The sequence below is a fragment of the Luteimonas fraxinea genome, assembly GCF_021233355.1.
Lineage (GTDB): Bacteria > Pseudomonadota > Gammaproteobacteria > Xanthomonadales > Xanthomonadaceae > Luteimonas > Luteimonas fraxinea.
The window spans coordinates 1-56,753 of the sequence record NZ_CP089507.1 but is presented as its reverse complement, the minus strand read 5'-3'; the positions used below and the strand labels follow the sequence as shown (position 1 = coordinate 56,753).

The 56,753-nt window shown below is 63.7% G+C and carries 52 protein-coding genes, 1 tRNA gene and 4 pseudogenes (1 of these 57 running past the window's edge); 41 read left to right on the top strand and 16 right to left on the bottom strand.

What is annotated here, in order from left to right; genetic code table 11:
* The 3 genes from LU699_RS00285 to LU699_RS00275 all read left to right on the top strand — a co-directional run.
* A protein-coding gene (locus LU699_RS00285) for a S46 family peptidase (protein ID WP_232135018.1) crosses the window boundary here: on the top strand, positions 1-700 show its 3' portion. 1,454 nt of this gene lie to the left of the window's left edge; the window shows 700 of its 2,154 coding nt (coding positions 1,455-2,154); the start codon falls outside the window, past its left edge; its stop codon occupies positions 698-700.
* An 85-nt stretch (positions 701-785) separates the two neighbouring features.
* Positions 786-1,643, top strand: a complete 858-nt coding sequence (locus tag LU699_RS00280) for a PA4780 family RIO1-like protein kinase (protein ID WP_232135020.1) — start codon at positions 786-788, stop codon at positions 1,641-1,643.
* A 9-nt stretch (positions 1,644-1,652) separates the two neighbouring features.
* Positions 1,653-2,549 carry a pseudouridine synthase gene (locus LU699_RS00275; RefSeq protein ID WP_232135022.1) on the top strand — a complete coding sequence of 299 codons (897 nt, stop codon included), beginning with the start codon at positions 1,653-1,655 and terminating at the stop codon, positions 2,547-2,549.
* 18 nt (positions 2,550-2,567) lie between these two features.
* Here the strand turns inward: LU699_RS00275 and LU699_RS00270 are convergent, their stop codons facing one another.
* A complete protein-coding gene (locus LU699_RS00270; RefSeq protein WP_232135024.1) occupies positions 2,568-3,818 on the bottom strand; it encodes a TIGR03862 family flavoprotein in 1,251 nt (416 codons plus the stop codon).
* A 1-nt stretch (position 3,819) separates the two neighbouring features.
* Positions 3,820-4,158, bottom strand: coding sequence for a VOC family protein (locus tag LU699_RS00265; RefSeq protein WP_232135026.1), 339 nt, complete (start codon positions 4,156-4,158; stop codon positions 3,820-3,822).
* Between the two features lie 115 nt (positions 4,159-4,273).
* Here LU699_RS00265 and LU699_RS00260 point away from each other — a divergent pair, with 115 nt between their 5' ends.
* The 3 genes from LU699_RS00260 to LU699_RS00250 all read left to right on the top strand — a co-directional run bounded on the left by LU699_RS00260 (position 4,274) and on the right by LU699_RS00250 (position 6,077).
* Entirely contained in the window at positions 4,274-4,537 is a 264-nt protein-coding gene (locus LU699_RS00260; protein WP_232135028.1) for a DksA/TraR family C4-type zinc finger protein, read from the top strand.
* 81 nt (positions 4,538-4,618) lie between these two features.
* Entirely contained in the window at positions 4,619-5,662 is a 1,044-nt protein-coding gene (locus LU699_RS00255; protein WP_232135029.1) for an AI-2E family transporter, read from the top strand.
* A 70-nt stretch (positions 5,663-5,732) separates the two neighbouring features.
* Positions 5,733-6,077, top strand: coding sequence for a RidA family protein (locus tag LU699_RS00250; RefSeq protein WP_232135030.1), 345 nt, complete (start codon positions 5,733-5,735; stop codon positions 6,075-6,077).
* 13 nt (positions 6,078-6,090) lie between these two features.
* Here the strand turns inward: LU699_RS00250 and LU699_RS00245 are convergent, their stop codons facing one another.
* On the bottom strand, positions 6,091-6,699 hold the full coding sequence (locus tag LU699_RS00245) for a mechanosensitive ion channel domain-containing protein (RefSeq protein WP_425491199.1): 609 nt from the start codon (positions 6,697-6,699) through the stop codon (positions 6,091-6,093).
* Positions 6,700-6,857: 158 nt separating this feature from the next.
* Between LU699_RS00245 and LU699_RS00240 the strand changes: the two genes are divergently transcribed.
* Positions 6,858-7,244: a DUF6165 family protein gene (locus LU699_RS00240; protein ID WP_232135032.1), complete on the top strand. Its 387-nt coding sequence runs from the start codon at positions 6,858-6,860 to the stop codon at positions 7,242-7,244.
* A gap of 72 nt (positions 7,245-7,316) precedes the next feature.
* On the opposite strand, the gene LU699_RS00235 is transcribed toward LU699_RS00240, so the two are convergent.
* Positions 7,317-7,392: transfer RNA gene (locus tag LU699_RS00235), tRNA-Ala, on the bottom strand.
* Positions 7,393-7,408: 16 nt separating this feature from the next.
* Positions 7,409-8,536 carry a ribonuclease D gene (rnd, locus tag LU699_RS00230; protein ID WP_232135034.1) on the bottom strand — a complete coding sequence of 376 codons (1,128 nt, stop codon included), beginning with the start codon at positions 8,534-8,536 and terminating at the stop codon, positions 7,409-7,411.
* Between the two features lie 109 nt (positions 8,537-8,645).
* On the opposite strand from rnd, the gene LU699_RS00225 reads away from it, so the two are divergent.
* The 3 genes from LU699_RS00225 to LU699_RS00215 are packed head-to-tail and all read left to right on the top strand — an operon-like array spanning position 8,646 to position 11,892.
* A complete protein-coding gene (locus LU699_RS00225) occupies positions 8,646-10,469 on the top strand; it encodes a formylglycine-generating enzyme family protein (RefSeq protein WP_232135036.1) in 1,824 nt (607 codons plus the stop codon).
* A 34-nt stretch (positions 10,470-10,503) separates the two neighbouring features.
* Positions 10,504-11,430: a M48 family metallopeptidase gene (locus LU699_RS00220; RefSeq protein WP_232135038.1), complete on the top strand. Its 927-nt coding sequence runs from the start codon at positions 10,504-10,506 to the stop codon at positions 11,428-11,430.
* Positions 11,431-11,460: 30 nt separating this feature from the next.
* On the top strand, positions 11,461-11,892 hold the full coding sequence (locus tag LU699_RS00215; protein ID WP_232135040.1) for a hypothetical protein: 432 nt from the start codon (positions 11,461-11,463) through the stop codon (positions 11,890-11,892).
* Positions 11,893-11,912: 20 nt separating this feature from the next.
* Here LU699_RS00215 and phbB (LU699_RS00210) read toward each other — a convergent pair whose 3' ends face one another.
* The 4 genes from phbB (LU699_RS00210) to gluQRS all read right to left on the bottom strand — a co-directional run bounded on the left by phbB (LU699_RS00210) (position 11,913) and on the right by gluQRS (position 15,104).
* Entirely contained in the window at positions 11,913-12,659 is a 747-nt protein-coding gene (gene phbB / locus LU699_RS00210) for an acetoacetyl-CoA reductase (protein ID WP_232135042.1), read from the bottom strand.
* A 67-nt stretch (positions 12,660-12,726) separates the two neighbouring features.
* Positions 12,727-13,218 (bottom strand): polyhydroxyalkanoate synthesis repressor PhaR, encoded by a 492-nt coding sequence (gene phaR, locus LU699_RS00205; RefSeq protein WP_232135043.1) that lies wholly within the window; start codon positions 13,216-13,218, stop codon positions 12,727-12,729.
* A 157-nt stretch (positions 13,219-13,375) separates the two neighbouring features.
* On the bottom strand, positions 13,376-14,116 hold the full coding sequence (gene phbB, locus LU699_RS00200; protein ID WP_232135045.1) for an acetoacetyl-CoA reductase: 741 nt from the start codon (positions 14,114-14,116) through the stop codon (positions 13,376-13,378).
* Positions 14,117-14,168: 52 nt separating this feature from the next.
* Positions 14,169-15,104: a tRNA glutamyl-Q(34) synthetase GluQRS gene (gene gluQRS, locus LU699_RS00195; RefSeq protein WP_232135047.1), complete on the bottom strand. Its 936-nt coding sequence runs from the start codon at positions 15,102-15,104 to the stop codon at positions 14,169-14,171.
* A 120-nt stretch (positions 15,105-15,224) separates the two neighbouring features.
* Between gluQRS and htpX the strand changes: the two genes are divergently transcribed.
* A complete protein-coding gene (htpX, locus tag LU699_RS00190; protein ID WP_232135049.1) occupies positions 15,225-16,130 on the top strand; it encodes a protease HtpX in 906 nt (301 codons plus the stop codon).
* A 215-nt stretch (positions 16,131-16,345) separates the two neighbouring features.
* On the opposite strand, the gene LU699_RS00185 is transcribed toward htpX, so the two are convergent.
* On the bottom strand, positions 16,346-16,672 hold the full coding sequence (locus LU699_RS00185) for a DUF1244 domain-containing protein (RefSeq protein ID WP_232135051.1): 327 nt from the start codon (positions 16,670-16,672) through the stop codon (positions 16,346-16,348).
* Positions 16,673-16,781: 109 nt separating this feature from the next.
* Here LU699_RS00185 and folD point away from each other — a divergent pair, with 109 nt between their 5' ends.
* The 4 genes from folD to LU699_RS00165 all read left to right on the top strand — a co-directional run bounded on the left by folD (position 16,782) and on the right by LU699_RS00165 (position 22,492).
* Complete coding sequence (gene folD, locus LU699_RS00180) at positions 16,782-17,657, top strand: bifunctional methylenetetrahydrofolate dehydrogenase/methenyltetrahydrofolate cyclohydrolase FolD (protein WP_232135053.1); 876 nt, start codon at positions 16,782-16,784, stop codon at positions 17,655-17,657.
* A gap of 118 nt (positions 17,658-17,775) precedes the next feature.
* Entirely contained in the window at positions 17,776-19,233 is a 1,458-nt protein-coding gene (gene guaB / locus LU699_RS00175; RefSeq protein WP_232135055.1) for an IMP dehydrogenase, read from the top strand.
* Between the two features lie 120 nt (positions 19,234-19,353).
* Positions 19,354-20,934, top strand: coding sequence for a glutamine-hydrolyzing GMP synthase (guaA, locus tag LU699_RS00170; protein ID WP_232580440.1), 1,581 nt, complete (start codon positions 19,354-19,356; stop codon positions 20,932-20,934).
* A 301-nt stretch (positions 20,935-21,235) separates the two neighbouring features.
* The gene (locus tag LU699_RS00165) at positions 21,236-22,492 is read left to right on the top strand and encodes a tyrosine-type recombinase/integrase (RefSeq protein ID WP_232580439.1); all 1,257 of its coding nucleotides are present in this window, start codon (positions 21,236-21,238) and stop codon (positions 22,490-22,492) included.
* A gap of 54 nt (positions 22,493-22,546) precedes the next feature.
* On the opposite strand, the gene LU699_RS00160 is transcribed toward LU699_RS00165, so the two are convergent.
* Complete coding sequence (locus LU699_RS00160; protein ID WP_232580438.1) at positions 22,547-23,050, bottom strand: hypothetical protein; 504 nt, start codon at positions 23,048-23,050, stop codon at positions 22,547-22,549.
* Positions 23,050-23,406 carry a helix-turn-helix transcriptional regulator gene (locus LU699_RS00155; RefSeq protein ID WP_232580437.1) on the bottom strand — a complete coding sequence of 119 codons (357 nt, stop codon included), beginning with the start codon at positions 23,404-23,406 and terminating at the stop codon, positions 23,050-23,052. The genes LU699_RS00160 and LU699_RS00155 overlap by 1 nt, the downstream gene beginning before the upstream one ends.
* Positions 23,407-23,754: 348 nt before the next feature.
* Between LU699_RS00155 and LU699_RS00150 the strand changes: the two genes are divergently transcribed.
* The 6 genes from LU699_RS00150 to LU699_RS00125 all read left to right on the top strand — a co-directional run bounded on the left by LU699_RS00150 (position 23,755) and on the right by LU699_RS00125 (position 29,053).
* Positions 23,755-24,000: a helix-turn-helix domain-containing protein gene (locus LU699_RS00150; RefSeq protein WP_232580436.1), complete on the top strand. Its 246-nt coding sequence runs from the start codon at positions 23,755-23,757 to the stop codon at positions 23,998-24,000.
* A gap of 187 nt (positions 24,001-24,187) precedes the next feature.
* A complete protein-coding gene (locus LU699_RS00145; RefSeq protein WP_232580418.1) occupies positions 24,188-25,069 on the top strand; it encodes a DNA-methyltransferase in 882 nt (293 codons plus the stop codon).
* 49 nt (positions 25,070-25,118) lie between these two features.
* Positions 25,119-26,723, top strand: coding sequence for an ATP-binding protein (locus LU699_RS00140; RefSeq protein ID WP_232580435.1), 1,605 nt, complete (start codon positions 25,119-25,121; stop codon positions 26,721-26,723).
* 11 nt (positions 26,724-26,734) lie between these two features.
* Positions 26,735-27,892, top strand: a complete 1,158-nt coding sequence (locus LU699_RS00135) for a DEAD/DEAH box helicase (protein WP_232580434.1) — start codon at positions 26,735-26,737, stop codon at positions 27,890-27,892.
* Positions 27,889-28,674 carry a hypothetical protein gene (locus LU699_RS00130; RefSeq protein ID WP_232580433.1) on the top strand — a complete coding sequence of 262 codons (786 nt, stop codon included), beginning with the start codon at positions 27,889-27,891 and terminating at the stop codon, positions 28,672-28,674. The genes LU699_RS00135 and LU699_RS00130 overlap by 4 nt, the downstream gene beginning before the upstream one ends.
* A 97-nt stretch (positions 28,675-28,771) precedes the next feature.
* Positions 28,772-29,053: a hypothetical protein gene (locus LU699_RS00125; protein ID WP_232580432.1), complete on the top strand. Its 282-nt coding sequence runs from the start codon at positions 28,772-28,774 to the stop codon at positions 29,051-29,053.
* A 159-nt stretch (positions 29,054-29,212) separates the two neighbouring features.
* Here LU699_RS00125 and LU699_RS00120 read toward each other — a convergent pair whose 3' ends face one another.
* Complete coding sequence (locus LU699_RS00120) at positions 29,213-31,159, bottom strand: UvrD-helicase domain-containing protein (RefSeq protein WP_269781319.1); 1,947 nt, start codon at positions 31,157-31,159, stop codon at positions 29,213-29,215.
* Entirely contained in the window at positions 31,152-33,464 is a 2,313-nt protein-coding gene (locus tag LU699_RS00115; RefSeq protein WP_232580430.1) for an ATP-dependent nuclease, read from the bottom strand. Before LU699_RS00115 ends, LU699_RS00120 begins: the two co-directional genes overlap by 8 nt.
* A gap of 624 nt (positions 33,465-34,088) precedes the next feature.
* Between LU699_RS00115 and LU699_RS00110 the strand changes: the two genes are divergently transcribed.
* The 4 genes from LU699_RS00110 (at position 34,089) to LU699_RS00095 (ending at position 40,404) form a co-directional block, all read left to right on the top strand.
* Positions 34,089-34,916 (top strand): DUF932 domain-containing protein, encoded by an 828-nt coding sequence (locus LU699_RS00110; RefSeq protein WP_232580429.1) that lies wholly within the window; start codon positions 34,089-34,091, stop codon positions 34,914-34,916.
* Positions 34,917-34,994: 78 nt separating this feature from the next.
* Positions 34,995-37,037 carry a ParB/RepB/Spo0J family partition protein gene (locus tag LU699_RS00105; protein ID WP_232580427.1) on the top strand — a complete coding sequence of 681 codons (2,043 nt, stop codon included), beginning with the start codon at positions 34,995-34,997 and terminating at the stop codon, positions 37,035-37,037.
* A 757-nt stretch (positions 37,038-37,794) separates the two neighbouring features.
* Positions 37,795-38,109 carry a DUF736 domain-containing protein gene (locus LU699_RS00100; protein ID WP_232580573.1) on the top strand — a complete coding sequence of 105 codons (315 nt, stop codon included), beginning with the start codon at positions 37,795-37,797 and terminating at the stop codon, positions 38,107-38,109.
* 156 nt (positions 38,110-38,265) lie between these two features.
* Positions 38,266-40,404, top strand: coding sequence for a helix-turn-helix domain-containing protein (locus LU699_RS00095; RefSeq protein ID WP_232580425.1), 2,139 nt, complete (start codon positions 38,266-38,268; stop codon positions 40,402-40,404).
* 84 nt (positions 40,405-40,488) lie between these two features.
* Here the strand turns inward: LU699_RS00095 and LU699_RS00090 are convergent, their stop codons facing one another.
* Complete coding sequence (locus tag LU699_RS00090; RefSeq protein WP_425491643.1) at positions 40,489-40,821, bottom strand: helix-turn-helix domain-containing protein; 333 nt, start codon at positions 40,819-40,821, stop codon at positions 40,489-40,491.
* A gap of 279 nt (positions 40,822-41,100) precedes the next feature.
* On the opposite strand from LU699_RS00090, the gene LU699_RS00085 reads away from it, so the two are divergent.
* The 9 genes from LU699_RS00085 (at position 41,101) to LU699_RS00045 (ending at position 48,580) form a co-directional block, all read left to right on the top strand.
* The gene (locus tag LU699_RS00085) at positions 41,101-41,451 is read left to right on the top strand and encodes a DUF2958 domain-containing protein (RefSeq protein ID WP_232580396.1); all 351 of its coding nucleotides are present in this window, start codon (positions 41,101-41,103) and stop codon (positions 41,449-41,451) included.
* Positions 41,452-41,788: 337 nt separating this feature from the next.
* Positions 41,789-42,586 (top strand): DUF2285 domain-containing protein, encoded by a 798-nt coding sequence (locus tag LU699_RS00080; protein WP_232580395.1) that lies wholly within the window; start codon positions 41,789-41,791, stop codon positions 42,584-42,586.
* Between the two features lie 83 nt (positions 42,587-42,669).
* Complete coding sequence (locus LU699_RS00075; RefSeq protein WP_033938359.1) at positions 42,670-42,954, top strand: helix-turn-helix transcriptional regulator; 285 nt, start codon at positions 42,670-42,672, stop codon at positions 42,952-42,954.
* A 26-nt stretch (positions 42,955-42,980) separates the two neighbouring features.
* On the top strand, positions 42,981-43,814 hold the full coding sequence (locus tag LU699_RS00070) for a replication initiator protein A (RefSeq protein WP_232580394.1): 834 nt from the start codon (positions 42,981-42,983) through the stop codon (positions 43,812-43,814).
* A 265-nt stretch (positions 43,815-44,079) separates the two neighbouring features.
* On the top strand, positions 44,080-44,718 hold the full coding sequence (gene parA / locus LU699_RS00065; protein ID WP_182060299.1) for a ParA family partition ATPase: 639 nt from the start codon (positions 44,080-44,082) through the stop codon (positions 44,716-44,718).
* Entirely contained in the window at positions 44,715-45,002 is a 288-nt protein-coding gene (locus LU699_RS00060) for a chromosome partitioning protein ParB (protein ID WP_232580570.1), read from the top strand. The genes parA and LU699_RS00060 overlap by 4 nt, the downstream gene beginning before the upstream one ends.
* Positions 44,999-45,556, top strand: a complete 558-nt coding sequence (locus LU699_RS00055; protein ID WP_232580387.1) for a DUF2840 domain-containing protein — start codon at positions 44,999-45,001, stop codon at positions 45,554-45,556. The genes LU699_RS00060 and LU699_RS00055 overlap by 4 nt, the downstream gene beginning before the upstream one ends.
* Positions 45,553-46,140, top strand: coding sequence for a S26 family signal peptidase (locus tag LU699_RS00050; protein ID WP_232580386.1), 588 nt, complete (start codon positions 45,553-45,555; stop codon positions 46,138-46,140). The genes LU699_RS00055 and LU699_RS00050 overlap by 4 nt, the downstream gene beginning before the upstream one ends.
* A gap of 448 nt (positions 46,141-46,588) precedes the next feature.
* The gene (locus tag LU699_RS00045) at positions 46,589-48,580 is read left to right on the top strand and encodes a relaxase/mobilization nuclease domain-containing protein (RefSeq protein ID WP_232580384.1); all 1,992 of its coding nucleotides are present in this window, start codon (positions 46,589-46,591) and stop codon (positions 48,578-48,580) included.
* Between the two features lie 14 nt (positions 48,581-48,594).
* On the opposite strand, the gene LU699_RS00040 is transcribed toward LU699_RS00045, so the two are convergent.
* Positions 48,595-49,371 carry a helix-turn-helix transcriptional regulator gene (locus LU699_RS00040; protein ID WP_269781366.1) on the bottom strand — a complete coding sequence of 259 codons (777 nt, stop codon included), beginning with the start codon at positions 49,369-49,371 and terminating at the stop codon, positions 48,595-48,597.
* A 265-nt stretch (positions 49,372-49,636) separates the two neighbouring features.
* Between LU699_RS00040 and LU699_RS00035 the strand changes: the two genes are divergently transcribed.
* The 7 genes and pseudogenes from LU699_RS00035 to trbB form a co-directional block, all read left to right on the top strand.
* Positions 49,637-50,608, top strand: coding sequence for an SDR family NAD(P)-dependent oxidoreductase (locus LU699_RS00035; protein ID WP_232580381.1), 972 nt, complete (start codon positions 49,637-49,639; stop codon positions 50,606-50,608).
* Between the two features lie 143 nt (positions 50,609-50,751).
* Entirely contained in the window at positions 50,752-51,849 is a 1,098-nt protein-coding gene (locus LU699_RS00030) for an MFS transporter (RefSeq protein WP_232580380.1), read from the top strand.
* A 66-nt stretch (positions 51,850-51,915) separates the two neighbouring features.
* A pseudogene (locus tag LU699_RS00025) lies at positions 51,916-52,859 on the top strand (LysR family transcriptional regulator).
* Positions 52,856-53,118, top strand: a pseudogene (locus LU699_RS00020) (EexN family lipoprotein). The pseudogenes LU699_RS00025 and LU699_RS00020 overlap by 4 nt, the downstream one beginning before the upstream one ends.
* A 236-nt stretch (positions 53,119-53,354) precedes the next feature.
* A pseudogene (locus tag LU699_RS00015) lies at positions 53,355-55,347 on the top strand (conjugal transfer protein TraG).
* Positions 55,344-55,808, top strand: a complete 465-nt coding sequence (locus LU699_RS00010; protein WP_232580376.1) for a CopG family transcriptional regulator — start codon at positions 55,344-55,346, stop codon at positions 55,806-55,808. The pseudogene LU699_RS00015 and the gene LU699_RS00010 overlap by 4 nt, the downstream one beginning before the upstream one ends.
* A 67-nt stretch (positions 55,809-55,875) precedes the next feature.
* Positions 55,876-56,747: pseudogene (gene trbB / locus LU699_RS00005) on the top strand (P-type conjugative transfer ATPase TrbB); the annotation flags it as partial.
* Positions 56,748-56,753 lie beyond the last annotated feature (6 nt).

The window sequence follows — 56,753 nt, the reverse complement described above, 5'->3', positions numbered from 1 at the left end:
GGACACGGTCTATGCGCGCACGACACTGGGTGACGAGGCGCAGCGCCTGTCGCGGTTCGCCGATGCCCGCGCCGGTCGTCCGCTGGCCGACGATCCGCTGCTCGCACTGGCCGCGCAGCTGGTCGCTGCGCAGCTCGATGCCGAGGACGCGCGCAAGACCCGCGAAGGCGAACAGCTGCGGCTGCGCCCGGCCTACATGCGTGCGCTGTTCGCATGGCGCGCGCAGCAGGGCCGCGCGGTGTATCCGGATGCCAACGGCACGCTGCGCGTCAGCTACGGCAAGGTGGAAGCACTGGCACCGCGCGATGCGGTGGCGTTCTCGCCGGTGACCACCGTCGCCGGCATCGTCGAGAAGCACACCGGGCAGGTGCCGTTCGACGTGCCGCAGCCGCTGCTCGATGCGATCGCCAAGGGCGATTTCGAAGGCACCGCGGAAGCTTCGCTCGGCACCCAGCCGGTGAACTTCCTGACCAATCTCGACACCACCGGCGGCAACTCCGGCTCGCCAGTGCTCAATGCGCGCGGCGAACTGGTCGGCTTGAACTTCGACAGCAACTGGGAGTCGGTCAGCGCCAGCTGGTGGTTCGATCCGCGCTACAAGCGCGCGATCCACGTCGACATGCGCTACATGCGCTGGCTGATGGCCAAGGTGTATCCGGCGCCGGCGCTGCTCGAGGAGATGGGGCTGCGGGCGCGCTGATGCGTCGCGCCGGTCGGGTGCCGTTCGGGCGCGCGGCCGGCGCAGGCCGCACAATGTCAGGCCAAACCCGGAGCCCCACGGCACCATGAAGATCCCGCAGGGACTGCAGCCACTGATCGAGGACGGCATCATCGATGCTGTGCTGCGACCGCTCAAGAGCGGCAAAGAGGCTTCGGTATATGTCGTCCAGGTCGGCGACGAGGTGCGTTGCGCGAAGGTCTACAAGGACATGGCGCAGCGCAGTTTCCAGGCGCGCGTGCAGTACCAGGAAGGCCGCAAGGTCCGTGGCAGCCGCGAACAGCGTGCGATGGGCAAGGCGACCAAGTTCGGCCGTCGCGAACAGGAAGCCGCGTGGAAGACCACCGAGGTCGATGCGCTCTACGCCCTGGCCGATGCCGGCGTGCGCGTGCCGCAGCCTTACGGCTTCTTCCACGGCGTGCTGCTGATGGATCTGGTCACCGACGCCGAAGGTTTCAGCGCGCCGCGTCTGGCCGAAGTGGATCTCGAGCCCGACCAGGCCCGCGAATGGCATCTGATGCTGGTGCGCGACATCGTGCGGATGCTGGTGCTGGGCATGGTCCATGGCGATCTGTCCGAGTACAACGTGCTGGCGACGCCCGACGGACCGGTGCTGATCGATTTCCCGCAGGTCGTCAGCGCGGCCGGCAACAACGCCGCGCGCGACATGCTGCTGCGCGACGTGCACAACGTGCGCGACACGCTCGCGCGCTTCGCGCCGGAACTCGCCGACACGCATTACGGCGAGGAGATGTGGGCGCTGTACGAAGCGGGTGATCTGAAGGCCGATACACCGCTGACCGGCACGTTCGTGTTCGACACGCGCAAGGCCGACACCGGCGCGATCCTGTGGTCGATCGAGGACGCGCGCCAGGAAGCGGTGATCCGCCAGCAGGGCCGCGAAGAGGACGATGAAACCGACTGATCCGCGCGCATGAGCCGCCCGCGGTTTCCGCCGCGGGACGGCGTGCCGGCGAGCCGGCTGCAACTGCCGCCGGGCCCGTGGGCCAGCGTGTTCGATGCGCTGGTCGCGCATTTCCCGCGGGTCGACGCATCGATCTGGCGGGATCGCGTGGCGCGGGGCAGGGTGCTCGATGCGCAGGGCGATCCCGTCACGCTGCAAACGCCGTACCGCGTCGGCGCCGAGATCGGCTATTACCGCGAGGTCATCGACGAGCCGGTGATCGATGCGGCCGAACGCATCCTCCATGTCGACGCGCACCTCGTGGTCGCCGACAAACCGCATGGCCTGCCAGTCGCGCCGACCGGCGCCTTCGTCACCCAGACCCTGCTGACACGGCTTGTGGCGACGCTCGGCAATCCGGATCTGGTGCCGTTGCATCGCATCGATCGCGGCACGGCCGGGCTGGTGCTGTTTTCGGCCGATCCCGCGAGCCGCGCCGCGTACCAGGCGCTGTTCCGCGAATCGCGCATATGCAAGACATACGAAGCGCTGGCGCCGCCGCTACCGGCGCTCGCGTTCCCGATGACGCGCCGCAGCCGCATCGAGCGCGGCGAGCCGTTCTTCCGCATGTCCGAGGTCGACGGCGCGCCGAACAGTGAGACACACATCGACTTGCGCGAACGCGGCGTCAGGTTGTGGCGTTATGCGTTGTCGCCGGTCAGCGGACGCAAGCACCAGCTGCGCGTGCACATGGCCGCGCTCGGCGCGCCGATCCTGCACGACCCCTGGTATCCGACGCTGCAGGATGACGACGGCGCGCGGCCGCCGTTGCAGCTGCTGGCCCGCGCACTCGCATTCGACGATCCGCTCGACGGACGCCCGCGTCGTTTCGAATCGGAATTCCGGCTTTCGGAGTCGCTGGACTGAAAAAACGCGTCGCGCCTGTCAGGCGGCCGGCTTCTCGCGCTGCAGCCACGCCAGTACGCCATCCACCGCGACCGCGGCGCTCGCGTAGCACGCGGTCAGCAGATATCCGCCGGTCGGCGCTTCCCAGTCCAGCATTTCGCCGGCGACGAACACGCCGGGCAGCGCATCGAGCATCAATGCATCGCCGGTCGCCTCCAGACGCACGCCACCGGCGCTGCTGATCGCTTCTTCGATCGGTCGCGGCGCCTGCAGTCGCAGCGGCAGGCGCTTGATCGCAGCGGCGACGCGCGGCGGATCATCGAGTGCGGCGCGATCGAGCAGTTCGAACAGCAATCCTGTCTTCGCGGCATCGAGACCCGTCGCCCGGCGCAGGTGTTCGCCGACACTGCGGCGGCCACGCGGACGCGCCAGGTCGGTCTGCAGGCGCTCGAGATTGCGCCCCGGCGCCAGATCCAGGTTCAGCACTGCGCTGCCATCGCGGGCGATCGTGTCGCGCAAGGTTCCGGAGATCGCATAGATCGCGCTGCCCTCGATGCCGGTCGTCGTCAGCACGCATTCGCCCTGCAGCGCATGCGGTGTACCGTCGAGACCGGTCCAGTGCAGCACCACCGGTTTCAGCGGCGCACCGACGTGACGCTCGGCGAGATGTGCACTCCAGCCGATGTCGAACCCACAGTTCGCCGGCACCAAGGGGGCGACGTCGACGCCGCGCGCCGACAGCACCGGCTGCCACCGACCATCGGAGCCGAGTTCCGGCCAGCTGGCGCCACCCATCGCAAGCAGCGTGGCGTCGGCGACGTGGCGCACGCTGCCATCCGGGGTTTCGAACACCAGCGCGCCGTCGTCGTCCCAGCCGGTCCAGCGATGCTGCACAAGGAAGCGCACACCGTCCTCGCGCAGTTGCCGCACCCAGCCGCGCAACAGCGGCGCGGCCTTGAGGTCCTCGGGAAACACGCGCCCGGAGCTGCCGACGAAGGTCGGCACGCCGCGCGCCGCGGCCCAGTCGCGCAGCGCCTGCGCGTCGAAGCGGTCAAGCCAGCTACCGACCACAGCATCGCGCGCGCCGTAGTGCGCATCGAAGGCAGGGCGCGACTCGGAATGGGTGAGGTTCAAGCCGCCCTTGCCGGCGATCAGGAACTTGCGCCCGACCGAGCCCTTGGCTTCGAACAGATCGACATCCAGTCCCGCCGCGCGCGCGCGTTCGGCAGCGAACAGGCCGGCCGGCCCGCCACCGACGATGGCGAGCCGCGGCGTACGCACATCAGCCATTTCAGGCGCCTTGCTGGAACGCCAGGATGTAGCCGTTGCAGTCGACGATGCCGAACTCGCGGGCGCCATAGGGCATGTCCTGCAGCGTCCACGCGAGCTGCGCGCGGCCCTGCGTTTCGACGAAGACCGCGTCGATGTCGGGAACGGTGAAGTAGAGCGTGCCGGTCAGCGTGGGCGCGCGGTGCCAGAGGTCGGCAGCGGTGAAGACGACGCGCGCGCCATGGCCGGTGATGGTCAGCGTGTCGCCGGTCGATGGCGCCACGGAAAAGCCGGGCAGGGCGGTGTAGAACGCGCGGGTGCGTTCGAGATCGGTACAGCGCAGCAGCAGGGTCAGGGCCATGTCGGTCCTCCAGCGGAATCGACGCCATTATGACCGGGGCGGCTGCTCATCCCGAGTCAACGCGGCGCCTGCTAGCGTCCACACCTCGTCAATATGCGACATGCAGGAGGCCGTCATGGCCACTGGTTGGGCTGGCGATGGCGCGGTGCAGGACCAGATCGACGCCACCGTAAAAGATGCGATCGAGCGTGCCCGCAGCCAGTTGCGCAGCGGGCCGGGGCTGACGCACTGCGAAGAATGCGACGCGCCGATTCCCGAAGCGCGACGTCGCGCGGTGCCCGGCGTGCGCCTGTGCGTCGCGTGCCAGGCCATGCACGACGATGACGATGCGCACAGCGGCTACAACCGACGCGGCAGCAAGGACAGCCAGCTGCGCTGAGCGCTCCACCGGATTTGCACGCGCGATATGGGACAAGGAGCGCCGCGTTGCGACGCGGCTCCTCTCCCCATCGGATCGACCATGCCCGCGTCGCAGGATCTCGCGTACTTCACCCGTCAAGTTCTGATCGTCCTCGCACTGCTTGCCGTGCTGGTGCTGTGCTGGGCGCTCACGCCGGTCTTCATGCTGGTATTCGGCGCGATCGTCGTCGCCGCGCTGCTGCTGTCGCTGGCCGGACTGCTGCGCCGCTTCGTGCCGATACCGCACGGCGTCGCGCTGGCGATCGTGCTCGTCGTGCTGATCGGCGGCCTGGGCCTGCTGCTGTGGATGTTCGGCGCGCAGGCCACGCGCGAACTCGCCACGCTCACCGACACGCTGCCAGCGGCCTACGCCCAGTTCCAGCAGTGGCTGGGCGAGACCAGCGTCGGCAGCCTCATCCAGGAGCAGCTCGACACCATCGGCGACAACATGGGCCGCATCGCCAGCGGCGCCGGCGCGATCGCGATGACGGTCTCCAGCGGCACGATCGACATGTTCCTCGTGCTGGTCGGCGCGATCTATATCGCCGCGCAGCCGGAGATGTACCGCAACGGCCTGCTGCATCTGGTACCGCCGTCGGCGAAGAAGGCCGCGGCCGATGCGCTCGATTCCAGCGGTCGTGCGCTGCGCCTGTGGCTGGGTGGCCAGCTCGTCGCGATGCTGGTCGTCGGCATCATGACCGGCATCGGTCTGTGGCTGCTGGGCGTGCCGGCCGCGTTCGCGCTTGCGCTGATCGCGTTCCTGCTCGACTTCGTGCCGATCATCGGGCCGATCGTCGCCGCCATTCCCGGCATCCTGCTGGCCTTCACGGTCAGCCCGCAGGTCGGCTTCGCGACGATCGCGCTCTACGTCGTGCTGCAGCAGATCGAGAGCAACGTGTTGCAGCCGCTGATCCAGCAACGCGCCGTCGAACTGCCGCCCGCGCTGCTGCTGTTCTCGCTGGTGATCTTCGGCAGCCTGCAGGGCGCCGCTGGTCTGCTGCTCGCAGCGCCGCTGACGGTCGTCGTCTACGTGCTGGTCAAGCGGCTCTACGTGCGCGAAGTGCTGGGCGGCGACACCGTGGTGCCGGGCGAGCGCGAGGACTGAGGACGCGCGTCGGCTTGTCGTCGACACTCGCGCCGTCCAGCATGGGCGCCCTACAGACCGAGGCAGTCCAATGAAGCGCATCGACGCCGGCCCACGCATGTCCGAGGCCACGATCTACAACGACACCGTCTACTGCGCCGGGCAGGTGCCCGAGAGCAAGGGCGCCGACATCGGCACGCAGACGCGCGAGGTGCTCGAGGCCATCGATGCGCTGCTCGCGCAGGCCGGCAGTGACAAGACGCGGATCCTGCAGGCGCAGGTGGTGCTCGCCGACATCGCCGATTTCGCCGGCATGAACGCCGAATGGGATCGTTGGGTGGTGGCGGGTCAAGGGCCGGCGCGCGCGACGATCGAAGGCAGGCTCGCCGATCCGGGCTGGCGCATCGAGATCATCGTGACCGCTGCGCTGACCTGAGGCGTCGCAGCGGTCAGACGTCCAGCGGATCGCCTGCGGCGGCGCCGCCACGTGCCGCAGGCAGCGCGCCGCCACGCCAGCGGCGCAGCGCACGCTGGAAGAACAGGCTGTTGGGAATCTGCAGGCTGGTGCCTGCTCCATCGCCGTCGTCGGTCTCGCGCAGCGTGGTGTAGACGAGGTTGATGTCGACTACTTGGCCGCGCAGGCCGGGCTTCTCGCCGTTCTCCAGCAGCTCGACGTGGTCGTAGAGGCGGAACGGACGCGTGGTGAGGATCAGCATCGTGCAGAAGATGTTCGACAGCACGCTCCAAGCGGCGAAGAACGCGACCGCCGCCACTGCGGCGAAACCGGTGAACGCCGTCCACAGCACCGTGCCGGACACGCCCATGCGCTCGAGGATCAACAGCAGCGCCGCGGCATAGATCAGGAACGAGGTGACGCGGCGCCCGCCGACCACGGCTTCGACTGGCAGCGTGTAGCGGTGGCCGATGCGTTCAATGATCCGGCGCACCAGCAGCCGCAGCAGCCAGGCGACGATCAGGATCAGCAGGATCTGGCCGATCGGCAGGACGATGTCGAGCCAGTCGTGCAGCCACACGGGCAGGCGGTCCTTGAAACGCACGGCAGCTCCACACACACGGCGCCGATCGCGCCGGCGCACAGTTTACGCCGCGATGCAGCACGCGCCGCGGCGCGCTGGGATTCGAGCGCGCGTCGCGCGAAGCGCCTTCAGCGTCGCGTTACCATTGGCGCCCACGACATGCGCGAAGAGGACAATCCGTGAGCACTCTGATGGCCCCGGTGTCGATCGGCGAACTCGCCGACAAGATCACCATCCTCGAGATCAAGGCCGAGCGCATCGGCGATGCACAGAAGCTGGTCAACGTCCGCACCGAACTCGACGGCCTGCTGCCGCTGTGGGCACCCCTGGCGGACAAGCAGCCCGAGATGGCCGAACTCAAGACCGCGTTGCGCGAAGCCAATACACGCATGTGGGACGTGCAGGACGCGCTGCGCGCGAAGGAAGCCGCGCAGGATTTCGGTGACGAATTCATCGAGCTCGCACGCGCAGTCGCGCGGCACAACGGCGACCGGATCGAGGTCAAGAACACGATCAACCGGCTCGCCGGTTCGCGCTTCGTCGAAGAGAAGCAGTACCGCGCCTGAGCGCGCGGAATTCTCCGGACTCCGGAAGCAGAAAAGCCAGGACCTGGGTCCTGGCTTTCCGGCGGTATCGAGTGGTGGAGCCAAGGAGGATCGAACTCCTGACCTCGTCGATGCGAACGACGCGCTCTCCCAGCTGAGCTATGGCCCCACATGATGCGTGGCGATTATACGGTCCCCGCTGCGGGCTCGCCAGCCCTGTCGAGCAACGGTGCCAGCGACGGTTCCAGCTGACCACGACGCCAGCCCGACAACGCGCCCGGCCAGTCGGCACCTTCGACCAGCGCTTCGAGCCACTTGCGCGAGGCCAGCACGCCGTCAGGCAGTCCGATCTCGGCGCTGCGTTCGGCGACCGCCTGTTGCAGACGCTTGAGCTGCTTGCGGTCGGGTTCCTCGCCGCGCGACAGCGGCATCTCGGATTCGTCCGGCAGCTCGGTCGTCAGCGCCTGCCAGATCACGCTGGTCAGCTTGCGCGGCGCCTTGGGGTGCGCATCCAGCCGCTGCTGCAGCGCCGACGTGTCCGCAGGCGGATCGCGGGCGAGCAGGGTGGCGAGTTCGTTGTCGAGAATCCAGCTGCGCGGTCGGTCGGTGGCGCGCGCATAGGTTTCGCGCCAGCGCAGCAGGCGGGCGAGCCTGCGTTGCGCATCGGCATCGAGGAACAGACCGGCGCGGCCGCCGAGCTGTGGCCAGCGATCGCCTTCCATGTTGCCGGCGGTGGCGACGAGCCTGGCGCAGTCCTCGACCAGCCAGTCCGCGCGATCCAGCGCGTCGAGCTTGCTGGCGAGCACGTCGTGCAGCGCGAACAGATGCGCGACATCGTCGACCGCGTATTCGAGCTGGGTCGCCGACAGCGGACGCCGCAGCCAGTCCGAACGCGTCTCGCCCTTGGCCAGCGCGACGCCCAGCGTTTCCTGCACCAGACGCTGGTAGCCCATGCCCGCGCCCGTGCCCGACAGCGCGGCGGCGATCTGGGTATCGAACAGCGGCGCCGGCACCGCGCCGCAGGCGTGACCGAATGCGACGAGGTCCTCGCTGGCGCTGTGCATGATCTTGAGGATCGACGCATCGGCCAGCAGCGGACGCAGCGCTTCGGCAATGCCCGGCGCCAGCGGATCGACCAGCAGCACTTCGATGCCGTCTGCGCCCTCGAACGCGATCTGTACCAGCGCGAGCTGGGGCCAGAACGTGCGTTCGCGGATGAACTCGGTATCCAGACCGATGCGGGTCGGGGCGTCGGGCAGGCGGGCCCGCAGGATCGCCGGATCGTCGATCCAGGCAAAGTTGGGAGATGACATGCGCGAAAGCCTAGCGGTGCGGGCCGATGGCGGCAATCGCCGGCGCTGTCGCATCGCCGCCACGGCCGTGATGGATTAATCTGACGCGATGCGGTCCAGGGAGCCCGGTTTGCGCAGTATCTTCGTCGTCGGCCTGTTGGGCGTGCTCGTGCTGGCGGGCTGCAAAGGCGATGCCGACACCGACGCGGCGTCCGGAGACGGCAGCGTGACCATCACCGGCGACGACGCGGTGGTGCCGGAGCTCAACTGGACGCCGCCGCCGGTGGTCATCGCCGAAGACGGCGAGGCCGAGGCGCTGGAACAGGCGCGCACCGCGCTGGCCGCCGACGATCTCTATGCGACGCCGACCTCGGCGATTCCGCTGTATCTCGCCCTGTCGCGGCTACCCGGCAGCGAACGGGCCGCACGGACTCGCCTGCAACGCGCGCAGTCGCGCCTGCTGGCCCTCGGCACGCAGGCGCTGGTGGAGGCCGACGAACTCGACTCGATCGCCGGCATGCGCGCCGCGCACGATTTCGCCGCGGTTGCGCGCTATCTCGCGGCCGGCGACGAGGCGGTGGTGCGCTATCTCGAACGCGTCGACGACAGCGACCGGCTGTGGGAACTCAACCGCGCGGCCGAACGTGCGTTGCAGGCCGGCGAGCTGGGCGAGGCGGGCGGCGGTGCGCTGGCGCTGTTCCGCGAGGCCGCGGCGCTGCGTCCGGGCCAGCCGCGTGCGTTGCAGGGCATGGCCGCGGTCGAAAGCGCGATGATCCGCCGCGCCGAACTGGCGGCCGACGAAGCCAACTACAGCGGCGCGTCGCGCTGGCTGGCGCATGCGACGACGATCCGCCCGGGCTTTCCGACCGTCGGCGATGCCGAGCAACGTTTGCAGCGTATGCGCGAGGCGCACATCCGCAGGTTGCGCGACGAAGGCGTGGACGCCTTGCCGGGCATCAACGGCGTCGTGGTCGCACGCGAACGGCTGGCGCAGATCATCGGCATCGCCGAGCCGGGCGATCCGGTGGTCAACGACCTGCGCGAACGCATCGACCGCACCGTGCATTACGGCGACTTCCGTCCCGGCCAGGTGTTCACCGACGCGCTGGAAGGCGGCGCACGCGGGCCGCAGGTCGTGGTGCTGCCGCACGGCGGTTTCATGATGGGTGCGCTGCCCGGCGACCGCGATGCCGAGGACAACGAATCGCCGCGGCACGCGATCCGTTTCGAACGCGGCTTCGCGATGGGTGTGCGCGAAGTGTCCGTCGGCGAGTTCCGGCGCTTCGTCGATGCCACGGGCTTCCAGTCGCGCGCGGTGCGACGCGGCTTCTCGCTCGCCTACGACGAGCGCACCGGCAATTTTCTCCGTCGCAGCAACGTCGACTGGCGCTCCGATTACGTCGGCCGTCCGGCCGGCGACACGATGCCGGTGCTGCATGTCAGCGCCAAGGACGCGCAGGCCTACGTCGACTGGCTGTCGACGCAGAGCGGCCGTCGCTACCGGCTGCCGAGCGAGGCCGAGTTCGAATACGCGTATCGCAACGGCACAGCCGAACGCTATCCCTGGGGCGAGGGCACGCCGCCCGACGGCGCCGGCAACATGACCGGCGCGCTGGACCGCTCGCCGGGCGGACGCGCCTGGGGCAACGCCTTCCCCGAGTACGAAGACGGCTACTGGGGCCCGGCGCCGGTCGGCAGCTTCGAACCCAACACCTGGGGCGTGCACGACCTGGCCGGCAACGTCAGCGAGTGGATGGCCGACTGCTGGCACGCGACCTACCGGCGCGCGCCGGGCGACGGCTCGGCCTGGGTCAATCCCGGCTGCCGCGACCAGGTGATCCGGGGCGGCTCCTGGGCGAGTTCACCGGCGCAGACCCGCACCAGCTGGCGGGCACTCGCGCAGGTTGACACGACTAATGCCAGACTCGGCTTCCGCGTAGTGCGCGAACTTTGACGACAGTGCCGGGCGACCGGTCAGGGGAGACGAGATGAGACAGGATCCTTTCGGCGGCGGTAACCGTCGTCAGCCCGGCCGCGCGCCGCGGCGTCGCTTCGGCATGCGCTTCATCGTCCTGCTGCTGTTCGCGGGATACGGCGCCTACTACTACTTCTCCAACCAGAGCGTCGACCCGGTGACGGGCGAGAACGTGCTGATCGACCGGTCGCTCGACGTGAAGCAGGAGAAGGCGCTGGGTCTGGAGGCGTACCAGGAAATCCTCGGCCAGGAACGCCCGGTCGATCCCGACAGCGAGATCTCGAAAGAAGTCCGCCTGATCGCCGAACGCCTGATCGCCAAGGTCGACGTGGTCGAGGCCGAACTCGCACGCGAACACGGGCTGGAACCGACCCGGTTCTCGGAGACCTTCGAGTGGGAGGTCAACGTGCTGGAGTCCGACCAGGCCAATGCGTTCTGCCTGCCGGGCGGCAAGATGGCGGTCTATACCGGTCTGATTCCGGTGGCGAAGAACGCCGATGCGCTGGCCGTGGTCATGGGCCACGAAATCGCCCACGCGCTGCTGCGCCACGGCGCGCAGCGCATGGCGCAGCAGAAGCTGACCCAGGTCGGTCAGATGGCCGGCGCGATGAGCGGCATGGACCCGCAGCAGCAAAAGATGGTCATGGCCGCGATGGGCTACGGCTATCTGCTGCCGTACGCGCGCAAGCACGAGACCGAAGCCGACAACGTCGGCCTGATGCTCGCCGCCGCCGCATGTTTCGATCCCCGCGAGGCCGTGCCGCTGTGGCAGCGCATGTCCGAGGCGAGTGGTGGCCAGGCGCCGCCGGAGTTCTCGTCCACGCATCCCAATCCCGGCACCCGCATCCAGACGCTGGAAGCGCTGATGCCCAAGGCCCTGGAGTACCGCGCAAAGTTCTGCGAAGACGCGCAGGGCGAGACGGCAACCGCGCTTCGCTGATTCCACGCAAGTTCCAACAAGGACGGCCTGATGCGACGTTATCTGCTGGCAGCCATGACGCTTGGAATCTGCGCTGCAATCGCGCAGCCATCCGATACAACGGCAGGTGCGTCGTCGGCCCTCAATCTCGTGTGCGAGGGCGAGTGGTGGAAATCGGGCGGGACGGTCGGGCGTTCCGGCGACGGACGCGTGCGGCTGAAGCTCGACGGTGGGCAAGGCACCGTGCAACTGCCCGAAGCGCTCTCCGCGCCGACCCGGAACAGCGTCGACGGGTGGATTCCGCTGCAGGATCTCGTGATCGCCGAAGAGCAGATCACTGCCAAGCTGCGTTTCAACATGATGGCGTCGGCGCGCATCGAGATCGACCGCATCAACGGCGTACTCTATTTCTCGGGTTCACCAGGCAATTTCGAGGGAGATTGCCGACCCTACGATCCCGACGTGCTCGAACGCGCGTTCTAGATCTTGCGCCGCGCGGTCTCTCAGAACCCCATCAACAAACCACCGTTGACCGGCAGGTTGATGCCGGTGATGTAACCGGCATCATCGGCCACGAGGAACGCGACTGCGCGCGCGATGTCGTCGGGCTGTCCCACGCGGCCGACCGGGACGCTGGCGACGGTGCGGGCAAGCACCTCGGGCGGCATCTTCGAGGTCATCGGCGTTTCGACGTAACCGGGCGACAGGCTGTTGACGGTGATGCCCTTGGCCGCGACTTCGCGGGCCAGCGACATCGTGAACCCGTGCAGGCCGGCTTTGGCCGCGGCGTAATTGGTCTGCCCGAAGTTGCCGGTCTGGCCGCTGACCGAACTGATGTTGACGATGCGGCCGAAGCCGCGCGCGACCATGCCCTCGACCGCGGCGCGGCACAGGTGGAAGGCGCTGTCGAGATTGATGCGCAGCACGTCGTCCCACTGCACGGTGTCCATCTTGCGCAGCGTCGCGTCGCGGGTGATACCGGCGGCGTTGACGAGGATGTCGAGGCGTCCGTGGCGGGCTTCGACATCGGCGATCGCTGCGGCGCAGGCGTCGGCGTCGCCGACATCGACCGCGAGCGTGGTCACCGGCAGGCCGTCCATGTCAGCCGCGAATGCGTCGAGACGCGCAGCGTCGGCCGGCAGGTCGGCGGCGACGACGTGCACGCCGCGCTGCGCGAGTTGCCTGCAGATGGCGCGGCCGATGCCGCCGAGGCCACCGGTGACGATGGCGACGCGTGGTGTCTGGGTCATGATCGAATTTCCGGAAGCGGACACGACAACGGCGCGGAGTCCGCGCCGTGTCGGTAATGCGGAAGGATCAGCGGCCGCGCTTGGGCGGATCGCGATCGGCAGGCTTGGCGCTCGGCGCCGCGGCGCCGACCATCGTCTTCTGGAATTCCTTCCACAGGTCGAGATTGCGCTCGGTCAGCTGGTTCATCATCGTCCAAGGCGTCTGGCCGAGCAGGCCGCCCATCTGCTGGCGGAACTGCTGCTGCTGGTCGAGGAAGGTCTGCATGGAGCGCTCGAGGTAGTTGCCCATGAAGCCCTGCATCGAGTCGCCGTAGAACCGGATGATCTGGCTCAGCAGCTGGGTCGAGAGCACCGGCTCGCCGTCGGACTCGTGCTCGGAAATGATCTGCAGCAGCACCGAGCGGGTGATGTCGTTGCCGCTCTTGGCGTCGCGGACTTCGAAATCCTCACCGTCGACGATCAGCTGGCGGACGTCTTCGATGGTGATGTAGCTGGAGATTTCCGTATCGTAGAGGCGACGGTTCGGGTACTTCTTGATGATGCGCACGGCACTGCTCATGAAGCCAACACTCTGATCCTTTGATGCTGCGCAGCATGGCGCAGCGGATTGGGGGGCGCAACTGGACGAATGGGCTGAACGGGGCGGCCCCGCGTCGCGCCGCGAACCGTCCGCGCACGTATGGTGCGGGCGGTCCGCGCGCGATGCGCGGCGCGCGTCACCAACCCATGTGGTGGCCGCCGTTGATGTCGAGGTTCGAGCCGGTGATCCACGCGGCTTCGTCGGCGACCAGGAAGTTCACCGCATACGCGATTTCTTCCGGACGGCCGAGGCGACCGGTCGGAATGTCGGCAGCGATCTTCGCGCGCACTTCTTCGGGCACCGCCATCACCATGTCGGTGGCGACGTAGCCGGGCGAGACCGTGTTGACGGTGATGCCGAGCTTGGCGTTCTCACGGGCCAGCGAAATCGTGAAGCCGTGCATACCGGCCTTGGCCGCGGCGTAGTTCGCCTGGCCGTACTGGCCCTTGAGGCCGTTGATCGAACTGATCTGGATGATCCGGCCCCACTTGCGATCGCGCATGCCCTCGATCACCGGGCGCGTCACGTTGTAGACCGAATTGAGATTCGTGTTGATGACGTCCTGCCACTGCAGCGCGTGCATCTTGTGGAACGTGCCGTCGCGGGTGATGCCGGCGTTGTTGATCAGGATGTCGATCGGGCCGAGCTGCGCTTCGACCTCGCGCACCATCTTCTCCGCTTCTTCGTGATCGGACACGTCGCCAGAGGCGATCGCGATCTCGTAACCTGCATCGCGCATCTGCGCCTGCCAGGCCTGCGCCTTTTCGGCGTTGCGGTAATTGGTCGCGACGCGATAGCCGTTGTCGGCCAGTCGCTTCACGATTGCCGTTCCGATACCGCCTGTGCCGCCGGTCACCAGTGCCACGCGTCCGCTCATGCCGTCCTCGTCTGTGGGGTGCGCTGCCGGTTCGACAGCGGGGTTTTGCAGTCTATGCACCGCGGGTGACAGCGGTGTTGTGCGATGCAGCAATCGCGATGTCGTGCGTCGGCACGCGCGCGATCTCGAAGTCCTGGATCGCGCGTTCGAGAAACATCGAAGGCGCGTCCGCGTCGATCTTCGACTGTCCCAGCGCGTGCCATACGGCGTGCAGCGCCGGCATCGGATCGCATGCGTCGACCGGCACCGCGTGTGCCGACTTCGACAGCTTGCGGCCGTCGACATCCAGCAGCAGCGGCAGATGCGCGTAACGCGGCGTCGGAAACCCGAGCATGCGTTGCAGCAGGATCTGCCGCGCGGTGGAGTCGAGCAGGTCGGCGCCGCGCACGACGTCGGTGATGCCCTGGTCGCCATCGTCGACGACGACCGCCAGCTGATACGCCCAGAAGCCATCGGCGCGCCGCAACACGAAATCGCCGACCTCGACATCGACGCGCTGCGTCTGGGGTCCGCGGATCGCATCGACGAATTCGACCGTCGTCCCCGGTTCAACAAGCAGACGGATCGCAGGATCGATGCGCGTGCCGCCCGCGCGACACACGCCGAGATGACGCCCGTTTGTTGCCGCGAGATCGGCGCGGCTGCAATGACAGACAAAGGCATGGCCTCGCGCGAGCAGATCGTCGATGACCGCGGCGTAACGCGCATCGCGCGTGCTCTGCACGAGCACCGGTCCATCGTGCTGCAGGCCGAACGCCTGCAAGGTCGCCAGCTGCCCCTGCGCCGCGCCCGCGACTTCGCGCAAACGGTCGACGTCTTCAATGCGGATCGCCCAGTCGCCATGCGCCTGTCGCGCCATGACCCAACTGCCGAGCGCGGCGAGCAGCGAGCCGGCATGCAATGGACCTGTGGGCGAGGGCGCGTAACGCCCGCGATATGCGGACGCGTCCCGTGCGCGCGTCAAACTGTCTGGCACATGAACTGTCATGGGGTCGCCACTGTGCCTTGCACGATGCCGAATTGAAATCGCGCGTCGCTGCACGCAGATTGTCGCCTCACGTTGTTTTCTTCCGCCTGACGCAGGCGTCATCCGGACTCAAGGTACCCAATGTTCAAGCGTTTCGGTCTACTCATCGCCACCAACCTCGCCGTGCTCGCGCTGGTCAGCATCGTCATGGCGATCTTCGGCATCAACCCGTCCACCTATGGTGGCCTGTTCGTGTTCGCGGCCCTGTTCGGGTTCGGCGGCGCGTTCTTCACTCTGGCGATTTCCAAGTGGTCGGCCAAGCGCGCGACCGGTGCCTACGTCATCAAGGATCCGCGCGACGAGTCCGAGCGCTGGCTGGTCAACACCGTGCGTCGCCAGGCCGAGCAGGCCGGCATCGGCATGCCCGAGGTCGCGATCTACGACGCGCCCGAGATCAACGCCTTCGCCACCGGTGCCAACCGCAACAACGCACTGGTCGCGGTGTCGACGGGCCTGCTGCGTTCGATGACGCGCGATGAAGCCGAAGCCGTGCTGGGCCATGAAGTCGCCCACGTCGCCAACGGCGACATGGTGACGATGACCCTGCTGCAGGGCGTGCTCAACACCTTCGTGATCTTCCTGGCCCGCGTGGTCGGCCGCGCGATCGACGGTTACCTCAACGGTGGCCGCGACAACGGCGGTGGCGGCATTGCGTACTTCGCTATCGTGTTCGTGCTGGACATGATCTTCGGTCTGTTCGCATCGATGATCGCGATGTGGTTCTCGCGCTACCGCGAGTTCCGCGCAGACGAGGGCGGCGCCGCACTGGCCGGCCGCGAAAAGATGATCGCCGCGCTCGAGCGCCTGGCCCAGACCTACGGCCAGAGCACGATGCCCAAGACCATCGCCGCGTTCGGCATCAGCGGTGGTGTGGGCAGCGGTTTGAAGAAGCTGATGATGAGCCACCCGCCGCTGGAAGAGCGCATCTCCGCACTGCGTAATGCGCCGCCGAGTCGCGATTCGGTGCGTCAGGGGATTGTGGCTTGATCCATCGGCCAATGTGACAGGCGAAAAGCCCGCCGGGAGGCGGGCTTTTTGTTTCCGTCATTTTGTACGGGCCATTCCGGCCGAGCGCGCGTTAGGGGCTCGCCCCTCCCAGAACCCGTCATTCCGGCGAAAGCCGGAATCCAGTGCCTTTCAGCGGCAATCCCCAAGTCGCTGGATTCCGGCTTTCGCCGGAATGACGGTATGAGGGCGTCAGATCAGCCGGCGTGCGTCTTCTGCGCCGACTCTAACGCCGCCAGCTGCTGCGGCGTCGCATCCTTCTGGTGCTGCGCTTTCCACGCCGCGAACGGCATCCCGTACACCGCTTCACGAGCGGCGTCCTTGTCCAGCGCCGCGCCTTCGGCATTCGCCGCGTCGCGATACCAGTCCGCCAGGCAGTTGCGGCAGAAGCCGGCGAGGATCATCAGGTCGATGTTCTGCACGTCCGGGCGCGCGTCGTTGAGGTGCGCGAGCAGGCGCCGGAACGCGGCGGCTTCGACGCGGGTGCGGGCGTCGTCGGACAGGGTGGGGATGGCATCGGCCATGAAGAATCTCCGGGTGCGGGAAGCCCGACAGGATCGAGGTGCATGCCGGTGCCTGCAAGCCCGGGCCCGAATCGGGGACAATGGCGGGCCCCCAGACGCTCGAGCCCGCATGACCGCCGTCGATTCCATTCCGGCCCGCATCCTCGACGGCAAGCGCATTGCCGACACCTTGCTCGACCAGCTGCGCGTGCGCGTGGATGCGCGCGTCGCGTCCGGCGGTTCGCGCCCGGGGCTGGCGGTTGTGCTGGTCGGTGGGGATCCCGCTTCGCAGTCCTACGTGCGCAACAAGCGTCGGGCCGCAGAGAAGGTCGGCATCCAGGCGTTCGATTTCGATCTGCCCGTCGGCACCACCGAAGACGCACTGATCGCGCTCATCGACCGGCTCAATGCCGATCCGGCCGTGCACGGCATCCTCGTGCAGCTGCCGCTGCCGGGCATTCCCGACGCGACGCACATCATCCACCGCATCGATCCGCGCAAGGACGTCGACGGCTTCCATCCCGAAAACGTCGGCCGCCTCGCGTTGCGCCAGTTCGGCCTGCGCCCGTGCACGCCGCGCGGCATCACGACCTTGCTGGCCTACACCGATCGCCCGGTGCGCGGCGCCAGCGCGACCATCGTCGGCGTCAGCAATCACGTCGGGCGGCCGATGGCGCTGGAACTGATGATCGCCGGTTGCACCGTCACCACCTGCCATCGCTTTACCCCGCCGGACATCCTGCGCCGGCACGTCGGCGAGGCCGACATCCTGGTCGTCGCGGTCGGGCGTCCTTCGCTGATTCCGGGCGACTGGGTGAAGCCGGGCGCGGTGGTCATCGATGTCGGCATCAACCGCATCGAGGACGGCCGCCTGGTCGGCGATGTCGGCTTCGACGCCGCTGCGCAACGCGCCAGCTGGATCACGCCGGTGCCGGGCGGGGTGGGGCCGATGACCGTGGCCACGCTGATGCAGAACACGCTGGAAGCCGCCGAAGCGGCGCACTGATCCCGGCATCACCGGTCCCCCGGACCGGCGCAGATGCACGCCGACGGACCGCTGCGTTGCCTGCGTCGAGGCCCCAAACGCGCTAGAATGGCGCGCTTCCTCCTCCCCGGCACCCCGCATGCTGCGCATCCAGGCCGAAGCACTCACGTACGACGACGTATCGCTCGTTCCCGCCCACTCCTTGATTCTCCCCAAGGATGTCCGGCTCGCCACCCGCCTGACGCGCGACCTGCGCCTGAACCTGCCGATCGTCTCCGCGGCGATGGACACCGTCACCGAAGCCCGCCTCGCCATCGCGATGGCCCAGCTCGGCGGCATCGGCATCCTGCACAAGAATCTCAGCGTCGAGCGCCAGGCCGCCGAGGTCTCGAAGGTCAAGAATTTCGAAGCCGGCGTGATCCGCGAGCCGTTCACCGTCGGCCCGGACACCACCATCGGTGAAGTCCTGCGCCTGACCCGCGCGCGCAACATCTCCGGCGTGCCGGTCGTGGACGGCAGCCGCCTGGTCGGCATCGTCACCGGGCGCGACCTGCGCTTCGAGACCAAGCTCGACGATCCGGTCCGCAACGTGATGACCAAGCAGGACCGCCTGATCACCGTGCGCGAAGGCGCCAGCGACACCGAAGTGCTGGCGCTGCTGCACAAGCACCGCATCGAGAAGGTGCTGGTGGTCAACGACGATTTCGCGCTGCGTGGCCTGATCACGGTCAAGGACATCCAGAAGGCGCACGACAATCCCAACGCCGCCAAGGATGCCGACGAGCAGCTGCTGGTCGGCGCCGCGGTGGGCGTGAGCGGCGATACCGAGGCGCGCGTCGAAGCGTTGGTCGCGGCCGGCGTCGACGTGATCATCGTCGACACCGCGCACGGCCATTCGCAGGGCGTGCTCGACCGCGTGAACTGGGTCAAGAAGACCTACCCGCAGGTGCAGGTGATCGGCGGCAACATCGTCACCGGCGAAGCGGCCAAGGCGCTCGAAGACGCCGGCGCGGACGCGGTCAAGGTCGGCGTGGGTCCGGGTTCGATCTGCACCACGCGCGTCGTCGCGGGTGTGGGCGTGCCGCAGGTCACCGCGATCGACATGGTCGCCGAGGCCCTGCAGGACCGCATCCCGCTGATTGCCGACGGCGGCATCCGTTACTCGGGCGACATCGGCAAGGCGCTCGTCGCCGGCGCATCGACGGTGATGATCGGCGGCCTGTTCGCCGGTACCGAAGAAGCCCCAGGCGAAGTCGAACTGTTCCAGGGCCGCAGCTACAAGAGCTACCGCGGCATGGGCTCGCTGGGCGCGATGGAGCAGGGCTCCAAGGACCGCTACTTCCAGGATTCGTCGGACGCCGACAAGCTCGTTCCCGAAGGCATCGAAGGCCGCGTGCCGTACCGTGGCGCGCTCGGCGGCATCATCCACCAGCTCGCCGGCGGCCTGCGCGCGACCATGGGCTACGTGGGCTGCGCGACCATCGAAGACATGCGCACCCAGCCGAAGTTCGTGAAGATCACCGGCGCCGGCCAGCGCGAGAGCCACGTGCACGACGTCACGATCACCAAGCAGCCGCCGAACTATCAGGCGGGCTGAGGCCGCGGCATTACGCACCGATCCGGGATTCGCGAAAGCGGATCCCGTTTCGTATCCGGCCTTCACACACCGTATTTTCCAGCGCCACGCGCCATCCACATCTCAGACAAAGCCACGCCGATGACCGACCTGCACAGCGACAAGATCCTCATCCTCGACTTCGGCGCGCAGTACACGCAGCTGATCGCCCGCCGCATCCGCGAGCTGGGCGTCTACTGCGAAATCTGGGCCTGGGACCACGACCCGGCCGAGATCGCCGCGTTCGCGCCCAAGGGCATCATCCTGTCGGGCGGCCCGGAATCCACCATTGAACACGGCTCGCCGCGCGCACCGCAGCAGGTGTTCGACGCCGGGCTGCCGCTGCTGGGCATCTGCTACGGCATGCAGACGATGGCCAAGCAGCTGGGCGGCGAGACCGAAGCCGCCGACGCGCGCGAGTACGGCCACGCCGAAGTCGCCATCGTCGCCAAGGACAGCCTGTTCGAAGGCCTCAGCGACCACGCAGGCGCCCAGCGTCTCGACGTGTGGATGAGCCACGGCGACCACGTCAGCGCCGCGCCGCCGGAGTTCACCGTCACCGCCAGCACCGACCGCGTGCCGGTGGCCGCGTTCGCGAACGAGGCCAAGCGCTGGTACGGCGTGCAGTTCCATCCCGAAGTCACGCACACCAAGCAGGGCCTCGCGCTGCTGCGCCGCTTCGTCGTGGACATCTGCGGCAGCGCCACGCTGTGGACCGCGGCCAACATCATCGACGACCAGATCGCGCGCGTGCGCGAGCAGGTGGGCAGCGACGAGGTCATCCTCGGCCTGTCGGGCGGCGTGGATTCGTCCGTCGTCGCCGCGCTGCTGCACAAGGCGATCGGTGAGCAGCTGACCTGCGTGTTCGTCGACACCGGCCTGCTGCGGCTGGGCGAGGGCGACCAGGTCATGACGACCTTCGCTGATGCGTCCAGCTCGCATGGCCTGGGCGTGCGCGTGATCCGCGTCGACGCGCGCGACCGCTACTTCAGCGCGCTCGCCGGCGTGAGCGATCCGGAAGCCAAGCGCAAGATCATCGGCAACCTGTTCGTCGAGATCTTCGACGAAGAGTCCAACAAGCTCAGCAACGCCAAGTGGCTGGCGCAGGGCACCATCTATCCCGACGTCATCGAGTCGGCCGGCAGCAAGACCGGCAAGGCCCACGTCATCAAGAGCCACCACAACGTCGGCGGCCTGCCCGAGCACATGAAGATGGGCCTGGTCGAACCGCTGCGCGAGCTGTTCAAGGACGAAGTGCGCAGGCTCGGCGTCGAACTCGGCCTGCCGCGCGAGATGGTCTACCGCCACCCGTTCCCGGGCCCGGGCCTGGGCGTGCGCATCCTCGGCGAGGTCAAGGCCGAGTACGCCGAGATCCTCGCCAAGGCCGACCACATCTTCATCGAAGAACTGCGCCGCGCCGACCTCTACGACAAGACCAGCCAGGCCTTCGCCGTGTTCCTGCCGGTCAAGTCCGTCGGCGTCGTCGGCGACGCCCGCGCCTACGAGTGGGTGATCTCGCTGCGCGCCGTGGAGACCATCGACTTCATGACCGCCCACTGGGCGCACCTGCCGTACGACTTCCTCGGCCGTGTCTCGAACCGGATCATCAACGAAGTCCGCGGCGTCTCGCGCGTGGTGTACGACATCAGTGGGAAGCCGCCGGCGACGATTGAGTGGGAGTGATTTTACGTCCTTCGAGGACTATCGCCAGCTATCGAAGAAACTTCGTAACGTGTTGATTTAATAAGTAAATACGTCACGGCATCTATCGGTGGCTATCGCCGGCTAGCAAAACAAGCTGACGGTGGCGCTGGCGGTAAGAATCGAGGCCGGATTAAGACACTCTCGTTCACTATTGAGACTTTTACCGTCTTTGACGGTAAAAATCTTCTCGGGAAAGCTTGTTTTACGCGGCTTTCCGAGCATCAGCAGGCCTCCAGGTCCCTGACGGTAAAAGCCGTCGAAAAACCGGAGGAAAACCTCGATGCTGACCGACGCTGCACTGCGAAATCTGAAGCCTAAGTCCAAGATTTATAAGGCTTCTGACCGAGACGGGATGTACGTGACGGTATCGCCCAGCGGTACCGTCACCTTCCGCTACGACTACCGGCTCCACGGCCGTCGTGAGACGCTGACCTTGGGACGCTATGGCCCTGGCGGTATCTCGCTGGCGATGGCGCGCGAACTGCTTCTGGAGGCGCGCAAATCCGTTCAGGCAGGCATATCCCCCGCGCTTGAAAAGCAACGCGAAAAGCGGCGGGTGGTCGCCATCAAGACTTTTGGCGCGGCAATGGAAGCATGGCTGGCCAATGCAAGGTTGGCCGACAGCACCCGCGCCATGCGTAAGCACATCATCGACCGGGACATCCTGCCGGTCTTCCGCAATCGCCTGCTGACCGAGATCCAGGCCGAAGACCTTCGGGCCTTGTGCAACAAGGTCAAGGAGCGTGGGGCGCCGGCCACGGCCGTCCAGATTCGCGACATCGTGAAGCAGGTCTATGTCTACGCCATCGCCCACGGCGAGAAGGTGGAGAACCCTGCGGAGAGCGTGAGAGCCTCCTCGATCGCCACCTTCGTGCCCAAGGATCGAGCCTTGTCGCCGCTGGAAATCCGGCTGGTGATTCAGCACCTGGAATCGGTGGCGACCTATCCGACCATCAGGCTCGCCTTGCGCCTGATTCTGCTGACGCTGGTGCGAAAGAGCGAACTGATCCAGGCCACCTGGGATGAGGTCAACTTCGAGCGCGGGACTTGGACGATTCCGAAGCAGCGGATGAAGGGGCGCAATCCGCACGTGGTCTACCTGTCGAGCCAGGCGCTCGACATCTTCGTCACATTGCACGCTTGCGCGGCGGGTTCAAGGTTCGTCTTTCCGTCTCGTTACGATGCCGAGCGGTGCATGTCCAATGCGACCTTGAATCGGGTCACGCAGCTCGTAGTACAGGCCGCGAAAACCAAAGGGCAGCCGCTGCAACCGTTCACCGTCCATGACCTGCGCCGCACCGGCTCGACGCTGCTGAACGAAATCGGCTTCAACCGCGACTGGATCGAGAAGTGCTTGGCGCACGAGGACGGGCGTTCTTCGCGCTCGGTCTACAACAAGGCCGAGTATGCCGAGCAGCGGCGCCACATGCTGCAAGAGTGGGCCAACCTGGTTGAAGCCTGGGGCGGCGGGCAGACCTACGTGCCGAAGCTGGTGCCGAGGAACGTGGTGGTGCCGGCGCTGAGCGCGCTGTACTGATAGAGCGGCAAGGTTGTCATGTGACAACCTTGCCGCTCATCCCCATACTGGAGATCACAGACGGCCCGTCCCTTTTATCCGAAGAAAGAGGTCGAGGAAGCTCTCAGTCACTCCGAAGGGCAGGGCTGGCGCGTCGAAGTCGGTGGCAACAACGCTCGCGCCTTGCGGCGGGTCTTGGGCAGTGCGTCGATCTGGCATCTGGCGGATGTTCTGACCTGGTTGCAGGCCAAGGGTAGCTATTCGCTGGCAAAGAAGGGCCACCGGCTGCCGCATTCGACGTCCAAGGAGCTGGAAGCTTTGGTTGGATGAGCGGCGCTCTCGGCCCGCTGGCTGGCTGATCAGGACACGGGAAAAGGGTAGGGGCGCATCGTCAGCAACCACAGCGGTTTGGTTTTCACGCAGAAAGGTCACTCTGAGTGATCCTCTCGCTGTTTTGATAAACCGTAATCGGCTTTGCGCAGATGTGTGCTTCCATAATCGTTTTTTGCGCCCGTAATCGAATTTGCGCGGGCAACGCGCTTTTTTGCACGTGTGCACGGTCTGGGCGGGACCACTCATCACACGGGCCGGTATCGGCGCTGTCTGACGTCCGGGCCAGCATGCACGTCGGCCTTGAGAGGACGTGAGGCCTGTTTCCTAGCTTCGACCCAGGCTTCGACTTCTTCCAGATCCCAGACCACACAGCGCGGTGTCAGCCTGAAGCGCCGGGGAAATTCGCCGCGTTGCTCCATTTCGTAGATGGTGGTCTCCGCCAGGGGCACAATCTGATGCAGTTCGCGCCGGCGGATCGTGCGGCGAAAGGGCAGTGGTGATCCCTTCGGGAACTGCGGAAGCTCGGCGTACTGCACCGTGCTGGGGTGGGGCAGGGAAGCATCGGGTCGTGTCGAGGTCTTGAGCGGTTCCGAGGCAGCCATCGTCCAGATTCCATGGGGGTTCGTAATGAGTGTCATGGTGGCTATCGATGGCGATCGCGACAACCTGCTGTGGCAAGGCAGGGCGTATCGATTAGCCATCTCGGTACGCCGCCGACCGCTTCCGTGACGGGCAATCGGGAGCACTCTGGTAGCGGCGTTGCTTCAGCGTCGATCTGAGTTTGCACAGGTATCACCTGGTGCTATAAAATTGCGTCGGCTTGTATGGGGACCAGCGATCCTGCACGAAGTGGCCATTGATCGGACAAAGGCAAAGTCATGCGAAAAACCGAGTCGCACCTTTTGAAAGCTGCGCATGGGACTGTAAGAGGCCTCAGCAGAGCCGGCGCGATGGATCAGGTCACGCTCCGCGAGTTCGATCAGCTGAGCGTGCCTCCGGTCTCGCCGCTCCAACCGGATGAGATCAAGCGCATCAGAGAGGATTCGCACGTCAGCCAAGCCGTTTTTGCACGCTTGCTCAACACCAGCGTCTCCACTGTGCAGAAGTGGGAGATCGGCCAGAAGAGGCCCGCAGGTACCGCCTTGAAGCTGCTGCACCTCGTGCAAAAGCGTGGGGTGGAGATCATCGCTGCATAGCTGGACACTGTGTCGCGTTACCACCAAGTCTAAATTATCCGTCTTCAACAGAACTCAAGTAGAACCACAGGCCCGCATGCAGACAACTACGCTAGTAACCACGGGAGAAGACGCAAGTGCGCGGCTGATGAACCCCTTCATGGGGCGGCCGCCATCCAACGTTGCCTACGCAACTGCACGGGGCCGCATGCTCCACGGCAAGTCCGACGAAATTCTTGGCGACGGATCGCTGGCGCGTTTTGAAGGCAAGGTGAACTTGATCTTCACATCACCGCCGTTCCCACTGAACCGTAAGAAGCGCTATGGCAATGAGACGGGGGAAAGTTATATCCGCTGGCTTTGCACGTTCGGCCCGCTCTTCAAGAAAATGCTCACACCGGACGGATCTATCGTGATCGAGATGGGAAACTCTTGGGAGCCTGGCTCGCCAGTAATGTCCACACTGGCGCTACGCGCGCTTCTTGAGTTTCAATCCAAGAACGATCTTCACCTCTGCCAAGAGTTCATCTGGCAGAACCCGGCGAAGTTGCCGTCACCGGCACAGTGGGTCAATGTCGAGCGTATTAGGGTGAAAGATAGTTTCACGAAGCTGTGGTGGCTGTCACCAAACGAGAAACCCAAAGCGAGCAATCAGCGCGTGCTCCAGGAATACAGCAAGTCCATGAAGGATTTGCTGAAAAAAGGCTCGTACAACGCCGGTAAGCGCCCCTCGGAACATGACATCGGAGAGACCTCGTTCCTGAAGAACAATGGTGGTGCAATTCCTTCGAACGTTCTGACATATGCAAATACACTAGCCTCCGACGCATATCAGACGTATTGCAGGGAAAACCAATTCCAACTGCACCCGGCACGGATGCCAAGCGATCTAGCAAAGTTCTTCATCAAGTTTCTGACGGAGCCGGGTGACATTGTCTTAGACCCGTTCGGTGGCAGCAACACTACGGGTTGCGCTGCAGAGGATCTTGAGCGGTTTTGGATCAGCATCGAGGCATCTGAGGAATACATTAAAGGGTCCCGTGGACGCTTCGGCGATGGCATAACCCTCGACTCGTTTTCAGTATCCTAAGCCGCCGACGAAGGTTGGGCATGTTTCTTAAACCTGGGGGAGCTAACGAATGACGCAGAACATTGACGAAGCCGAGTTGAGTGTCGGCCCAAAGGCGATCGATGCCTATAGCCGTCTGAGCTACACGATGTGGTTCGCGCTAGCCGAGTTCGTAGACAACTCAACCCAGTCGCGTCTTAACTATGGAACGCTTGTCGATGAACTGCTGAAGTCCGAAGGCCAGCCGCTGACGGTGTCCATCGTCCACAACCGACAGACCAAGGAAATCATGATCGAGGACAACTCGATTGGGATGACCAAGGCAGACTTGATCGCCGCGCTGAAGATCGCGAATCCAACAGCTGACAGCAAGGGTCGATCGAAGTATGGCATGGGCATGAAAACGGCCGCATGCTGGATCGGCGCAAAGTGGTCCGTGACGACCTGCGAATGGGGCAGCGGCGAAGAATGGACCGCGACGGTCGATGTCGACGCGATTGCGAATCACGGTGCGAAGGTTCCGCTGACCATGAAGTCAGTGAGCAAGGATGTGCACTACACGCGCATCACGATCACAGACCTACGCCGCGTGATTCAGAAGCGCTCCGAAGAGACCATCAAGACCTATCTGGGTTCGATGTACATGTTTGACCTGCGGCCAGACGACAAGGGCCAGGTAGCACTGAAGTTGACCTACAACGGCGAGGAAGTGGCACCGCCTCAGGACAGCGACTGGGACACCGACCCGTCTGGCACGGTCATGTGCCGTGATCTACCGGAACTCGACATCGATGGCAAGAAGGTCAAGGGCTGGATCGGTGTACTACGCAAGGGTGGTCGGAAATTCGGTGGCTTCTCTCTCTTCCAGAATGGTCGTCAGATTCAGGGCTTCCCGAATGCCTGGAAGCCGAAGGCCATTTATGGCGGTGTCGATGACGAAGGCGCCAACAACTTGGTTGCGCAGCGGCTCACTGGTGTCCTGCAACTCGATGGTTTCGTTGTGTCCCATACGAAAGATGCGATCCTTTTTGAGGGCGACGAAGAGGACAAGCTGGAGCAGTTTCTTGTTAACGAGACCAAAGCCTATGCGGAGTACGCCAAGAGCAGGCGAGGTGGCGGACGGCAAAAATGGTCGAAGGAACAAGTACGCGAGTTCGCCAAGAGCATGCAAAGTGAGTTCACAAGCAATGAGTTCAAGGACGCGCTGAACAACGCTGCCCTGCCACCACCGGAAACAACCGCAGCCAACAACCAACAGATCTTGAAGACGCTTACCGCCGAAGAGGAACTGGTCACGCTCGACATTCTTCCGGATTTGAAAGTGGTTATGTCGCTGAAGGAGACCAGCGAGTGGGAGCCGCACGTCACGTTTGTACCAGGCGCGGACCCCAGCACTCTCCATGTCATTATCAATGGCTTGCATCCGTACTACCAGACGCTGGAGGCGAAGGACTCAATGCACGAATGCGTGCAGCAGTACATCTTCGACGCAGTCGCCGAGTTCAAAACTAGTAAACTGCTCTCTCGCGTCAACCCTGACAGCGTGCGCCGCCTGAAGAATGACTTGCTGCGAGCACGGGCGACACAACTCGACAACGCGGATGCCGAGGTCCGCGCGCAGGCGGAGGCTGATCTATTCGGGAATAAGATCGATTCTGCTCCAGGCCAGAGCTGAAGAGCCGCGGTATGCCTAAATTGACGCCGCGAGGGTGGCAAGTCGATGCGCTCGCTAGTTGGGAGCAAGCCAACTATCGCGGCATCGTAAGCGTCGTTACGGGCGGCGGCAAGACAGTGTTTGCGCTGTCATGCGTCGATCGCATTCGGCCGGTCGCGACACTCATCGTCGTCCCGACCGCGGCGCTGCTGGAGCAATGGTGGGAAGAGGCAGCAAGCTACTTCGATCTTGATCTAGATGAGATCAACATCATCACTGGGAGCCTGCGCTTCCGTCTTGGGGCGATTAACATCGCAGTGCTTAACACGGCCGCCAAGTTGCCTGAGCGCATGCAGGAGCAGCATAAGTGCTTCCTAATCGTTGATGAGTGTCACAAAGCTGCATCTGAGCAGTTCCGTTCGGCACTTCAAGTTCCAACCTTCGCGTCTTTGGGCCTCTCGGCAACGCCTGAACGGCAGTATGACGACGGCCTGAAGGAAGTGCTCGTACCAGCACTCGGCGAAATCATCTACAGCTATGACTACGCCGACGCACTGCGTGACGGTGTAATCGTGCCCTTCGAACTAAAGAACATAGTCTTCGAGCTGGAAGCAGACAGACAAGCCGAATATGACAAGCTCAGCAAGGCCATAGCGCGCTCCATCAGCCAGCATGGGACCGAAGCTGAGGAAACGATTGCACTGTTCCTGAAGCGTGCCCGCGTCTTGAATCTCAGCCTGAACCGCATACGTTTGGCGTTAAAGCTGGTAGCAGCCAACCGCGGCAAGCGTATCCTGATCTTTCATGAAGATATCGAAGCCTGCGACCTGATCCACGGCGTGCTATCCGAGAACGGTGTCAGGAGCGGCGTCTATCACTCCAAGATGCCGCTCCGCACGAAAGCCGCGATGTTGGGGCGGTACCGGCGCGGTGAAATCGATGTGTTGGTGACGTGTCGTGCGCTCGACGAAGGCTTCAACGTGCCAGAAACCGAAGTCGGCATCATTGCCGCTAGTACGGCGACGCGGCGCCAGCGTATCCAACGTCTGGGCCGGGTCGTGCGCCCCGCGAAGGGCAAGGATGGCGCCTCAATCTATACGCTCGTCGCGACCGGCCCGGAAATCCAGCGGCTCAAAGAGGAAGAGGAGCGCCTTGAAGGCGTAGCAACTGTGACGTGGAGCCGGGCATGAAAAAGCTATTGACCGGCGAGTGCCACCCCGACAACATTTTTCAACTTGTCGATCCAACGACATATGTCGAAGGTGACTTCGAGGCTGAAGTCGTTAAAGCACTGTCGTGTTTGATGCCGGAGTATCGTTGCGGCGTGTTCGCTGGAGCGTTCGTCCTAGAGGGCGAGCGTCGCGTTGCGGATCTGGCGCTTGTTCACAAGAGCTTGTCGCATTGGTTCGTCGTCGAGGTCGAACTGGCAGGTCATTCGCTGGAACACCACGTTCTGCCTCAAGTTCGCTGCTTTCGCTATGGCGACCCGGAGCACTCCTGTGTTACGAGCTTGGTACGGGCATTTAAAGACCTGACCCGTGAACAAGCCGAGGACCTTTTGAGCTACATACCCCGCTATGTTGCCGTTGTGGGCAACCTGCACGACCCGATCTGGGCAACAAAGCTAAGCGCTGTTGATACGCAGTATTTGACCGTGTCTATCTATCAGGACCGTAACGGACGAACAGCGCATGAGGTGGAAGGCCGACTATTCGTTAGAGCGCACAGCGTAGGATTTGCGCGGTTCTCGGCAATTGACAACTGCTTACGCATCCCCCGTGGCTGCGGGCTCCCGGTGGGGAACATTCAGATCGTGGATCAGTACGGCGTCGCTGGAGTATGGACGGTTCGCGACGAGGCTGGAAATCTGTGGATTCAGAAAGAACATGGACCTGCGCTGATTCCCCATGACAGCCTAGTGCAGATCATCCGAAATTTCGAAGGTCGCATCTCGATCTTGCTGTCGTCGTAGAGATGGAGCAATGCGCCTTTACAGGTGTCAACGCTTACTGAAGGAAAATGAAACGTTACCGGCGCTGGCGCCAAAGTAAATTCCCCCCCCCCCGGAATTGAATGCGAATGCGGTTCTTCCCTGGCATAAGGTCATCCAGATCGACAACGAGGATATTCATCTTGATCGGTTGTTCGACAATCGCCAGCTGCGCCGGCTGGTAGCAGTGGAGGTGAAGATCGGTGAATTCAAGGCAGCCTGCAAGGGTGAAGTTGAGCTTGCCCGCGCCGGCTCGACAAAAACGAGCGGGGGGGCTTCGCTGCTGGAAATCACCCTCTGCATCGGCAAGAAGCACAAACAAATAAAATTCTGCGCGCTGTGCTTGCCAAGAGCGACCTGATTAGCACCAGTTTTCAGTTTCCTTACCCTGCGTGCGTGCGGGGGGCGGATGGCGGATGGGGTGCCATCCCGGCCGTCTCCCGCATGCGGGAGACGGGTCAGGATCGGCGCGCTGAAGCTTCGTACTAATCAGGAAGAGCGATTCTGCAAGGCGACTGATTTATCCTGGCGCCAAGACGGCTTGGGTATGGATGGAGTCGCCTTCAAAAAGATCAAGCTGGCGCACATGCGCCTCAGCCTGTTCGGGGTCAGCCGTGAAGAGGACGACCGCCAGTTCTTTTAGTGCCCTTGTGCAGCTCACATAGAAAAGACGGCGTGTTCGATCCACAGTCGTTTCTTCACCTGCCTCGATGTGTTTTCGGTCGGTATCCGAAAGCGCTTTGAGGCCCAGGTATTTTTCGTAAGAAAACTGGAAATGGGTACTCTCCGCATCGTCTAACACGACGAGCACCCTATCAAATTCAGTACCCTTGATGCCTTGCTGAGTCCAAAAAGGTGAGCGCTCTGAAATGTAGGTCTGGTACGCCAGAAGCTGTCTAGCAGGACACGCTAAAAAAGCATCCATTGAGGCCATTTCCTTATCGGACTCATCGTCTTCTTGGTCGTCGTCATTGTCCACCCCTTCTGCGGGCTGGGCAGGTGGAACTGCTTCCGGGTCCAAGTAAGATGCTAGCCGGGGATCGAAGATTAATAACCCTGCGGCGTACACCTGCTTCAGAAGGTCGCCGATCGTTACGTTGGAATTCCCGGCTATGCCTTCTGCAATTGAGGCAACAAGCTCTCTAAGTGCTTTAAGCCGCTCTGCGACGTTCGCTCCGGCGAGATCGCCTTTTTCAAGAAGGGGCGAATACTCTCGGATCAGTCGCATCACTTCGAGTTGCCGGCCTTCTGTATGGGCAATCGCTATCGGAATCAGAAATTTCACACACGGTGAAAGAGGCCATGCAGAGCCATCCAGAAAACCGTCTTTGAATGCTGTCGGCGCTTTGGAATTAAGTGCCGTGTAAAGCTCTCCGAACCCTAAGCGCTTTGCCGCCATCTGGTGAACAATGACGAGAAGCTTTACCCGCTCCTGGTCATCATCCCCTGCTCGCCAATGATCATCACCGGTTCGTGCCGCCATCCATTCGCGCACCCGAACCAGATTGGCATCTCGCGTATCGTCCGCAGGTAAAACGAAAAGATGGGCCGACCCTTCAGGAGTTGGAACGATACCTTCAGGGCCTAGACGTTGGCCTGGAATCTGAACGAGGTCATCACCATCGCGCCGAATGGCGTTTGCCAGGTTCAGCACCTTAGTGGAGCACCGAAAATTCTCTGGCTTCGGAATGTCGGCCCAGTTCGGTGCCGCTTCGACCAACCCGGTTCCCGTAGCATAAATTCGTTGCATCGGGTCGCCGAAGAAGCCGAGGCAAAATGTAACGCCGGGTTCGCGCTCAACGATCTTCAATGCCTCTATGACTTCGGTGGTCGTGTCCTGACTCTCGTCCACAAATACGAAAGGAAATTGGCGCGCGAGAAGGGTTCGAAAGAGAGGGCGCTCAGCGATGAGATACGGCACAAGCTTCAAAATGTCGTCGTGCCCCAAAATTCCCTTTACGTAGTCACTACCCGTTCCGTACCGGAAGCCTTTGACTGCGGCGATCCGCCCCGACTGCCTGCGAAGGCGCTCCAGGTCTCGGGTGTCTTTGTCCTTTGTTCGCTGTTGAACCCTGGGGCCATAGGTTGCCTGTTTCTGTTCAAGTGCCTCAATTTTCTCCGCGATGCGCCCAGACACCCATACGCGAATGTCTTTCTGAAACGGTTTAGCTAGCAGCCACATGAAGCTGTGGATCGTCGAAACGTGAACCAGCGGATCACTGCCGACATCCCTCCATATCTCTCCGGCTGCGATCTCGGTGTAGGTAATGCAGGCAATGCGCTGGCGGAATTTCCTCAGCTTATCACCGTGTATTCGGATGGCCGACGACAGCCCCTTAATCAGAGACGTAGTTTTTCCGGAGCCGGCGCCGGCCTTCATTATGAAGCTGCGCGGCGGAACGTCTCCAAGGCAGTTTCGCAGATCAATGTCTGCCTGGGTGTCCGGCTTATTTGCCCGGCTACTCATGCTCGCCCCCTATCGCGACATCTTCGGCGATGAGAGCGGCGTCGGGCAGCACGGTCTCAAGTTCGATCCGTACTTCGTCCTTCAGCCAGACAAGCCCATCACGGATGTAAGCAGGTACATGCCACGCATTTTCGTCTTCAGTGAGAACGGCGAGCGCGAACTTCGTTTTATCGAAACTCTTCCGCGAAACCTTCTCATGAAGGCCTTTAGCAAGAGCGGCAGGACCAGCGGCCCCGCCCTTCACAATCAGACCAAGGGGCTTCCTCGCTGCGGCTTGGGACCACTCCGGGTTTTCAAGGCCAAAGTCCTCCTCAAGTGTGCGCCCGCGGAGGGTTTCAGTGGCTCCGTTCCAAGTGACAGCCCGTTCAGTCTGATAGGCCACGCGAACCTTCGTATCGTCTTCGAGCACGTGAGTTCTGTCCGCTTCAGAGGCGTTACGCAAGTCTTCGATTGTGAGCTTCCCCGGAAGCCATTTGATGAGGGTTTGATTCGAAGTCGCAGCGTCCGGTTCACTGGGCAAACAAGCCTTGCCGTATTTCTTCTTAGGCGCTGGGACTATAGGCTCACCGACCGGATCTTGCCCATTATCCTGGGCCTGCACAGCGACGTCTTCTTCCGCGTCGGCTGGAACCTCGAACTCCTCGACTTCTTCGTCATCCACATCTTCGCCAACCGCCGGAGCCACAAGGGCGACACTATCAATATCAGTGATGATCAGCGTTGTCAGACCGAGAAACTCAATAAGCGACTGGAAGCGGTGCCCAAAGGCACCGCCAACCTCCAAAATGCATAGACAAGCTGATCGGAGAGTCCTCGCGACCTTTCGAATCATTACGGGCAGGAGCAATCTCTCAACATTGCCTTCAACGAGAATAGCGGCATCTGAGAAAAAGAGATCGCAGTGAGTCAGCTTTAAATATCGTTCTAGAAAATCACGATCGTCTGGCTGAGCTTGGTAGAACGCCGATAAATTTAGAACTTCTGTCAACTGTTCCTTGCCGACTTTCTTGCGTCGGAAATAGCGGATTGGCTTGAAGCCTCGCTCGTAAAGGATGTGTGGCGAGTGGGTCGTGACGACCATTTGACTGCCAAAAATACTTCCATCGTCGCCCTCTATATTGAGAAGCTCAAGAACATTGCGGATGAAGACCTGTTGGAGTTGGGCGTGCAGATGGGCCTCTGGTTCCTCCACGAAAATCAGGTGCAATGGGGGGCGATTGTCCATCGTCGCCCACCTGGCTTGGGCGTCAAGAATCTCCACAACCATGTAGATCAAATTCTTGAACCCGAGCCCGTTATAACTGTCGGGAAGGGTGGCAGTGTCTTCGCCATCTCCGATCTGGTAGTGGACCCGCGCGTCCTGGCTCATGACGTGGGCGGGGTCCAGCGCCGACATAATCTTCAGTCGCGGGTTATTGATGCCTGGATAGCCAAGCTTAGCGAGCCGATCAAGCGTCGGCTTGAATACCCCATCTAAGTGAACATTGAGCGCTTGTTCGGATTCGAACAGCGCCCTAAGGGCTGTGTGATCGTCTTGCCTCTGATTAAGGTTGCGCTTGTAGAAACGGCTCAACCGCTTTGACAAATCTTCCGATCTACCGCCGGCTTCCGGATTAGGATCAGAAAGGTGTCGCTGAGCCCCGAGGTTGTCGATATGAATAAGCGATTTCAGAATCGTTCCGCCGCCTGGCTCACCACCTAGTTCATCTGGAACATAGTCGCCGATTTCGCGGAAGCTCTCATCGAATTGCGTGCGGTCCAAGATGAAGTAGCGCAGCTCATATTCGCTCTTTAGTTCGCGCTGGAGATAGTCCGTCATGGAGCGAGGCCAGGGAATATATTGCGACTCGGGCGGCAATTCCGCAGCCTGCCCTGTACCTTTGGCTTTAGCTTCTTGGTAGTTTTGAATGAGGTTAATGGCGCTTCGAGCTGTCAGGGAAACTCTTATGCCGACCTTGGTTCCTTCCCACGCTGTACTCGGAAGTAAGGGAATTACTAGATAGAGGTCTGGCGCTGCAACTTCGAACCAGAGATCAAGGTCTATGCTTGGGAGTGAGAAACCCTCGGGAATCGGGTCGGCCAAGTTGATATTCACAGCTTCATCGAAAGTCTTCCAGCACGAAGAGCTGAAATCATAGAGACTGAAACGATCCCTTCCACCCGTGACGAAAGCATGGATGGCCTGAGTTGCCGACGTTTTTCCACTGTTATTCGATCCTACGAATATTGATATGTCGTCAGCCAGCTCAATATGAGCATCCTTCAGGCGTCGAAAATTCCTGAGACGATACGAGTGAAGATGCACGAACCCCTCCGCTATGTTTTTTAAATTAATAGCAAGCTATATTCGCCGAAATATGGCGGAGCGTTCGAGTCTTGTCAGAGCCGATGTACAGCTCTGGCCGAAGGCAGCCAACTCGTACAAATCGATAATAAGCGAAACACATCAGTACGTCTCCGCTTTGCGGACCGCGCTGCTCCAGGTTCGCTACCCGCTCATCCCTGGCGGGACTGGCTATCGCCAGCCTTCCACATCCCTGACGCCTCCGGCCCGGCTTCCAGCTTCGGGCCTGCGCGCTTCGCTTGCGTGCGGTCTGCACATCAAGGCGGCCGTTGCCTTGTCCAGCCGTCTCCCCTGACTTCATCACCTTGCTCGCGACTGTAGCCCGCGGCCGTGTGCCGTCAAGGCGCGCAGGGCCCTGTCCTCGGCTGCGCCTGCGGGCCGCACCAACCCTGCGCTTGTTTCCTTGACGGCCCCCGTCCGCGCGCTCCTGACCGTCGCGGGCGATGAACTCAGGAAAGACGGTGGCAACAGGGCCAACCGGGTTCCTCGTGCCGACCGCACCGAACAGCCGAAAGGCTGGGCTCCGAATCTAGGAATCCGGTGTGCGGTTTGAACAGCAAACCCTTCTTTGTCAGGAGAAAGACCATGCAACTCGCATCCCGATTCGCTTCCCGTTCCCCGTCGCTGCGCAGCGATTACCCGCTGTCCGATGACCAAATCCGCCGCGTGGCCCCGTCCATCTTCGCGGACGTCCCGCACGAAAGCCGTTCTGAACGGTACGCCTACATCCCCACCGCCGCCGTACTGACAGAACTGCGCAAGGAAGGGTTCCAGCCCTTCATGGTGGCGCAGACCCGCGTGCGCAGCGAAGACCGCCGCGACTTCACCAAGCACATGATCCGGCTGCGCCATGCCAACCAGATCAACGATGCAGAAGCCAATGAAATTGTCCTGCTGAACTCGCACGACGGCACCAGCAGCTATCAATTGTTGGCTGGCCTGCTGCGCTTTGTCTGCCAGAACGGATTGGTATTCGGCGACACCGTGGCCGATGTGCGCGTACCCCACAAGGGCGACGTGGCCGGACACGTCATCGAAGGCGCTTACGAAGTGTTGAGCGGCTTCGACCGGGTGAAGGAATCCCGCGATTCCATGCGCGCCATCACCTTGAACGATGACGAATCCGAAGTGTTCGCCCGCGCCGCGCTGGCCCTCAAGTACGACGACCCCGACAAGCCCGCGCCCATCACGGAATCGCAAATCCTGATGCCGCGCCGCCACGACGACCGCCGTCCGGACTTGTGGAGCGTGTTCAACCGCACGCAAGAAAACCTGACCCAAGGCGGCCTGCGCGGGCGCAGCGCCAACGGACGCCGCCAGCAGACCCGTCCGGTGCAGGGCATCGACCAAAACATCCGACTGAATCGCGCGCTTTGGCTGCTGGCCGATGGCCTGCGCCAGTTGAAAGCCTGAATCCCCACGCGGCAGGGGCAGGCAGCAGCCCTTGCCGCTTCTCTCGCTGCTGCATCCCAACCGCAAGGAGTCATCACCATGAACGCCGTCCTGAAAACCGAAACCATCGCCATCGAAACTGCCGCGCCGCTGGAAGTGGCCGACCCGAGCAAGAACATGATTTTGGTTCCGCTCTCGCAGTTGCTGCCGCGCCGCTCCAAGCGCAACGCACGCAAGACCCAGCGCCTGTCCATTCCCGAACTGGCCGCGAGCATCGCCCGCATCGGCCTGCTGCAAAATCTCGTCGTCATCCTTACCGCCGATGGCGAGCAATACGAAGTGGCGGCTGGCGACCGCCGCCTGACCGCGTTGAAGCTGCTGGCGAAGAAGAAGCGCATCCCCGCCGACTTTGAGGTGCCTTGCCTGCTGGTGCCCGATGCCTCGGCGCGTACCGTCAGCCTCGCCGAGAACCTGCTGCGCGAGCAGATGCACGCGGCCGACCAGTTCGAGGCGTTCGCCGCGCTGGTCAAGGAAGGCCGACCCATTGAAGACATTGCCGCCGACTTCGGCGTGACCCCGCTGGTGGTGCAGCGCCGCTTGAAGCTGGCCAACGTCTCGCCGCGTCTGCTGGCCGACTACCGGGCCGGGAATGTCACGCTGGAACAGTTGATGGCCCTGACCATCACCGACGACCACCCCGCGCAGGAAGCCGCGTTCTACGGTGCGCCGGAATGGCAGCGTGGCGCGTCCGCGTTGCGCGAACGCCTGACCGAACGCGAAATCGACGCCACGCATCCGCTGGTGCGCTTCGCCGGGCTGGACGCCTACACGGCGGCGGGTGGAGGCATCCGCCGCGACCTGTTCGCGGAAGGCGACGCCGGAACCTACCTGACCGACGCCGCGCTGCTGGAAACGCTGGTGCGCGGGAAGCTGGATGCGCTGGCCGAGGATGTGCGCGCCGAGGGTTGGGCATGGGTGGAAGCCGTGCCGCACATGAGCTACGCCGAGCGGCAGGCGTTCCAGAACGCACCGCGCCAGCGCCGCGAACCGAGCGCCCGCGAAGCCCGTCGCATCGCCTCGCTGCAAACCCGCCTCGACAAGATCGACGCCGAACTGGAAGAAGCCTACGACGCCGAGGACGAGGACAAGACCGAGGCGCTGGAACCGCGCCGCGAACAGGTCGCCGGGGAACTGCAAGCCGTGGAGGAAGCCTTGCAGGGCTACGCCCCGGACGTGCGCGCCGTGGCCGGTTCCATCGTCACGCTCGACCGCGAGGGAGAGGCCGTGATTCATCGTGGGCTGCTGCGCGAAGCCGAGGCCAAGGCGCTGCGCACGCTGGAAAAGCTGCGGCAGGGTTTCGGCAGCATGGAAGGCGAAGCCGGGAACGACGACGAAGGCGAAGACGCGGAGCAGCCCAAGGCCGCGAACCTGTCCGACCGGCTGGCGCAGCGGTTGAGCGCGCACCGTACCGCCGCGCTGCAAATTGAAGTGGCCCGGCATCCGCAGGTCGCGCTGGCCGCACTGGTGCATGGCATGGTGCAGGCCGTCCTGCAGGACGGCCACTACCACGACGGCCTGCCGCTCGGCGTGCGCCTCACCGTGAAAGACCGGCTGGAAAGCATGGCCCCGGACTGGCCCGATTCGCCCGCCGCCGTAGCCCTGCGCGAGTTGCAGCAAGTCGCTGGCGAAGCGTTGCCGCAAGACGGCGCCGAACTGTTCACCGCGCTGCTGGCGATGGAGCAAGGCGAACTGGTGCGGTTGCTGGCGGTATGCGTCGCCGCTACGGTTGACGTGGTGACACCCCGCGCCACGGCGCACCAGCCCGGCGCGGAACTGGCGCAGGCCGTGGGGCTGGATATGGCGGCATGGTGGCAGCCCACCGCCGAAGGCTACTTCAAGCACGTTTCCAAGGCGGTGATTCTGGAAGCCGTGGACGAGTTTGCGCCGTCGCACGCTATCCGGCTGGCGAAGTTGAAGAAGGCCGACATTGCCAGCGAGGCGGAACGGCTGGCCGATGGTACGGGCTGGATGCCCGCCGTGTTCAAGAGCGGACATCATACGGAGCCGCAGGAAGGCGCGCAGGACGTGGATGCACCGGAAGATGCCGCCGACGAAGTGGAAGCCCACGCGCTCGCCGCGTGACATAGCAGCATAGCCCCGGCGCACAGCGCCGGGGTTTCACCTCAAACCGGGCGCGGCAGGTCTGCCGCGCCCGGTTTCAACGTCCACCGCAAAACCGCCCCGTCGCCGCCTTCGGCCAGGCGGCGACGGAGCGGGCGCGCAACGGCCTTGCGCGCGGTACGGCGATCGGAGCCCGCTGACGCGGGCAAGATTTCGATGGCGCCCCGCCGCAATGGGCGGGGCTTGTGGGGCTACGCCCCGGCTTGCTGCGACAGGTTGTGCAAAAGCGTGCCGTTTTCGACGCTGGCGGTTCATTGCCCGCACGTCACGAAGGACGGTTCACCGACACGCCGCCCGGCCTTGCCTATGGAACTTCCACACCACGCCTCAAGCACGTTGCCGCAAGCAGCGGCAAGGGGCGTTCTCGCTTGCCGTTGGGCTGTTGGCCTTGCCCGCGTCAGGGTGCAAGCCGGTGAAGCCGTCACGCGGGGATGCCGAGTCGGCCATGTCTCCATTCGGGACAGGCGGCCCGTGCGTCCTTGGCTTGTCGTGAATCCTGGCGAGGGCGCGGCTGCGCCTTGGGCTTCATGGCCGCAACCTTCCAGCGAAAACAATTTCCCCGCCGCTGCGCGGCTTCCTCGCGCAGCAAATTCTTTTCGCTTCCAAGTTCTCCACGGTGTTGCGACCGCTGCGCGGTGCGGCCAGCCCATTCCCCGCCGGCCGGTTCACAACAAGGACGCACTGGCGCGACCTTGTTCAACCCGAAAGGAGAAACATCATGGCTAACATCGGCACCTTCACCGCAGACAAAGACGGTTTCACCGGCACGCTTCGCACCCTGACGCTCAACGTCAAGGTCAAGCTGGTTCCCGACGACAAGGGGGACAACGACAACGCCCCCGACTTCCGCCTGCAGGCGGCCGGGCACGACATCGGCGCGGCATGGAAGAAAACCAGCGAGGCCGGGCGGCCCTACGTGTCCGTGACCCTCGACGATCCTTCGTTCCCGGCGACGGTCTATGCCCGCCTGATCGAAGGCGAGGACGGCACGCACGACCTGATCTGGTCGCGCAGCAAGCCCAAGGCGGCCTGACGGCCGCCCACCGCGCCCCGCCACTCCCGGCGGGGCGCTTCACTCCACCGGAACAAGATCGGTGCGGCCGAGCAGATCATGCCCGGGCGAAAGAAACATTGCTATTGACGTTCCAGAAACGTTTCTGTATCGTTTCCAAAGCCTTGGAGAGCAACGATGAACAGAGACGCGGCGATTGGTAAGCGCATTGCAGCCTTGCGCGATGAAGTAGGACTCAAGCAGAACGAGCTGGCCAAGAAACTCACCTGGAGCGCGGCAGTGCTGTCCCGCGTCGAGAATGGCGACCGAGCGTTGGCGGCGGAGGAACTTCAAACCGTGCTTGATGGTATCGGCACGGCTGATGCGCTGAAGCTGCGGGAGATACTGGAGCGCCAGTGGCAGATGATCCCAGAGCCTGCCCTTGGCGACCCGGATGCTGACCTGCTGTGGGACGCAGAACAGACGGCGCAACAGGTGCATGCGCTTGCCGAGCGTCCCGATGTGAAACAGTTCTACGAGCGCCGATTGGTTCGCTATCAGGAAGAATTGCTCGCCAAAGCGGCAAGCGTGGCAGACAAGCGCTATCGGGCGGCTTTCATAGGAACTATTGCAGTGGGCAAGTCCACTGCGATTTGCCGTGCGGAAGGGCTCGAAATTCCGGGCAGCAAGGGAATGCCGAAAGCTGTCTTGGAAACCGGCGCGGGCGGTATAACCATCTGTGAAGTGCATGTCCGGCGTGGCCCTGGATATGGACTTATCGTGGAGCCCTGCACCGAAGATGAAGTACGGCGGCACGTTGCCGACTTCGCAAACTTTCTTGTGAATCCTCCACAAGCGTCGCGTTCAGAGACCGATGACGGCGAAGGCGGCGCGTCGCCGGGAATCTCCCGTGAGGTCGAGCGCGCATTGCGAAACATGGCCGGGCTTCGGCGTCGCCGCAGCGAAAAGCGCTCGGATGGCACGGTCATTCCTGCGGTCGATGACGCCCGTGAGCTGGCTGCGCGGTTCACCGATGCCAAGTCGCTATCCGTGGAAATCCTGTCTCGCATGGAGTTGCACAAGCGCGATCGCCGCGACATATGGCACGACGACACCACGGGCAAGCGGCCACTGGATTGGCTGCAGGAAATCTTCGAGCGCGTCAACAACGGCCGCAGCGAGGAATTCACGTTGCCGCGTCGGATCGAACTTGTCGTACCTATCGCGATCCTAGGCGATGAGTCGGTTTCGGTCACACTGATCGACACGCAAGGCATCGACGATATCGCTGAGCGCGGCGATCTCGAAGTTCATTTTGATGACACTCATACCGTGGTCGTGCTGTGCACCGTGTTCAATGAAGCGCCCGCAACTGCCGTGCGGCAGTTGCTGACCCGTGCTCGGGAAGGAGGCGTTCGGACACTGGATAGTCATGCAGCCATCCTTGCCTTGCCGCGTCCCGGTGAAGCACTCGCTGTCAAGGACAATGGCTTTCCTGTGCAGTCGGCCGAAGAAGGCTATGAAGTCAAGGGTGAAGAAGTGCAGTTGAAGCTGCAACCTATGGGGCTCGACCACCTGCCTGTCTTGTTCTTCAATGCTGCGGAGGATGCGCCTGAGCAACTGCGGAACTTCATCCGCGCACGCATCACGGCCGTGCAGGAGTGGCAGCGCAATGGGTTGCGCGAAATCATCGCTGGTGCCAAGTCCATGCTTGAGAACTACGAAAAAGATCAGGCTCGGGAAGCAATGGCGGCCGCAGCCCGTCGCCTGACCATCTGGCTGGACAACAACGAAGCAATTCCGGCACAAACCAAGCGGCATGTCCACGACAGTCTGGTGGCGGCTGTGGGTGCCGCACACCCGCGCACCGTCTATGCCGCCATCGTAAGAGACGGAGATTGGTGGAATCTCAACTATGCCCACCAGCTCAGTCATGGTGCCCGGCGCATCGCGGCCGGTATTGCTGAACCGAAGTTGCAGAAGTTCAAGGAGATCGCCGAGAACCTGCTGCAAGACGATCAGTTCAGTGATGCCCATGACCTCATCCATCAAACAGTCAGGACGATGGAAGCCGGCTTCGATGCGCTTGTCCGAAAAGCCCAACTGGTTGGGCAAAGCATCCATTCGGATGAAATGACCGCTGACGCCAACTTTTGGAAGACGTGCTATGGCGAATGGGGAAGAGGTTCTGGCTATCGTGATCGCATCAACTACCACAACCAAAGCTGGTTCAAGGAGAAGAACGAAGGTGGAGCTGATGCCCGCGTCATGCAACTGGTTACGGATAGTTGGCATGAAGCAGTCGTAACCGTTCGCCATCTGCTAGCGCAAGATTGAGAAGATCGCAGTACGACCGATTGAAGCCTTGCCGCGCACATTGCGGCCGGGCGGTGCTGCTGGCGCAGCACGTCACGCACGCGCCTACGGCGTGTCGCGTTCCTTCAATATGGCCTCAAGTTCCTGGCGCACCTGCGCCAGAAGCTGATCGGTCTTGCGCGTGCTGTCGCCGGCATACGCCAGCGTCAGCAGCGTGAGCGGATGCACGTCCATGACCTCGCACAGCGCGGTCAGCTTGTGCATGGTCGGGCTTTTCAAGTCGCGCTCCAGCGAACTCATGTAGGTGCGGCTGGACACGTCGGAGAACGCTTCCTGGCTCAAGCCACGCGCTTTCCTGATCGTCCGTATTGCCGTCGCCAATGAGTGTTTCGCTGTCACCAACTTGGTTTCCCCGTAAAAACCAAGATGACAGCCCATTGCAAACAATAGGGCTACAATCTAAAGTGTTCATTCCTGTTGGCCGAGCCGCTTTCGTTCTTTTACGGAAATCCGCAACTGCGGATTTCACCAGACCCGGGGAGTCGCATCCGTGCCTTTCCTGACCTGCATAATTCCGCTTCTGCGTTTCTGCGCATGTACGGATTCGATGGCTTGCGCCTTCGTGCTTTTCCGCCAAAGCACGCATCCGCTTCAGCGGTTCCGCGCTTCGGTGGAAAATCGTATCCGTGCATGCTCGGGTGCGTGGGGATTCGAGCCATGACCCAGCCGCTCGTCACCGCTGAACAGCGGGCGCAACTGCTCGCCGTCGGCGAGGCACGCGCCGCTGGTCGGAGCATCGACCCGATGCCGACGGTACGGCTGTTCACTCCTGACGCGCACGCCACTTGGCTGCTGGCCGCGCTCGACCCGACCGATGGCGATACGGCATGGGGTCTGATCGACCTGGGAATAGGCATGCCCGGCCTGGGCCATGTGAAGCTGTCCGATCTGGCGTCCATCGTCGGGCCGCGCAAGCAGCCGGTGATGCGCGATCGCTACTTCCAGCCGGTGCGGCTGTTGTCGGAGTACCTGCGGCTGGCTGAAGAAAACGGCTTGATCACTGACTGACCAACCCCAGTCAACAACAGCGCATTCTGACTATTTCAGTCTTACTCAAGACCCGGAAGGTCTGAATCCACACTCTTGCACCGAAGCGGTGCGCTTCTGCTGGAAACAGTCATGATCTTTGGCGCGGGCTGCTGCACGGTGCTCCATGCTGCGCACCATTTTCGTGGCGGCGCAGCCGTCGCATTCAGACGATTTCCGCAATGCCCTGGAGCGAATCAGTCTTGACACCAGCAGTTACAGCTTACCCCGATCTTGATGACGACTTGATGGCGACTCGATAGCTCTTGCACGCCGGAATCCGTGGCGACGTTCCTGCTGAACGACAGGAGGTTGCGTCATGGCTGACCCGAGCGCCGAATACTGGTATCCGACCGCTGCGTATCTCTACACGCTGCACCTCGACGGCCCCGCGCTGGCGTGGGAATACCTGCGCCGCCACCCCGACTACCGCCGCGACTGGCTGCGCCGTCGCCGTCGGCCGGAGACGGCGCACGCCTGGGGGCTTCGCCTGCTGGAAGACCCTGCCCTGGATGCGCGCGACGCGCATCCGATCTGGTTCCCGGATGCCGACACAGTGGTTCAGCTCTACCCGGATGCCGACCCGCCACCCGATGCGTTGGCCTTCGCGTTCTGGCGCATTCCCGGCCAGAAGCATCTGATCCACGATGGCAAGCGCCTGGTGGTGCTGGCACGCTGGCCGGGGTGCTGCCTGCGGCTGGTGATCGCTCCCGGCCTGGAGGATGGCATGGCCTACGCCTATGCCATCCGCGCCTGCGCCACACCTTGCGTCCGCTATCAGGCACTGGCGACCGAGCTGGACAAGCTGGCCATCGCTGGCGAGGCCTTACCCGCAGGAACGGCAAGGTCACGACCGACGCTCGCCGCATTGCTGGAGTTGAACACGCTCCAGGCGCTCGACGGCACCCTGGCGGGCGCGTCCTTGCGCGACGTGGCCGAAGGGCTGTTCGGCGCCGATGCCGTCGCCGCCGACTGGCACGCGGACAGCGCCTTGCGCGCCCGCGTTCGCCGGCTGGTGCGCCGGGGCGATGCGCTGATGCGCGGCGGCTATCGCCGCCTGGCACAGCTTCCGTCCGTTGCACAGGGACGCGCTGCATCCCCTGCAAAACGTCCCTGAGCAGGAAGCCTTGCTTTCTTGAGACTGCCTCCATCCGGTCGCGCTGTGTGGCCGGGCTTTGCCGACCGATGGAGGTTCACACCATGCGACCCGCACCCTTGCGGCCTGCCGCCGCTGCTGTCGCTGCGCCCGCGCAGCCCCAACGCTACCTGACCAACGACGAAGCCGCCGAGTATCTGCGCCTGTCGCCGCGCACGCTCGAAAAGCAGCGCGTGATCGGCGGCGGCCCGAAGTTCCGCAAGTTCGGCCGCCGCGTCATGTACGCGGTGGCCGACCTCGATGCCTGGGCCGACCAGCGCAGCTACGAGGCCACGTCCGATCCGGAATACGCCGAACGCCACGCGGGCGACTACCGTGATGGCCGCTGATCGTTGGCTTGCCGGTGGCTGCCGTCATGTCCAGCCCACGGCAGGAGCGCGAACAGCTCGATCTGTTCCGTGCCTTGCCCGGCGACATGGCACCGCGCGACAGCCAGGACTTGATGGCCTTTCCGTTCTTCTCACTGGCGAAGTCGCGGCGCACGGCGCCGATCGACTTTCGCAGCGGGAACATCACCATCCGCGTGGAAGGCACGGCCGAGCACGGCATCGCCACGATATGGGATGCCGACGTGTTGATATGGGCGGCCTCGCAGATCGTGGAAGCGCGCGACGCGGGCATACGCCCGTCGCGCTGGATACGCGCCACGCCTTACGAGATTTTGCGCTTCATTGGACGAGGAACATCCCTCAACGACTACCTGCGCCTGAAGGCCGCGCTGGATCGCCTGCAATCGACCAGCGTGGCCACGTCCATCCGCGAAACCACGGGAAGGCGCTTGCATCGCTTCTCGTGGATCAACGAGTGGAAGGAACTGGCCGACGCCAGCGGCGTGCCGCTGGGCCTCGAATTGATCCTGCCGGACTGGTTCTACGCGGGCGTGGTGGACGCCGCCCTGGTGCTGACCATCGACCCCGCGTACTTCCGCCTCAAAGGCGGCATCGAACGCTGGCTGTACCGCCTCGTGCGCAAGCACGGCGGCAAGCAGCCGGACGGCTGGCAGTTCGACTTCCGGCACCTGCACCGCAAGTCGGGCAGCGCGGCACGCTTCTCGGACTTCGCCTACGACCTGCGCGTCCTGGTGGCGCGGCAGTCGTTGCCCGGCTACGTCCTCGGCATCGAGGCGATGCCGGACGAAGGATTGGAACTGCTGACCTTCCGGCCCGTGCTGCATACGGCACGGGGATAACTGCGGTAAAGCCTGTGGACGGCCTCGTGCTATCAGGAGTACCGGGTATCGTGCTATCAGGAGTACGCCTATCGTGCTATCAGGAGTACGAAAACGCCGGAAAGCCAATAACGGCGCGGGTTTGCGTCCCCTCTAACTTACCTAACTATAAATCTCTAACTTTTGGTAGAAGCGCGCCGATTCAGTGGACAACCACCGAACGGCACGGCGAACAGCGTTTCGCACGACAGGCAAAGCCTGGCTTTCCAGCGTGGAGGGCCATGCAATGATCGTCGCCTTGCTCAACCAGAAAGGCGGCGTCGGCAAGACCACGCTCGCCACGCACATCGCCGGCGAACTGGCGATGCGCGGGCAGTCGGTCATCCTGCTGGATGCTGACCCGCAAGGTTCATCGCTGGACTGGACGCAGCGCAGAAGCCAGCAAGGCTTGCCGCGGCTGTTCAGCGCCGTGGGCTTGGCCCGCGAAACGCTGCACCAGGAAGCGCCAGAACTCGCCCGCCGCGCAGATCACGTCATCATCGACGGGCCGCCGCGCATCGCCGCCTTGGCGCGCTCCGCGCTGCTGGCGGCCGAGCGCGTGCTGATTCCCGTGCAGCCCAGCCCGTATGACCTTTGGGCCAGCGCCGAGATGGTGGCGCTGATCCGCGAGGCGCAAGTCTTTCGGCCTGCGCTGCGCGCGGCCTTCGTCATCAACCGCCGCGTCAGCACCACGGTGATCGGTCGGGAGGCGCGGCAGTCGCTGGCCGAACAGCCGCTGCCGGCGCTGCGCGCCGAAGTGCGCCAGCGCATCGTCTTCGCCGACAGCGTGGCCGCCGGTCGGCTCGCACGCGAGACGGCGCCCGACAGCGCCGCCGCGCGCGAGATCGCCGCGCTGGTGGACGAACTGCTGCGGTGGCCGACATGACAGCGAAGCCACCACCACCGAACAGCAAACGCACGGCCAAGCGCGTCGGCATCGGCGCACGTCCGCCCGCGAATCCGCACGCCGAGGCGTGGATTCGCCAGGGCGATGCCGATGCGCTGAACAAGGGCGACCTCTACACCGCACGCCTGACCCTCGACGTGACGCCCGCGCTGCGCGCGCGCATCAAGATCGCCGCCTTCGGCCAAGCCGTGACCGTGGCCGAATTGCTGCGCGGCCTGCTGGAGCGGGAGTTTCCCGAGAACCGCATGGAGAACCTGCCATGAACGCATCCATCACGCCTGCCGCTCACGCGGCGACGGCTGCACCGGCTACCGTGCCGCCGCCTTCGCTTTCGACGCTCGCTGGCCAAGCTGGGAGCGTGCCCCTGACTCGCGTATCGCTCGCCTACATCGAGCCGCGCTTCAAGCTCTACCTGCGCTTCGGCGAACCGGCGCGCACGCTCCAGCTCGACCGCTGGCGGCGCTGCGCGGTGTTCTTGCCAAACGCGGTTCTGTGTCGCATCCGCTGGCAGGCCAACGACTACGGCACGATCCGCTGGCAGCTCATGGTGATGCAAGCCGCCACGCCGCTCGATACCGTGCAGCGCATCCCCGGCGTGCGGCCCGGCGCACGCCTGCTGCTGCACGCCGAAGGCGAGAACGCGGTGCGTGCCGTGCTGGAACGCATCGACGGCATCGACGCGCAGGGCATCGCCGCCATCGACGTGTCGCCTGCGTACTGGCGCACGCTGGGCAACCGTCTGGCGTCCCGCCTGGCGCTGCCTGAATACACCGCCGAGCGGCACGCCGCCTGGCTGACCGGGAGGGCGCTGCCATGACCGCTCATTCCACCACCGCACGCACGCCCGAAGCCGCGCCGCATCCTCGCTCGCGCCTGCGCGCTCGCATTGTGCTGGCGGGCTTCGCCGCGGTCGGCCTCGCTGCGCTGGCCTGGGCGGCTTTCGTGCAGCCGCTGCCGCGCCTGATCTACAACCCGTCCGACAGCGTTCCGGTCGGCTGGTATCACGTGCAGCCGCTTGACCATCGGGCCGCCTCGCTGCCGGTCGGCAGCATCGTCCTGACCCGATTGCCTGCCAACGCTGCCGCGCTCGCTGCGCAGCGCGGCTACCTGCCTGCTCACGTTCCGCTGCTCAAACGTGTGGGCGCGGTCGCGCCGCAACACGTCTGCATCGTCGCCGGTCAGGTTCGCATCGACGGCGTGCCTTCGGCCGCCGTGCTGCCTGCCGACCGGCTGGGCCGGCCGTTGCCATCCTGGCCGCAATGCCGCCGCCTTGCGCCTGGCGAACTGCTCCTGTTGAGCGTGACCAATCCGGCGTCGTTCGACAGCCGCTACTTCGGCCCGGTCAGCGCATCCTCTGTGATCGGCGTCGCGCATCCGGTCTGGCTGGAGACACGCCCATGATGGCTGCCGATTCGCTGCACGGTGCCGTGCCTCTCATCGTGCCATCGGGCATGTCGTTCCGGCCGCCACCGCCGTGTCGTCGCGCGTGCAGTGCGTGTGCATTCGCACCGCACCTCGCGATGCATTCGGCGCAGCCGTCCAACGTGCAGGCGTCTTGCCTCGAACGCGCCCGGCCTGCGGCCACTGGCGCGTTCCCCGGCGTGCTGGCTGCGAGCAGCGCAGCGCCGCCGGGCCGCCGACGCCCGAAGCGACAGCGAAGGGCAAAGGCGGAAGGCAAGACAAAAGGACACGGCACCGGGCCGCGTCGAAAGCCTGTCTGCACATGGGGGTGGCGCGGCACGGAGTGGCTTCGCCCCCGTGCCGCGTGGGGCGCGAGGTTCGCGCCAATGCAGGCATGTCCGCGTGCTTCGCACGACAGAGCACGCCAGAGCTTGCAGGGAGCGCAGCCATGACCGACCGCCGCGACGACGATTTCCGCGTGCGCCCCAGCGCCCCAAAGAACCGGGGCAAGGGCCAGGGGCAGAGCTTCGTTTCCACGGTGCTCAAGCAAGCGGGCAAGGCCAGCGGCGGCAAGTCCTCGATGCGCCACTCCGCAGCCGGTGGCAGCGACGCACGCGCCGGCCAGCGTCCCGGCTCGCGCCTGGGGCGCGGCCATACGGCAGCACGCTTCGCCGGCGCGAAGCTGACCCCCATGTCGCGGCGCGTGACCATCAAGACGCTGCTGGTCAACCAGCGCAACGCCAGCCCGCAATCGCTCGCCAAGCACCTGCGCTACATCGAGCGCGACGGCACCGGCCGTGATGGCGAGCCGGGCCGGGCCTACGGGCCGCAGACCGACGAAGCCGACCTTGATGTCTTCAAGGAGCAGGCCGCCGACGACCGGCACCATTTCCGCTTCATCGTCTCCCCGGAGGACGGCGCCGAGCTGGACGACCTGCGCACCTACACCCGGCATCTGGTGAACCGGATGGAAGCCGACCTGGGGACGCGGCTGGATTGGGTGGCGGTGGATCACTGGAACACCGACAACCCGCACACCCACCTGATCGTGCGCGGGCGCGACGACACCGGCAAAGACCTCATCATCGCCGGCGACTACATCGCCCACGGCTTCCGCCATCGCGCCGCCGAGCTGGCGACGGAATGGCTGGGGCCGCGCACCGAACTGGAGATCCAGCAGACCTTGCAGCGCGAGGTGGAGCAAGAGCGGTGGACGAGCCTGGATCGCACCCTGCAACGCGAGGCCGGCGAAGACGGCAGAGTACAGATCGAACGCTTCAACGAACCCCGGCTGCAACGCCAGCGCCTGCTGCTGATCGGCCGCCTGCAACGCTTGCAGCGCCTGGGCCTGGCCGACGAGACGCAGCCCGGCACCTGGGCGGTTCACGCCGATACCGAGAAGACCTTGCGCGCCCTGGGCGAGCGTGGCGACATCATTCGCACGATGCAGCGGGCCATGAGTGGCCAGCCGCGCGAGTTGGCGGTGTTCGAGCCGGGCGACGACGGGCGAACCATTATCGGTCGCGTGGCTGCGAAGGGGCTGGCCGACGAGCTGCACGACCGGGGCTATCTGGTCATCGACGGCATTGACGGCAAGGCTCACTACGTTGCCTTGAACGCCCGCGACGAACTGGCGAGCTATCCCACCGGCGCGGTGGTGGAGGTGCGCGGTTCCGCCGAGGTGCGGGCGGCCGACAAGAACATCGCCACGCTGGCGAGCGATGGCCTGTACCGCACCGATCACCACCTGGCGATCGAGCAAGGCCGAGCCAAGCCCGGCCGCGACCCGCAAGAAGTCGTCCCGGCCCACGTCCGCCGGCTGGAAGCCCTGCGCCGGGCCGGCATCGTCGAGCGCGTGGCCGAAGGGCTGTGGAAGGTGCCGGACGATCTGCCCGAGCAGGGCCGCCAGTACGACGCGCAGCGCCTGGGCGGTGTCGCCGTGGAACTGAAATCGCACCTGCCCATCGAGCGGCAGGCCCGCGTCATCGGCGCGACCTGGCTGGATCAGCAGTTGATCGGCGGTGGTCGAGGGCTGGGGGACCTGGGCTTTGGAGGCGACGCCAAGCAGGCCATGCAGCAGCGCGCCGACTTCCTCGAAGAACAGGGGCTGGCGCAGCGGCGCGGGCAGCGGGTCATCCTGGCGCGCAACCTGCTGGACACGCTGCGCAACCGGGAACTGGCGCAGGCCGCCAAGGACATCGCCGCCGAAACCGGCCTGGAACATCGCCCGGTAGCCGACGGGCAGCGCGCCGCCGGCATCTACCGGCGCTCGGTCATGCTCGCCAGCGGGCGCTACGCGATGCTCGATGACGGCATGGGATTCAGCTTGGTGCCGTGGCGGCCAGTGATTGAACAGCGGCTGGGGCAGCAGATCGCTGCGACGGTGTGGGGTGGCGGGGTGTCATGGGAGATTGGACGACAGCGTGGCCCGCAACTTTAAGTGTGAATCTCCCCTTATTGTTGCGGAACGGGCGCCAATTTCTCCCTATATTCACGGGGTGAGCATTTCATGATGCGCTTGAAAGCATGGCTAAACGCACTGTCGGAGTCATACCCCAACTTCTGCGCTATCGAGGAAATGGTGGTGTGGTTGGCTTTCAGGGATCGTGTGGCTAGCTGCATACGCCAGCGTGAGACGTACTCCAAAGGAGCAATGCCGGCCTTCTGCTTGAACCGCAAGGCAAGAGTCGAGCGAGAAACACCCGCTACTTTGGCGAGCTCTTCGACCGTCCAAGAGCGGGCTGGATCGGTATGGATGGCCTGGATAACTGCCCCGATGCGTGGGTCGGATATAGCCAGCAACCAGCTTGGCGTACTGTTTCCTTCCTGGGTCAGATAAATCCGAAGAACCTGCACCAACATGATATGGCCTAGATGTTGAACCACAATCGCATTGCCTGGAGATGGATTAGCAAGTTCATGGGCAAGGTGCTGTAAGGCCCAATTCAGCACGGAGGCTTGATCTGAACCTCTTTTGATGACTGCGACAGGAGGTAGTCCCTCGAATAGAAGGCCAGCTTCCTCACCGAAGGCAAAGCGTCCCCCGATCAGGAAAAACGCATCGGCGGTTCCACAACGGGCGACACCGTTGATCGCATGGCAGTAAATCTCATCCGAATGGATAGCGGGCAACGCCAGATCGCTGCGAAGTGAGAACGCACGTTTGCGCGACAGCAGAAAACAATCTCCAGCCGTCAGTTGGATAGGTTGTTCCACGCCCTCCACCGTCAGCCAACACGTCCTTCAACGATCGCATTGAACTTGATGCCATCGGGCGGCGGAAAGTCGATGGCCCAGTCTCCACCCGCCTTCAACCTGCGAAGACGGAGCTTTGAGTGTTCAAAAGGGAGAGAACTTCAGATAGTGGATCCATGTAGCGCATCGGACGATCTCGACAGAGAATTGGAGTTTGCTGCATTCACAGTCCTAAGTCTAGCCTGGACAATGCTGGGTATGGGCTTACCCCGATTCCACGTCAGGTTCACAAGGACACTCCATGACCAGCAAACAGTCTCCTATCCACTCCGGTTTCGGAGCGACAACCACCGCAGCAGAGACGCTTGTAGGGCGCGACCTATCCAACACCACTGTCGTTGTCACTGCAGGTCATTCCGGCCTAGGCCTAGAGACAACACGAGCATTGGCGAATGCCGGTGCGCGGGTCATTGTCGCTGCGCGTGATGTAGAAGTTGCTCGTGCAAAGACCAGCGAAATCTCCGGCGCCGAAGTCGAGGGGCTGGATCTTTCCAGCCTTGCCAGCGTGCATGACTTCGCGAGACGCTTCCTGGCAACCGGCCGGCATATCGACATCTTAATTGGCAACGCGGGCATCATGGCTTGCCCTGAAACCCGTGTGGGACAAGGTTGGGAAGCGCAGTTTGCCACCAATCACCTTGGGCATTATGTTCTGGTAAATCTGCTCTGGCCGGCACTCAAGGGTGGCGCCAGGGTGGTGGCCGTGTCGTCAGCCGGGCACCACCAATCCGGCATCCGCTGGGATGACGTGCAATTCAAGCACAGTTACGACAAGTGGCTGGCCTATGGGCAGTCGAAGACGGCCAATGCATTGTTTGCTGTCCATTTGGATCGTCTCGGTCAGAATGAAGGCGTGAGGGCTTTCTCCCTTCATCCTGGGAAGATTTTTACGCCACTGCAACGCCATCTGTCGCAGGAAGAAATGATTGCTGCCGGCTGGCTCGACACCAGTGGCAATCCCGCAGACCCAACGTTCAAGACAACGCAGCAAGGCGCCGCGACCCAGGTTTGGGCCGCAACATCTCCCCAACTGGAAGGCATGGGCGGCCTTTACTGCGAAGACTGTGACATTGCCAGTCTTGCTTCCGGTGACGACGATTCATTCGTCGGCGTGCGCGAGTACGCGATCGACCCTGAACAAGCACAGCGTCTTTGGGCGCTTTCGGCAGAACTTACCGGCATTGATGCTTTATCGGCGCAAAGTTCGGCTTAGTTCGGATCTGAAAATATACGAATCCGTTCGAATCCCAATGGGGCAATCTACTTGCTTGCCGAACGGAATGTGCTCATTCACTAGATGCCGAGATCGGTTCAAGGTCGTCCACAATGAAGGGAAACAATATCGCAATATGCGGCATGTTCTTCATGCTGGGATTGTGCTTCGGAAGCTGGAGTTCACGAGTCGCAACGATAAAGGACGAGCTTTCGCTGTCCGATGGCGTACTCGGAAGCACACTGTTCGCCATGTCAGCCGGCCTGGTGCTTTCATTGCCGGCAGCGGGGTGGGCTATTGCAAAGCTAGGAAGCAGGGTTATCGGAGTGGCGGCCATTATTGCCAATGCCGTTCTGTTGGCCCTCATTCCCTTTGCCATGGATGCCTACCAACTGGCGATTCTGTTGTTCGTCTTTGGGTTTTCCTATAGCGCAGTCAACGTATCGAACAATACACAGGCGAGTCTATCGGAGGTCATCAGCGGGAAAACGAAACTACCATTTTTCCACGGAATATGGGGACTGGCCGGATTCGTCGGCGCAGGAATTGGTACGTTAATGATTGGCCAAGATATTGCCTTGCCTCTGCATTTCGGAGTGATATCGTTCATTGCATTGATATCCGCACTGGCGTGCTGGCGGTTCCTGCACGACAAGCCGAGCCTAGAACAATCCGGTAAGGCGTTCGCAATACCGGATAAATCTCTGATCAACTACGGCCTGATCACCTTCTGCTCCATGGCCTGCGAAGGCATCATGTACGACTGGAGTGTCGTTTACTTTCAAGATGTCGTTTCACCCGAGCGAAAGTTTGTCGGTCTTGGATTCACTGTGTTCATGGGGGCAATGACCATTGGCAGGCTTGCACTGAACCGGTTCGTGGACCGATTCGGCATAAGAAGAACTTTGCAATGGAGCGGGATACTTACGTTGATTGGCATGGCGATGACGGTGCTGCATCCCAGCCTGCTGTCGTCGATTGTCGGTTTCTGTCTTGTTGGATTCGGTATCGGAGCTGTCATTCCGTTGGTAGCAAGTGCTGCCGCGAAATCTTCAACCATGGCACCAAGCTCCGCCATAGCTTCTGTTCTGACAATTGGGTTCCTTGGCCTGCTTATCGGGCCACCATTGATCGGATTTCTATCCGATGCATTTGGACTTCGATATGCATTTCTGCTCTGCGTGCTAATGGCATTCGGAATAATTTACCGGGCAAGTAAGATATCAGATCAATCGCCATAACTTACTGCTGAAATTTAGTCATCCGAAGCAACGGGGTAAAAACAGTGCGAGCGAGGAATGTGAGACATGGAGTTGCGTCATCTTCGTTGCTTTCTAGCGGTGGCCGAAGAACTGCACTTTGCCCGTGCCGCCGAGCGGTTGCACATCGAGCAGTCGCCGTTGTCGCGGGCCATCAAGGAACTGGAGGAAGAACTGGGCGTGGTGCTGTTCGCCCGCACCACACGCAGGACGCAGCTGACACGCGCGGGCAAGCTGTTCCTGGATCATGTGCCGCGCGTCTTCGCCGCTTTGCAGCAGGCGCGCGACAGCGTGAAGGCAGCCGCCAACGGCTTCCACGGCCAGTTGCGCATTGCACTGTCCGATGGCATCACGCCGTCGCGCCTGCCAGCGCTACTGGCGCTATGCGACAAGAGGAACCGGAAGTCGAAATCCGCCTGACCGAAGTGCCGCTGGCGCAGCAGATCAAGGGGTTGCACGACGATCTATACGACGTGGGCTTTGCCCGCGCCGATGACGCCGGCGATGGCATCGTCGCCTTGCCCGTCTGGAAACGATCCGCTGACGGTGGCCGTGCCCGCGCGCCATCCCTTGCTGGCCCACAAGCGCATCCCGCTCGAAGAACTGCTGCGCTACCCGCTGGTGCTGTGCGATCAGCAGGCGTGCGAAGGCCATGCGCGGCAGGTCGAGCGCGTGCTGCGCCGCGTGGACATGGAACCGCTGGTGGCCGAGCGGGTGGCGTCCTGCGACCTGATGATGGCGCTGGTTTCGGCCGGCTTCGCCCTGGGCCTGACCGGCGCCGCGCACATTGCGGCCAGCCGAGAACAGGCGTCGTCGCGCGGCCGTTGGTCGGCCGTTCGCCGATGCTCACGACCTACCTGCTGCGCCTGGATAGCGAACCTTCGGAAACGCTGGCCCGCTTCATCGGGCGCGTACAGGCCATCGAGTCACCGGAAGACACAGGGCCAACACCGGACGACGATCCCGACTCCCTGGAGGACTCCGAACCATGAAGAAGCCCATCCCATTCTTGTTGGCTGCGATACTGACTGGCTGCGGCCCGACCGAAACGCCAGAGAACAAGAACGTGCCGACCGTTGAAGAACTGGCGTCCGATCCGCGCGCCTGAAAGAGCTGCGCCAGCAATGCAAGACTGATCGTGCCACGCTGGGCGACATGCTGTGCAACCGGGTGGCCGAAGCCACGCGCAAGCGGTTTTATGGTGACGGCGATACGCCCTACACACCGCCGAAGGAGCCGCCCAAGTTCTGATCGCGTTCGATCCGCCGCGAAACTTCCATTCTTCTGCCCGACACGCCGCAATGTGCCCTCGCTTGCGGCGTTTCTCTTTGGCGCGATGCAGGTCCAATTCTTTCCAATTACTCGACCTTTCTTCCGATAACGGTCTTTGACCGGCACCGACCCGGCACTGATCCTCGCGCTATGCGGCACGTCCTTGTGCCGCGTGTGAGCGAGGAATCAGCGCAGGAGAAATCGGAGGCCAGTCTATGCAAGGTCAGGGCGTGCTGTTCGGGCAGATCGTCGCCGTCTTCGCATCGTGATCGCCGGTGTGTGGGTGCCACGCAATGGACAGCCGCCGCCCTGGGCTATCAGCTACGCCTTGGCTCGCCCTGGTTCGACTTCTTCGGCACGCCGGTCTATTACCCTTGGCGGCTGTTCGAGTGGTGGTTCTTCTTCGACGCCTATGCGCCGCAGGTCTTCGACACCGGCGGCGCGATTGCGGGCGGCAGCGGCCTGCTGGCCGTGGTGGTCGCCATCGCCATGTCGGTGTGGCGCTCGCGACAGGCCAAGCTGGTCACGACCTACGGCTCGGCGCGCTGGGCCGATGCCGCCGACATCCGCAAGGCCGGCCTCGACCAGCCTGCCGGCATTTTCCTCGGCAAGTACCGCAACGACTATCTGCGCCATGAAGGCCCGGAACACGTCCTGACCTTCGCGCCGACGCGCTCGGGCAAGGGCGTGGGCCTGGTGGTGCCGACGTTGCTGTCCTGGCCCGCATCCGCCGTCATTCACGACATCAAGGGCGAGAACTGGCAGATCACCGCCGGCTGGCGTTCACGTTTCTCGCATTGCCTGCTGTTCAACCCGACCGATGCCAGTTCGGCGGCCTACAACCCGCTGCTGGAGGTGCGACGCGGCGCGCATGAAGTGCGCGACGTGCAGAACATCGCCGACATCCTGGTCGATCCCGAAGGCGCGCTGGAGAAGCGCAATCACTGGGAGAAGACCAGTCACGCGCTACTGGTCGGCGCGATCCTGCATGTGCTCTACGCGGGCGAGGACAAGACGCTGCGCGGCGTCGCCAACTTCCTCAGCGACCCGGCTTGCCCGTTCGAGCTGACCTTGCATCGGATGATGACGACGAGGCACCTGGGCGATGCACCGCATCCGGTTGTCGCATCCGCCGCCCGAAGTTCTCAACAAGTCGGACAACGAGCGGTCGGGCGTCTTGAGCACGGCCATGTCGTTCCTCGGCTTGTACCGTGATCCGACCGTGGCCCAAGTCACGTCACGATGCGACTGGCGCATCGCCGACCTGATTTCTGCCGAGCATCCCGTATCGCTGTACCTGGTGGTGCCGCCTTCGGACATCAGCCGCACCAAGCCGCTGATCCGGCTGATTCTCAACCAGATCGGCCGGCGGCTCACCGAATCGCTTGATGGCAGCGACGGCATCGAACGCCGCCACAAGCTGTTGCTGATGCTCGATGAGTTTCCGGCGCTGGGCCGGCTCGACTTCTTCGAGACGGCGCTTGCCTTCATGGCCGGCTACGGCATCCGCAGTTTCCTCATCGCGCAGTCGCTCAACCAGATCGACAAAGCCTACGGCCAGAACCATTCGATTTTGGACAACTGCCATGTGCGCGTGACGTTTGCGACGAACGACGAACGCACGGCCAAGCGCATTTCCGAAACGCTCGGCACGGCCACCGAACTGCGCGCGCAGCGTAACTACGCCGGCCACCGGCTCGCGCCGTGGCTCGGGCACCTGATGGTGTCGCGGCAGGAAACGGCGCGGCCGCTGCTGACGCCGGGCGAAGTGATGCAGCTTCCGCCCGATGAATCCGTGGTGATGGTGTCCAGCGTCGCGCCGATCAAGGCGAAGAAGCTGCGCTACTACGCGGACGCCAATTTCAAGCGGCGCGTGCTGCCGCCGCCCATGCTGGCGGCAGCACGCTATGCCGACGCACCACCAGCCCGCGCCGACGACTGGAGCGGCTTGGCGATCCCGGCCGTACCCGCCGCACCCGCGACGGTATCCGCTGATGCCCTGGGCGGCCCCGATGACGGCGGCCCGCGCCGCCAGCCGGAGCTGACCGAAGTCACCGAATACAGCCCCGAACCGCTGTCCGCAGGCAATGACCTGGCGCTGCTCGATGACGACGATCTGCCGCTGCCGCTTCCCGGCCAGCTCGACCCCGCGATGCAGCGCACGCCCGGCTGGCATCGCTGAACCCCAACGACGGAATCGACCTATGAGCCAATACCGACTCAACCTGTTCATCCAGCCCGAGCACGCCAAGCGCCTGGACGAATTGGCCGCCAAGAAAGGTGTCTCGAAATCCAGCATCGTCGCGGCGGCGCTGGCGTCCTGGTTGTCGCCGGACGCGGGCGACCAGCGCGAGGCAGCCATCGCCAAGCGGCTGGATCGGCTGTCGCGCCAGACCGAGCGCATGGAGCGTGACCAGAACATCCAGATCGAAACGCTGGCGCTGTTCGTCCGCTACTTCCTGACCGTCAGTACACCCGTGCCCGAGGCACATCAGGACGCCGCCCGCGCCCAGGGCAAGGCCCGCTTCGAGCAATTCGTCGAACAACTCGGCCGCCACCTGCTGCGCGGCCGCAGCCTGGTGCGGGACGTGGTGGAAGAACTGCATCCCGACCCGATGCGGATGGATGACGCGGCGGCGCTGGCCGAAGCCCAGGAGCGTGCCTCATGAGCGCCGTTCCGCAGATCCCGCCCGAGCCTCGTTCGTCGCCGCGACCTCGCTGGATCGCCGCATCCAGATGTTGCGCACGGCAATGGGGCCGCTGATCGCCGCAGCACTCGAAGACCCGGACGTGGTGGAAGTCATGCTCAACCCCGACCGCACACTATGGATCGATCGGCTGTCGTCGGGCCGTGCGCCGTTGGGCGTGGAGCTGTCCGAGGCCGATGGCGAACGCATCATCCGCCTGGTCGCTGCCCACGTCGGCGCGGAAGTGCATCGTGGCCAGCCGCTGCTGACCGCCGAGCTGCCCGAGACGGGCGAACGCTTCGAGGGCATCCTGCCACCTGCCGCACCGGGGCCGGCCTTCGCTGCGCAAGCGTGCCGTGAACATCATCGGCCTGGATCGCTACGTGGCCGACGGCATCCTGACCGCCGGCCAAGCGGACTTCCTGCGCCGCGCTGTGCGCGAGCGGCAGAACGTCCTGATCGCAGGCGGCACCAGCACCGGCAAGACCACCTTGGCGAATGCGCTGCTGGCCGAGATCGCCGCACCGGCGATCGCGTGCTGGTACTCGAAGACACCATCGAACTGCAATGCGCGGCCCGTGACCATGTACCGCTGCGCACCCGTGCGGGCGTGGTGTCGATGCAGGAGCTGGTGCGCGCCACGATGCGCCTGCGCCCAGACCGGGTGATCGTCGGCGAAGTGCGCGGCGGCGAAGCCCTCGACCTCATCAAAGTGTGGGGCACGGGACACCCCGCGGCATCGCCACGATCCACGCCGGTTCCGCGCTGGGCGCGCTGCTGCGCCTCGAACAGTTGATTCTCGAAGTTGCGGTGAATCCGCCGCGGGCGCTGATCGCCGAAGCGGTCAACGTCGTCATCCACATCGCCGGTCGTGGCCGCAAGCGCCACGTCGAAAGCATTGCTCGCCTCAATGGCTTCGACGCTGCC

Coding starts and splice junctions, on each gene's coding strand:
- LU699_RS00280 (WP_232135020.1), top strand. CDS start 786: ATGAAGATCCCGCAGGGACTGCAGCCACTGATCGAGGACGGCATCATC.
- LU699_RS00275 (WP_232135022.1), top strand. CDS start 1,653: ATGAGCCGCCCGCGGTTTCCGCCGCGGGACGGCGTGCCGGCGAGCCGG.
- LU699_RS00270 (WP_232135024.1), bottom strand. CDS start 3,818: ATGGCTGATGTGCGTACGCCGCGGCTCGCCATCGTCGGTGGCGGGCCG.
- LU699_RS00265 (WP_232135026.1), bottom strand. CDS start 4,158: ATGGCCCTGACCCTGCTGCTGCGCTGTACCGATCTCGAACGCACCCGC.
- LU699_RS00260 (WP_232135028.1), top strand. CDS start 4,274: ATGGCCACTGGTTGGGCTGGCGATGGCGCGGTGCAGGACCAGATCGAC.
- LU699_RS00255 (WP_232135029.1), top strand. CDS start 4,619: ATGCCCGCGTCGCAGGATCTCGCGTACTTCACCCGTCAAGTTCTGATC.
- LU699_RS00250 (WP_232135030.1), top strand. CDS start 5,733: ATGAAGCGCATCGACGCCGGCCCACGCATGTCCGAGGCCACGATCTAC.
- rnd (WP_232135034.1), bottom strand. CDS start 8,536: ATGTCATCTCCCAACTTTGCCTGGATCGACGATCCGGCGATCCTGCGG.
- LU699_RS00220 (WP_232135038.1), top strand. CDS start 10,504: ATGAGACAGGATCCTTTCGGCGGCGGTAACCGTCGTCAGCCCGGCCGC.
- LU699_RS00215 (WP_232135040.1), top strand. CDS start 11,461: ATGCGACGTTATCTGCTGGCAGCCATGACGCTTGGAATCTGCGCTGCA.
- phbB (WP_232135042.1), bottom strand. CDS start 12,659: ATGACCCAGACACCACGCGTCGCCATCGTCACCGGTGGCCTCGGCGGC.
- phaR (WP_232135043.1), bottom strand. CDS start 13,218: ATGAGCAGTGCCGTGCGCATCATCAAGAAGTACCCGAACCGTCGCCTC.
- phbB (WP_232135045.1), bottom strand. CDS start 14,116: ATGAGCGGACGCGTGGCACTGGTGACCGGCGGCACAGGCGGTATCGGA.
- gluQRS (WP_232135047.1), bottom strand. CDS start 15,104: ATGACAGTTCATGTGCCAGACAGTTTGACGCGCGCACGGGACGCGTCC.
- htpX (WP_232135049.1), top strand. CDS start 15,225: ATGTTCAAGCGTTTCGGTCTACTCATCGCCACCAACCTCGCCGTGCTC.
- LU699_RS00185 (WP_232135051.1), bottom strand. CDS start 16,672: ATGGCCGATGCCATCCCCACCCTGTCCGACGACGCCCGCACCCGCGTC.
- folD (WP_232135053.1), top strand. CDS start 16,782: ATGACCGCCGTCGATTCCATTCCGGCCCGCATCCTCGACGGCAAGCGC.
- guaB (WP_232135055.1), top strand. CDS start 17,776: ATGCTGCGCATCCAGGCCGAAGCACTCACGTACGACGACGTATCGCTC.
- guaA (WP_232580440.1), top strand. CDS start 19,354: ATGACCGACCTGCACAGCGACAAGATCCTCATCCTCGACTTCGGCGCG.
- LU699_RS00165 (WP_232580439.1), top strand. CDS start 21,236: ATGCTGACCGACGCTGCACTGCGAAATCTGAAGCCTAAGTCCAAGATT.
- LU699_RS00160 (WP_232580438.1), bottom strand. CDS start 23,050: ATGAGTGGTCCCGCCCAGACCGTGCACACGTGCAAAAAAGCGCGTTGC.
- LU699_RS00155 (WP_232580437.1), bottom strand. CDS start 23,406: ATGGCTGCCTCGGAACCGCTCAAGACCTCGACACGACCCGATGCTTCC.
- LU699_RS00150 (WP_232580436.1), top strand. CDS start 23,755: ATGGATCAGGTCACGCTCCGCGAGTTCGATCAGCTGAGCGTGCCTCCG.
- LU699_RS00145 (WP_232580418.1), top strand. CDS start 24,188: ATGCTCCACGGCAAGTCCGACGAAATTCTTGGCGACGGATCGCTGGCG.
- LU699_RS00140 (WP_232580435.1), top strand. CDS start 25,119: ATGACGCAGAACATTGACGAAGCCGAGTTGAGTGTCGGCCCAAAGGCG.
- LU699_RS00135 (WP_232580434.1), top strand. CDS start 26,735: ATGCCTAAATTGACGCCGCGAGGGTGGCAAGTCGATGCGCTCGCTAGT.
- LU699_RS00130 (WP_232580433.1), top strand. CDS start 27,889: ATGAAAAAGCTATTGACCGGCGAGTGCCACCCCGACAACATTTTTCAA.
- LU699_RS00120 (WP_269781319.1), bottom strand. CDS start 31,159: ATGAGTAGCCGGGCAAATAAGCCGGACACCCAGGCAGACATTGATCTG.
- LU699_RS00110 (WP_232580429.1), top strand. CDS start 34,089: ATGCAACTCGCATCCCGATTCGCTTCCCGTTCCCCGTCGCTGCGCAGC.
- LU699_RS00105 (WP_232580427.1), top strand. CDS start 34,995: ATGAACGCCGTCCTGAAAACCGAAACCATCGCCATCGAAACTGCCGCG.
- LU699_RS00100 (WP_232580573.1), top strand. CDS start 37,795: ATGGCTAACATCGGCACCTTCACCGCAGACAAAGACGGTTTCACCGGC.
- LU699_RS00095 (WP_232580425.1), top strand. CDS start 38,266: ATGAACAGAGACGCGGCGATTGGTAAGCGCATTGCAGCCTTGCGCGAT.
- LU699_RS00090 (WP_425491643.1), bottom strand. CDS start 40,821: ATGGGCTGTCATCTTGGTTTTTACGGGGAAACCAAGTTGGTGACAGCG.
- LU699_RS00085 (WP_232580396.1), top strand. CDS start 41,101: ATGACCCAGCCGCTCGTCACCGCTGAACAGCGGGCGCAACTGCTCGCC.
- LU699_RS00080 (WP_232580395.1), top strand. CDS start 41,789: ATGGCTGACCCGAGCGCCGAATACTGGTATCCGACCGCTGCGTATCTC.
- LU699_RS00075 (WP_033938359.1), top strand. CDS start 42,670: ATGCGACCCGCACCCTTGCGGCCTGCCGCCGCTGCTGTCGCTGCGCCC.
- LU699_RS00070 (WP_232580394.1), top strand. CDS start 42,981: ATGTCCAGCCCACGGCAGGAGCGCGAACAGCTCGATCTGTTCCGTGCC.
- parA (WP_182060299.1), top strand. CDS start 44,080: ATGATCGTCGCCTTGCTCAACCAGAAAGGCGGCGTCGGCAAGACCACG.
- LU699_RS00060 (WP_232580570.1), top strand. CDS start 44,715: ATGACAGCGAAGCCACCACCACCGAACAGCAAACGCACGGCCAAGCGC.
- LU699_RS00055 (WP_232580387.1), top strand. CDS start 44,999: ATGAACGCATCCATCACGCCTGCCGCTCACGCGGCGACGGCTGCACCG.
- LU699_RS00050 (WP_232580386.1), top strand. CDS start 45,553: ATGACCGCTCATTCCACCACCGCACGCACGCCCGAAGCCGCGCCGCAT.
- LU699_RS00045 (WP_232580384.1), top strand. CDS start 46,589: ATGACCGACCGCCGCGACGACGATTTCCGCGTGCGCCCCAGCGCCCCA.
- LU699_RS00035 (WP_232580381.1), top strand. CDS start 49,637: ATGACCAGCAAACAGTCTCCTATCCACTCCGGTTTCGGAGCGACAACC.
- LU699_RS00030 (WP_232580380.1), top strand. CDS start 50,752: ATGTTCTTCATGCTGGGATTGTGCTTCGGAAGCTGGAGTTCACGAGTC.
- LU699_RS00010 (WP_232580376.1), top strand. CDS start 55,344: ATGAGCCAATACCGACTCAACCTGTTCATCCAGCCCGAGCACGCCAAG.